We start from the raw sequence: 57,671 nt of genomic DNA, 5'->3' as shown, positions 1-57,671 counted from the left end.
TTCAGACCATTCAACAGGTGGTTAAAAAAGGCGTAGAAACGGGACAAAGAGTGTTCGTTTTTCCAGAACTGGCTTTGCCAGGTTTCAATCGGGAAGTCGTTAATATTTCGAGCAAAGAAAATCATGTGATTTGGACTCAAACTCTCTCTGAACTGGCGAGTAGCCATCAAGTCTATGTGTTTGCGGGTTTGCCAAGAGTCGACTCTTCATCGGTTTACAACAGTTTTTATTGTTTCAAACCAGACGGTGAAATCGCTTGCTTGTGGGATAAAATTGGGCTGACGGAGAGTGAACAGTGCTTTTTCCAACATGGGGATAGCCGCCCTGCTATTGAGATTGAAGGCATGACATTATCGGTTGTATTGTGCAGAGAAATACTGGATGTTCGTGAAGTCACGGATTCGCTCTCAGGAAAGGGTGTCGAATTGGTACTTTGGCCCAGTTACATCGGGTGGAATTTGGGTGAAACTGAACAACTCAGATCCGATGCCGCTTATTACCACGAAGCGAAAGAGTTAGCGAAAACGTTAGGTGCAGCGGTAGTGCAGTGCAATTGGGCAAATGGCACAAACGTACCGGAAGCAACGGGGCTGGGGGGAAGCATCGTCATTTCAAAAGAGGGCGATGAAATCTACCACGCTCCATATGATCAACCCGCGGTCTTTGAGGTAACGCTGTCAAAGACCGAGGAGTTGATGGCGAAGCCTTTCTCGTTTTAATCCGAGCTCGGGTCTTTTATTAGGTCGCTATTTAGTTTGCATGACTCGATTGAAGATGACGCGCTGCGCCTCTGCTTCTCCAACGTCCATTTGGTAAAAACTAATGTGGCTACCAGGGGCGCGCTGCGCGAGCTGACCAGCCCCTAATGCGCTTAAACACCCTATTTTTGGGTAGCCCCCGATAGTTTGCCTGTCTCTCATGAGCACGATGGGTTGCCCATCTTTTGGAATCTGTATTGCACCGTAGGCAATGCCTTCTGAAATAATGCCATCTCGATTGCAGCGAATAGCTTGACCAGACAGCCGGTAGCCCATTCGATCAATGTTGGATGAGACTTCATAAGCGCTGGAAAACAGAGTCATGATGTCGTTATTGGGAAAATCTCGGTATTGGTATCCGAGCATCACGCCCAATTCCAGTGGCGCTGTGTAGTCGGGTATCGCCCATTTTGGTGCTCGAGTTTTGATGTCGTCTTTACATGGGGTAAACCGGAGAACATCCCCTTGTTTTAACGCGCGTCCATTTTCAATACCACCGATTTTCTCTCGTGAGACTGTCGATGCGCTATCGAGTTGCAGGTCGACTGTAAAGCCACCCTTAATCGCTAAATAAGCGCGTAAGCCGTTTTTAGGAGAGTCAAAATTCAGGGTATCGCCTTTTCGAATTCGATACGTATTCCAAGGCTGAATTTTTTTATCGCCAATTCTGGCGTTTAAGTCTGCGCCTGTTATCGCAATACAAGTATCTGCGAGTGCCTTTAAAGTAAGCTTTCCAAACGTTATTTCAACCTGCGGCACATTTTGAGGGTTATCAAGTATTCGATTTGCCCAACAAAATGCATGTTCATCCATAGGGCCGCCCGTGGTAATGCCCATGTGTTGGTACCCGAAGCGACCGAGATCTTGAATCAATGCAAGCAGCCCCGGATTAATGACTTCAAAGCTCATCGAACTGCCCTCCTAAATCCAAAAATTCTTCGCGAGTTATGGGGCGAAATCGCACTTGATTACCAACAGCAACACGAGCCAGAGAGTCGCTTTCCCAATCAATCATCTTGAGCGGTGTTCTACCTACTATTTGCCAACCACCGGGTGTGGAGCTTGGGTAAATCGCGGTTTGGTTATCCGCCACGCCAACGCTACCCGTGGGGACTTTTAAGCGAGGTGTGGATTTGCGTGGCATGGTGATGCGTTCATCTGTTGTTCCCAAATAGGCAAAGCCGGGGCTAAATCCAATGGCGTAAACTTGATAGATCTTATCGCTATGGATTTGGATGACTTCACTTTTACTCAGCTTATGGTGATCGCAAATATCTTGTAAATCCAGAGCGACTTCATCGCCATAGTAAACGGGTAGGTCTACAACGTGTGAAGACTGAGTTTTTGTATGGGCAGAACTCGATCCACGAAGCGCACTCTTTAGATTGGCAATGATGTTGAATCGGTCGGTTTTATTGACGTCATAACACACCAAAATGGAGGTGTAAGACGGAATAATGTCGATCACAATGTCGCCAAGACTTTCGTGTATTCGGTTGATCGCCCAGCTTATTTGTTGTGCGATTTGTTCGTTAATTTGGTCGCCAAAATACACGATACAGGTCATTTCATTGACCGGCTCTATGCGCATCAGTTGGCTCTCCTCATTACTGCCGCTGCTTCACTCACACTGGCAGCGTGTTCACCGTCTCCGTGAATGCAGATGGTATCTACATCTATAGAGAGCTTTTTGCCGGTAATCGTCGTCACGCAGCCTTCTTCGATGATTTGGCAGATTTGATTTTTGATGCTGGTGAAATCGGTGTAAACCGAGCCCGCTTCATTGCGCGAAACGAGGTAGCCTTGATCGTCGTATGCCCGATCAGAAAATGCTTCAAACCACACCTCAATACCGTGTTCTTGAGCCATGGCTCGAATAATGTCGTTATTTGGGGTTGCCATCACTACTAGCGGGCAAAGGGGACGAACTTTACGAACCGTTTTCATGATAGTCGACAGAATGGTTTTGTCTTTCATCATCTGGTTGTACATTGCACCGTGAGGTTTGATGTAGCTGACTTCAGTGCCGTGTTTTTGGCAAATCGCATCTAGAGCGCCAATTTGGTAAATCAATATGGCTTCAAGCTCTTGCGGTGCAATATCCATGTTGCGACGCCCAAACCCAATCAGATCGGGGTAGCCAGGGTGCGCACCAATTTTTACGTTGTTCTCGACGGCCATGCGAACAGTTTTGTCCATGGTCAGTGGGTCTGAAGCGTGAAAACCACACGCAATGTTTGCCATGTCGATAAAAGGCATGACGTGAGAATCCTGTCCTTTGGCCCAACCGCCAAAGGACTCACCCATATCGCAATTCAGTTTCATGTTTTGTCTCTTAAACGATGTCTTTTAAAAACGCAGATTCGATTATCTTTGTGTCATGGTGGTGGGTAAGTAAGTCACGATTTCTGGGAATACGGTGATCATTACCAAACCAACTAAAATCAATAGGAAAAAGGGCAGCGCAGCGCGAGCCACATAGAGTATGTCTTTACCCGTGAGTGCCTGAATGACAAATAAGTTAAACCCAACTGGCGGGGTAATTTGTGACATTTCGACAACCAATACAATGAATATACCAAACCACAACAAGTCGATGCCAGCTTGTTGCACCATTGGCATGACAACTGCGACGGTTAACACAACAACAGAGATGCCATCCAAAAAACACCCTAGAATAACGAACAGCACAGTTAGGTAGATTAGTAATTCAAACGGAGACAGAGTAAACGTTGCTATCCATTCAGCCAGTGCGCGAGGAATACCCAAAAAGCCCATTGCCAGTGTCAGAAAGTGCGCGCCAACCAGAATCAGCCCGATCATACAGGAACTTTTTACCGCGCCGAGCAAGCTATCAAGAAAGTTGTTCAGCGACAACGAACCCGTCGTCCACGCCAGAATGAGTGCGCCAAAGACACCCAGCGCAGCCGCTTCGGTTGGTGTCGTTAGTCCACCGTATATTGAGCCGAGCACGAACAAGATAAGGCTCACGATAGGCAGGAGCTTTTTCAGCGCCGCCAATTTAACGGTGAAAGACACGCTCTCTTTACTGTGTGCAGGAAGCCCGTCTTTATTGAGTAGCGCCCATACTGCGGTGTAGCCCATAAACATCAACACCAGCATAAGTCCGGGTAGGGCTCCAGCGATGAAAAGCCGGCCAATGGACACTTCTGCTGCCACACCATAAACGATCAAAATGATAGAAGGTGGGATCAGTAAACCCAAAGTGCCAGAACCCGCAAGCGTGCCAATGGCCATTTTTTCGCTGTAACCTTGGGCTTTGAGTTCGGGCAGTGTCATACGCCCTATGGTCGCCGCCGTTGCGGCAGATGACCCCGATACCGCAGCGAAAATACCACAGCTCAGTACGTTAACGTGTAAGAGCTTACCCGGAAACCCACTTAACCACGGGGCAAGCCCTTTAAAGAGATCTTCAGACAGGCGAGTTCTAAACAGCAGCTCCCCCATCCAAATAAACATCGGCAAAGCCGTGAGTGACCAACTGGTGCTTCCACCCCAACTTGAGGTAGCGAACAACAAGCCGATTTGTTCATTTCCCGTCATGTACAAACCGAGAACACCAACGCCAATTAAGGCAAGCGACACCCATATCCCAGCTGCGAGCATTAGGATCATGGTGAGCGCTAAGATAATAGAAATAACAGAAATATCCATGAGTGCTTTTCCTTACTCCGTCTCGCCTTCGTGGGCTTTGTAAGTTGGCGCTTGCCCTTTCAATGTCAAAATGAGGTTATCGAGGACAGCCAAATTAAGACCAAACATGCCAAATGCAACAGGCACTTGCGGTATCCACAACGGAATCGGAATGTAGCCATGGGTGACTTCTTCAAAATCGTAGGATTCCCACACCATATGGGCGCAGTAAAAGCTCATAAAAGTCACCAGGAGAAAAGCAAAAATAAGGATGAACGTTTCTTGATAGTGTTGAACGCGTTCAGGTAAACGTTGAATCACCAACGTAACGCGAATGTGCCCACCTTCCCGAAATGCGTATGCAAGCCCAAAAAAAGTGGATGCCGCCAAAGCGTAGCCGGAAAAATCTTCGGCTGACGGCACAATAAACCCAAAAAATCGACCCACTACCTGAGCCAAAATGATCAGCATCATCAGAACGATGCACAACCCAGATGAGTAGCCAGACAGCATATAAAGAGTGTGTTTAAACGTATTCACTGAAAAACCCCACAGCAATACTTCGAAGTATTAGGTCTACAGACCCTAGTTCAAAGAAAGGCCCTGAAAACAGAGCCTTAAGGTAATGTATTATTGGTTATATCTGTCTAGCACCGTTTTTACTTCTGAAGGGGCTTCTTGTTCCCATTCTTTCGTCATGGTGACGCCAATCTCTTTCAGCTCAGACAGCAATTTCTCTGATGGTTGCGTTACTTTGATACCGTTGTCTGCAAGGATGGCAGTATCGCGAGCTTCACGCTCTACAACGAGATTCCACGCTGATGTTTCTGCTTTTTCAGCCGCCGTCAGAATGCTCTTCTGAGTGTCTTTATCTAGGCGTTTGAACGCACGCTTGTTTACAACAACGAAGTTTTTAGGAATCCATGCTTTTACTTCTGTAAAGTGGCTTAGGTAATCCCATGCTTGCCCATTTGCGCCTGTTGATGGAGAGGTGATCATTGCATCAATAATACCGGTGCTGAATGCTTGCGGAATGTCCGGCAACTGAACAGTGGTCGGGGTGGTATTCATTAAATCTGCAAGGCGCGATGTGGATGGGCTGTAGGCGCGCATCTTACTGCCTTGTAGATCGGCTAACGATTGAACGGGTTTCTTCGTGTAAAGGCTTTGTGCTGGCCACGGCACAGTGTACAGAAGCATCAACCCTTCTTTGCTGAGTTGCTTTTCAACTTCTGGTTTAGCGGCTAACCATAACTTCTTGGCTTGGTCGTAATTGGTCGCAAGGAAAGGAATGTTGTCGTGTTTAAAGATTGGGTGCGTGTTTCCCATGATTCCTATGAACACTTCCCCAAGCTGAACTTGACCAGTGCGCACTGCGCGTGGAATCTCAGGGTGTTTCATCAAAGATGCACCAGAATATACTGTGATATCGACGTCACCATCGGTATAGCTTTTGATGTCTTTCGCGAACTGATAAGCGATTTGAGTAGGTAAGTGACCATCCCCGTAAGGTGTTGGCATGTGCCACTTAGCGGCAATCGCATTGTGAGTGGCTAATCCACTGATAAGTAACGTGGCTGCGGTTTTTGCTATCCATTTCATGATGTTAATCTCCATTTATATCGCTTAATTAGTAGCTTAAGTAATAGCTGATCAGCTACAGCACTGCCAGTTCATCGTTTAGGCAATCTGTGATGAGCATTTTTCCGGGTACATGGGTAATCGCAATGGGGGGTTTTGCATTGGCGATCGCCACTTGCGGTGTTACGCCACAAGCCCAAAAAATAGGAAGTTCGTGTTGGTGTACGTCAACGGCATCACCAAAGTCAGGTTGTGATAGGTCATCGATCCCTATGAGGGCTGGGTCGCCAATGTGGACGGGGGCGCCGTGTGCTTTAGGCAAGCGGGAGGTGACTTGGATGGCGCGGATTGCATCTGATGCCACAAATGGGCGCATGGACACCACCATATTGCCGTGAAACCGACCACTTGGCGTGGTTTGAATATTGGTTTTGTACATAGAAACATTGGTTTGGGATTCGATGTTTCTCACGGTAAGCCCTGCGCGCTCAAGCGCATCTTCGAATGAAAATGAGCATCCGAGTACAAACGTGACAAAATCTGACTGCCAAAGGCTGTTAATGTCGGTAACGGTTTCTGCGTGTTCCCCGTGTCGAAATACCTTGAACTCTGGCACATCCGTTCTTATGTCGATGTCTTCACCAAGATCGGACAACAGAGGATGCCCGGGCTGAGAAACGGCAATTAACGGGCAAGCAGCAGGATTGTTTTGGCAAAATCGTAAAAAGTCGTTTGCCCACTCTTGCGGCAGTATCACGATATTGCCTTGAACCAGCCCAGAGGCGACACCACTGGTTGGCTGGTTGAATTTTCCAAGTCGGATTTTTTTTCTTACTTCAGACGCTTGAGCAAGTAACTGAGTCTTATAGGCTGAAGGCTTAGAGTGTGTATTTGGCATTTCGCAAAGCAGTCCATTGTTAAAGAAATGTAACGCAAGTGTTGCTTTGTAAGTGCATAAAGTCCAATTATGGTTTTTTACTTACTGGTATAAATTTTATTTATCACCCTGTTCAAATTTCTCTGCCACTCTCACCGCAATCTCTGCGGCAAGTTCAGCCGCACTGTTAAATGCAACCGAAGGATACGAAGCGGTAAAGGCTAAAGCAGAGGGTTCCCAGTGAGCATCCAATTTTTTGAGTATCCCGCGTTTAATATCGGACGAGACTGTCGCCAGTGGCAAAGTGGAAATACCAATTTGATCTTGAGTGAGCTTAAGGCAGGCAGACAGTGAACTGGATGAGAAAAAACGCGCGGGGAGCCCATCTATCTGCATGAACTTTTCACTGATCTCGGAAAAAGGTTGCGTGTTGCGAGCGTATGTAATGATCGGGTATTGAACCATTTCTTCCAGCGATAAAGTTTTATCTGGCAAAGGCAGGTCGATGCTCGCGACCCATACCAATGGAAATTGGCAAAGGTCGTGATTGGTAATCCCCGGCTCGGGAACCGGCCCCATTAAAAAAGCCAAATCCAGTGACCGATCAAGCAAGCTATTCTTCAAGTTTCCCGTGACATCAACCGTCATATCCACATCAAGGTTAGGTAGCTCATGATGAAGTACTTTGAGAAAATCGGTTAGCCAAGTATGCGCAATGGTTTCAGATACTCCCAAACGCAGTGTTCCAGAAAGTAACCGGCTGATGTCGGCACGTTTGTGCATTTGTTCCGCCATATACAGCATTTTTTCAGCATAAGGTAATAGGTCTTTACCTTGGGCTGTGAGAACAACGGGAGAAGCGTCTCTGTCGAACAGCTTTACGCCCAACTCTTCTTCCAATCCTGCAATTCGGGTCGAAATTGCTGGTTGGGTGGTGAACTGTTGCTCCGCTGCTTTACGAAAACTACCGAGAGTCGCCACCACCACAAATGTCTCAATGCGCTTGAAATTCATTACGCGTTCCTTGCCCGTTTGTTGCTGCCTTAATGCCCTTAAGATATATCCCTAGTGACCCAGAGATGCAAGGTTGGTGAGCGTTATTTGTAAGTGTCTATTTACAAAGCACTAACAATTCTCTACTTCAATAATTCTTCAGATTCGTAAAGTAGCTTTTGAACATTATCTCCAATAACCAATAACCAATAACCAATAACCAATAACCAATATCTATCGATAACCCGTTTTATCGGTCAGAACTATAAGGAACAACCATGACAACTGAAGCTGCGATGAAGCCTAATAAAGGCTCATCCCCCTTTGCGTATCTCATGAAGGGTGTATCAAAACTTTCTACTGTTGGGCGCGCGTTAATGCTCCCAATTTCTATTTTGCCAGCCGCAGGTTTATTACTTGCATTCGGTGACAAGCTTGGCATTCCACTCATGGTTGGCGCTGGGGATGTCATTTTCAGCAACTTGCCATTGTTGTTTGCCGTTGGAGCCGCGGTTGGGCTTTCAAAAGAGTCGGGTATTGCGGGTCTGGCGGCAGTTGTCGCGATGCTGGTGATGAACATGACTATTGGTGTGAGTGCGGGCGTGACACAAGAAATGGCACTCGAAGGCGGAGCTTACGCTCTGGTATTGGGCATCCCTAGCTTACAAATGGGGGTATTCGGCGGTTTAATAGCGGGTATTCTCGCCGCGTCCATGTATAACCGATTCCACGCAATTCAATTACCCGCATTTTTAGGCTTCTTTTCTGGTAAGCGATTTGTCCCTATTGTGACGGCTTTGGCAGCGTTTGTACTTGGGCTATTACTGCCTAACGTGTGGATGCATGTTCAAAGTGGGATTGATAGTTTGTCGGGTGTTGTTAACGGTGATAACCAAGCGCTTTCTACCTTCATTTTTGGATTCACAGAGCGTGCGCTGATCCCATTAGGCTTACACCACATTTGGTATCCGTCTTTCTGGTTTACGTTTGGTGAATTCACGACGGAAGCTGGGCAAATCGTCAATGGTGATCAGGCTATTTGGTTTAAAATGTTGGCGGATGGTGTGAAGGATTTTGATTCCGCCACGTATCAAGGTGCAGGCAAATTCATGCAGGGTGAATTCCCACTTATGCTTTTTGCATTACCCGCTGCCTGTTTAGCCATGTACCACGAAGCCAAAACCAGCCAGAGAAAATACGCTGCGGGTATTCTATTTTCGGCAGCCCTTACTTGTTTCCTAACCGGGATTACAGAGCCTGTTGAGTTTGCGTTTATCTTTATTTCGCCGTTGCTGTATTTGTTCAACGCACTTTGTACCGGCTTCGCGTACATGTTTATGTACTTGCTGGATGCTCACTTAGCCAAGTCTTTCTCGGCTGGATTTATTGATTACATTACACTTGGCATTATGCCTGCCATGAACGGGTTCGAGACGAACTATTTTGCGGCGGTGTTGGTTGGTGTGCCAATGGCCGCGCTTTATTACGTGGTTTTCCGATTCACTATTCGCAAATTCAATCTGCAAACTCCGGGCAGAAGCGAAGAGGCGAAAGAAGAATTAGATTTAACCGACGAACAGCTGACTAAGCTGACATTGGACTTCCTTGGTGGCAAAGAAAACCTGACGTCTGTAAGTGCGTGTATTACCCGTCTTCGTCTTGAAGTGGTGGATACCAAACTTGTAAACGCCAAAGGCTTGGAAGACATTGGTGCAATGGGTGTGATTAACGTTGGTTCCAATGGTGTACAAGTTATATTTGGGGCAAAAGCCCAGTTTATTGCTGAACGAATCAATCGAGTGAATTGAGCCAGTCACTCTCCCCCTCCCTCTAAATTGTTCGGTGCCCCGCTTGCCACGGGGCATTTTTTGTTTGAAAGCCTTTATTACTTAGAACCCCTTTATTCAAAAGCGCTTACCATAAAGCGCAAATCAAACAGACTCTTAAGGGTTGGTATCCATCTCTGCTGGAATGTAATGCTTGGCTTTTAACTCGCACATTTCCGGAAACACAGTGGCGATGGAAATGGACGACCAAGTGCCAGATACAATACCGATGAACATGGCGCTGGCAAACCCTTGAAGTGGGGAACCGCCCATCAGCCAAAGTGACCCCACCGTCACAAGCGTTGTGCCAGACGTTACCATAGTACGCGAGAAGGTGCTCGCGACGGCAGAGTTGATAACGTCGCTGGTGGACCAATTTGTTTTCACGAGTATTTGTTCGCGAATACGGTCGGCAATGATGATCGAATCGTTCAATGAATACCCCAAAATCGCTAAAATTGCTGCGAAAACCGTGAGGTTGAATTCTTGTTGTGTCAGGGCAAAGAAGCCTAAAACCACAATCACATCGTGAAACAGAGCTAAGAGCGCCCCGCTGGCTAAACGCCATTCAAATCGAAAACACAGATACGCCATAATGCACAGCATGCTGATGAAAATCGCCATGCCACCTTGATCGAACAATTCATCTCCGACCTGCGCACCTATCATGCTACTGCTGATGATCTCGGCGTGGTTGTCGAGTTGAGCGAGCGACTGATTCACTTGCTCAATAGACGCTTGGCTCTCTGCCGAGTAGCGCAACGTCCATCGACCTTCTTCTCCACTTTTGACCATCGAGAGCGTGTCGCCCACCACAGGGCTAAGTGCGTTGTTTAAGTCTTGTTGGCTAAGGGTAGGGGATACTCTAAATTCACTCACCATACCGCCAGTAAAATCCAAACCTAAGTTCAAACCGCGAGCGGCAATGATCCCCACCGATAGAATGACCAATACCAATGAAAATAGCCCCGTCCAGCGACGAATGTTAGTCATGTTTTTATTCAGATTCATGATGCGCTCCTAAACTCTGACGTTTCGGCGGGCATCTTGCCCCCAAATCATATTGATGATGGATCGAGACAAAAAGATGCCGGTAAACATACTGGTTAGAATGCCTAAACCAAGTGTTAACGCGAAACCTTGAACCGGACCATTACCTATTGAGTACAAAACGACTGCTGTGATTAACGTGGTAATGTTGGCATCCATTATCGTGCTAACGGCACTGTTGAACCCAAGGTGGATAGATTGAGCAAAGCTTCTTCCTTCACTGAGTTTGTCTTTGATGCGTTCGAAGATTAGTACGTTTGTATCTACTGCCATACCGACCGTTAACACTAGCCCAGCAATGCCCGGTAAGGTTAAAACAGCACCCGGAATCAGAGCAATCAGACCAAGCAAACACACCATATTGCAGAGCAGCGCAACGTTGGCTACCCAGCCTAGCCGCCGGTACCAGAACGCCATGAATGCCAAGGTTAAACTCATACCCAGTGCAAGAGCGGAAAACCCGTTCTCAATATTTTCAGCACCCAATGTTGCGCCAATGGATTGCTCTTCCACAATTGTGACAGGTGCGGTTAAAGACCCTGCCCTCAAAAGCAAGGCTAATTCCTGTGCCTCTTGCGTGGTGCCAGCACCGGTTATTTGAAAACGCGTGCCAAGCTGGCTCTGAATCGTCGCGATGCTGATGACGGTATCTTTCTTGGTTAAATTGCCTTGTTTGTCGGTGATGTATTCGCTAAACAGCGTAGCCATCGGTTTACCCACGTGAGTGGCAGAAAAATCGCTGATTTGGCTCCCGCCAGCAAGATCGAGCGAAATGTTCACTACTGAGCGGCCCATTTCATCGAGTCCTGCGCGTGCATCCGTGATGTGTTCCCCTTGTACAACTGGCTTCGCGACCAGCCTTACGTTGTTCCCATTTTCTTCCTTAGCGTTAATGATTCTTCCAACGGACGTTTCGGACTGCACTTCGTGGAATGCCAAACTCGCCGTTGCGCCAATTACGCTTTTGGCTTGGGAAGGATCTTGAATTCCAGGCAGTTCAATTCGAATATAATTGTCCCCTTGGCGTTGAACCGACGCTTCCGTTATACCCAATTCTTCGATACGTGAACGTAGAATCGTCAAGTTCTGTTTTAGGGTTATCTCTTTGAAATCGAGCCATTCTTTTTTCGGAAGAGATAAGGTGACACTGTTTAAGTTATGGTTTTGCTGCCACTGAGGGAACGCATCGCGAAGCTGCTCACTTAGCTGGGTTGTCGCGTTATCGTTACGAGTTTTGAATGTGACGCCTTTTTCACTCGACGCGTGAACTTGAATACCTCGAATGTGCAGCTTTCTTGCCGTGGTTTTTATTTCATCGACCAGCGCTTGCTGCTTTTCAGCTAGGGCAGTATCAACATCGACTTTAAGCAAGAATTGAACACCACCTCGCAGATCTAATCCAAGGTCGACGGGCGCAAATCCAAGTTCAGAAAGCCAAGCAGGTGCAACCGACTGGTACGCCAATGTGAGTTGAGATTCCTTACCAAGTAAGGGCTTTAATAGATTTTTTGCTTGGGTTTGGTCATGTTCGTTTTCAAATAAAATGGTTAACTGAGTGTCACGTTGAGTGACTTCTCTTACATCAATATTGTGCTGCTTAAGCTGCCGAGCAACTGTATCAAGAGACAGCTCGTTATGGGTTTGCTCAATCAATAGAGCAGGCTTGTCGCCGTACCATGATGGGAGTGCGCTTAACGCAAGTAAGACAATGGCAGTGAAAAGCACCACGTATTTCCAGACGGAATAGTGGTTTAAACGCTCTGGCGCTTTTGCGCGAGTACGTGAAGATGACATAGCGATTCCTCAATAACCTGAATTCAGGTTCATGAATGCTGAGCGTAAAGATCGATCAGCAACGCCAATAGATTTAAAAATCTATGGTTGGCGCAAAACTAAAATAGCGGTGTGCGACGCAGATACGTCGAGATTTTGTATGAAAAATATTGAGGTTAGCTGTCGCGGCTTAAGCGGACATACAGTAGGTTAGAATCTTTCCAGCCTGATATTCTGTGCGGGTTCGTGCCTGATGCTTTTTCCGACCAGAGCACAGAAGGAATAAGGGGAGAGAAATACAGATAACTGGGTGGTAGATCTTCACCACCGAGTTGCACCAGAAGTTCGTAATCTGGGGTTGGGAATACTCTTTCCTGATTCCACGAAACAAATCGAGACGATGTTAAAAGTCCATCGGGAATATGCTGAGTATGGGAATCAGCTGTGCCTTTTTCCAACTCGATTTGTAAGTTGGCTTCGGTTTGAAAATCAGTAGAAAGGTGAGATGGAGTTTCAACAGAGGATTGCACCGCGAATTCAGCGTTTTGCGATAGCCAGCCACCGTTCTCCGTTTGAGCAAACACGGTATGGCTGAAAGTAACCAGCAGAGAAAACAGCAAGATTGCCCAAGTTCTCATTGATGATTATCACTCTATTGATTCAATCCGCCGATAGTATGCCTGTTTAGCGAATGTCACAACTAAAAAGATCTAAATTGAACATTCAATCAGATTCGACAAGTGAGAATACGGTCGCGCGGCAATGTTTGACGATTCAGTTTAGCGATTCGCGGTAGCAGCCAGTGTGATACCTGCCCCTATGAATGTGGTACCAAAAATTCTAGAAAGTTTTTGTGCTGGCAGTGTTTTGGTCGAACGGCGAATCAATTTGGTACCCCAATAGCCATATACCGTTAAGCACACTATGGAACAGCCAATCAGCGTGCCAACCAATAATGAAAACTGAGCGATAAGAGGTTCGCTAGGAACGATAAACTGTGGGAACAATGCAGTCGTGAACACGATGGCTTTAGGGTTAGTGAGCGCCACCATTATGCCTTGAAAATACAAATTGGTTTTGCGAATGCGAGAAGGGGTATCAGACAACTCAAACTCGAACTGGATACCTTTGTTCCACATTTTCCAACCCATATAGATAAGGTATAACGCGCCAATAAATTTAATGGTAAGGAAGGCTGTGGTCGAGCTAAGAACTAATGCACTTAATCCAAGCACGGAGCAAAGCGACATGATGAACAAACCAGTAACGTTTCCTGCCAGTGCAAGTAAGGCGTGCTTAAACCCTTTGCCGAGTGAATGCGTCATGATGAGTAAAATCGCAGGGCCAGGTGTTACTGCGGCGAGAAAGGCAATCGATAAAAATGCGAGCCATTTTTCTATTGGCATAATGCCCATAAATAGAAAATCCATTTTCTTTCTCCCTGATCATCCTATGCGCTTACTTAATGGTTGATACTACCTCAATTCAGTTTAAATATGTTACCAGTTATTAAGCCGATGCCTAATAGGCAACTGTTTAATTCGAAACGGTAAAAGAAAAGAAGCTGTAGCGGATCGCCATTATCGGAACCGCAATTTGATTTGTAATTGTGTTTTTTATCAACCTAATACACAGTGGCATCTCATCAGAAGAAGGATACAGAAATGACCGCAGCCAGCTTTTTACGATTACTATGCCTTGCCGCAGTTTGGGGGGCGTCTTTTCTTTTCATGAGAATTGCCGCAAATAGCTTTGGCCCCGCTTATTTAATCGAATTTAGAGTGCTGTTTGCCGCGATGAGCTTGCTGCTAGCGTCTGTCTTTCTTAAACGTCGGTTGATACTATTTCAATACCCTAAGCACTTTCTGATCATTGCGTCTTTTAATACGGCTATGCCGTTTATGCTTTTCGCCTACGCAGCCCAAACATTGAATGCATCTACCTTGTCTATTTTAAATTCTACAGCGGTTATTTGGGGCGCGGTGATTGCGTATTTTTGGCACAAAACGCCTTTGTCACTCAAGGGGGGGCTTGGCTTAGTGTTAGGCGTGTTGGGCGTTGCCGTCTTGGTAGGTTGGGATGCCGTCAATATTGGCAAGGAAGCGACGTTGCCGATTATTGCCGGAGTAATGGCTGCATCTTGTTATGGGGTAGCGACTAACTACGCCAAGAATGCGCCTAAGATTTCATCGTTCGATAATGCGCACGGAAGCATGTGGGGTGCCGTGATATTGGTGCTGCCTTTATTACCTTGGCTGCCAATGCCTGAGACACCTACGGTATTTGAATGGTCGTCGGTCGCGGTATTGGGGGTGTTGTGTACTGGGTTGGCGTATCTTCTGTACTTTCGTTTGGTGACGGATATAGGGCCCGCTTCTACACTTTCTGTGACTTTTTTGATTCCGTTTTTCGGTATCTTATGGGGATATTTGGTGCTGGGTGAGCCAATCGGTTTTAATACAGTGATTGGCACCATACTGGTGGTCAGCGGCACGATGTTGGTAACAGGCTTCTCACCGAAAAGCCTGTTACGTCGTCAAAGAGGTTAGATAACTCTAAAGAGGTTTAATAGACCTAAAGAGGTTTAGTAGATCTAAAGCTCACTGATGTTGACCACTCTGTCTGCACTTTTGATGGTTTCAGGGCGGTGGGCGATCATCACACGAGTAAACGGCAGCCCTTTGATGTGCTCATTGATTCGACCTTCGTTTTCAACATCCAAATGGCTGGTGGCTTCATCTAAAAACAAAATCGACGGGCGATGGTAAAGCGCCCTAGCCAGTAATAGCCGCTGAGTTTGACCTCCAGAAAAATTGGATCCCATGTCCGACACTAAACTTTGATAGTTCATTGGCAGTTTGATGATGTCTTCATGGATGCCAGCCATATGAGCGCATTGCATCATCATTTGGTGATTGGGCTCCGGTGAAAAGAAGGTAATATTTTCTTCTACCGATCCTGTAAGCAATGTGTCGTCTTGCATCACCGAGGCAATTCTGTCTCGGTAGCTAGAAAGCCCTAAATCTCGGATATCTTCCCCATCGACCAATATTTTCCCTGATGTGGGCTGAAGCAATCCAAGCATTAACTTCATTAATGTTGATTTACCGCACCCTGAAGGCCCCACCAAAGCGATGGATTCACCGGCAGGTATTTTAAGATTCAGATTTTGGAAAATATAGTCGTCATTTTCAGAATACTTGAACGACAGATCGACCAGTTCAACATTGCCACGCATTTGAGTTAAATTACGTCCTTTCTCGCGGTGAGGCTCTTGTTCATGCAGAGCAATATCGGCAATTCGGTCGAGGTGCAGGCGAAGCATTTTAAATTGAATGACTTGTTCTATCAGCATCGACATGCGGGAGGTTAATTGCTCTTTGTACGCCAAGAACGCAAACACCATACCTATGGTCATGTCGCCACTCATTACCGCCATCGCTGCAAGGAAAATGATGAAGATATTTTCTAAGCCAAACAGCAATTGATTTACTGATTCAAAGCCAATACTCAGCTTGCCCAGCTTGATGTCTGCATTGATGACAGAGCTATAGCGATTCTGCCAAGTACTTTGGCGCATGGATTCGGCATTGAAAAGACGGATGGTTTGAATGCCACGCGCCGTTTCCAAAAATTGGCTTTGCTCTTTGGCTTTCGCTTCAATGGACGTTTCCGTCGCTTGTTGCAGTTTACTGTAAAGTGCGAGGCGAACCGTGAGGTAGGCAAGAACCACACACAAGACAACAGCGGTCAGAAATGGGCTATAGGCGAGCATGACCGCCAGAATAGCGATAGACATGATGCCATCAACAATGGTTTCGACTAAGCCAGTTGTCATCCTCTCACGCACTTGATTGAGGGAACCAAAGCGAGAAACCAAGTCGCCAATGTGGCGAGTTTCAAAATAGCTCATGGGTAAACGCAGTAAATGGCGAAGTAAGTTCGCACCCATTTGTAAGTTTAACTGGCTGGATAATCGAAGGATCAACCAACTTCGAATTGCTTTGGTGATGATGTTAAACAGCAAGAGTAAGCTAAATCCCGCCGCCAGTACGATCAGCAGTGTTTCGTCGAAACTGACCAGCACTTCGTCCACAACCAGCTGAATGTAATAAGGACTAAGTAGCATTAAAAATTGGAGAAGAATCGACAAAAATACCAGCGTGGATAACGCTTTTCCAAGCCCTGAAACCCTTGTCCATAATTGGCTGATGCCCATTTTTTGGCGTGCGTCTTTCTTCTCAAACTCTTTTGTTGGGATCAGCTCAATGGCGATACCCGTGTAATGTTCGCTGAATTCAGTTAGAGATAAAACACGTGTACCCGACGCTGGATCATTAATGGTGACGGTGTTCTTTTTAACGCCCGTGACCACTACGAAGTGGTTGAGATCCCAATGCACAACGCACGGTAAAGTCAGCTTTCCGACGTGCTCCAGTGGGCATTTTAGTGCTCTGGCGGCTAACTGCATTTTGTCGGCAGTTTGAATCAGCTGTTGGACGTTGATCCCTTTCATTCCGGGCGAATAAAATCGGCGCGCGGCAGGCATATCAAGTTTATACCCATAATAGGAAGAGACCATCGCTAGGCAAGCTAAGCCACATTCCGCGGCTTCAGTTTGCGAAATCATGGCGACTTTTCGGTTGCCGGAATACTCCAGTAGCTCAGTAATATGAGGCTCTTTCTCGGCGTGATCCATATTAAATCTTTCCTAATAATCCGTAGACAGGTTCAAGTATCCAACCCATGATGCTGCGGCTTTCCAATAAAATATCCGCTTCCAAAAGCATCCCGTTTTTGAGGGGAATGGATGTACCTTCAAAATCGACGTGCTCTTTTTCAAGTGTGACTCGAATCCGATAAACAGGCTCGCTGATGGGTAAAGGGGTTTCCCCGCTTTGCAAGAGTACTGTGTCTATATGTGAAACCTTGCCACCAAGGTAGCCAAATCGTTGATAGGGGAAGGCGTCTAACCGCAGTTTGACCGTGTCGCCTTTCTTGACGAATCCAGCCGACCGCGTGGGAAGAAAAAGCTCCGCGACTAATTTCGCGTTTTCAGGAATAAGGCTAAGCATTAATTGGTTGTCGTGGACGGTTTCACCCGTTACTACGTTTATGCCTGTTGCTTTGCCTTGTTCATTGGCCGCCAATACGTGAATGGCGTTACCTTGTGCTTGGCTAAGTTGTTGCCGAATCGAGGATTTTTGTTGCTCTAAATCCAATACGTTCAGTTCGTGCTGTTTGGGCAGAATCGCCAAGTCTGACTGCAAGGTATTTCGAGTCTTTCGCAAATCCAGTTCATTGGCGATCGCTCGCTCTTGCTGGGCTTTGATCTCTATCAGCGCTTCTTTTTGTGATTGAAGATCCAGAGCAGAAAGGTGCCCTTCTCGGAACAGTTTTTGGTGCTGCTTTTCACGCTCAGTTTGAAGTTGGTATTTCTCTCGTATGAGTGCTTTTTGGGTTTCAATGGCGGCAAGTTGGCGGTCTATGTCCGTAACAAGCACTTTCTGCTTATTGATTTGTTGAGCATGAAGGTTGTTTTGATACTGGATTTCTTGATTGATGTACTGATATTGCTTTTCAAATTCTTGAACAACGGTTTGGTTAAGGTCGAGCCCGTTGGCCAGTTTGTTTTTAGAGCTAATGGTGATCAGAGGTTCGCCTTTCTCAACTTGCTGACCCTCTTGGATATGAACCGTTTCGACGATGCCTTCGCGTTGCGAAAAGGATTTGATAATGCCTTTATCTGGCAAGATATAGCCTTGAACCGTCTCTTTTCGACTGTATTCGGCATAATTCAGATATAAGCCCAGCAAGGTGACGGAAACGAAAAGAATGCTCACAATGAGATAAATAGACAATGGCTGCGCGAGCAATACATCGCCGTGGAGTCGTTGTTTTTGGGCGTCAATGACAGATTGACGATACAGCTGGCTCAAAAAATCTCTCCGGTATTAGGGTCTGTTGACCTTTCGTGGTTAAATTTTGTTCGAGTTCTATGCCTTTTAATCGCGGCGCAAGGTGTGTAGCCCATTCTTTAAGAACAAAAGTATTTCTAAGCAAATACCTTGCAACAAAGAGTAAAAGACATGGGAACGGGGACGCCTAGTCAAACCCTTTGGGCAGCATTTGTGGCTTATTTCTACTGCGTTATCGCTCATTGATGTAGAGCGACTACACCGAATGAGCGTTGCCTTGTATAAATCACCCACAAATTGCTGCAAAATCATCTCGAAAGGTCAACAGACCCTAAGAATGCCCGAGCACGGTGATGTTCGGGCAGAATAAGGCAAAATTATGGTTATCGGCCACCGGATACCAAGTTTTGAGCAATGGCTTCACAAATGCCTAGCTTTTGGTATATGTCCATCCAGTAGAATTCACCGCATGGATTGATTTCTAGGAATTTGTATTGGCCATCTGGCGTTAAAATAAGATCTGCCGCGCCATAGTTTAGCTTGAGCTCTGTCGCGAGACGGATCAGCTTATCGGCTTCTTCTTGCGGCAACTCAAATGGCTGCCATTTATCGAGTGTGTAGACACCGCGCTTACGCCAATCGGTTTCCATCCCCTTCATAATATCTGGGTCAATGGATGCGCAGTAAACCTGATTGCCAACAACGGTCGCACGCAACTCAACATCTTTAATGACATGTTCTTGGAACACCATTGGGCACAGGTTTAACTCTTCCAGTTTTTCTAAGTGTTCTTCTTCTACCTTGTTGGTAAAAACCACTTGCTCAACATCATCATTCCAAACCGAAAAGGCGGTTTGCATCTTCGTGATAATTTTACCGTTGTTATCAGCGAAGAAATCACGCACTGCTTCTGGCGAGTTACTGGTGAGTGTATTGGGTAGGTTTAACCCCACTTTTCTTGCCAGCATCAATTGATATTCTTTATTGGATGCGTGGCGTATATCCCAGTAATCGTCAAGTTTGTAGCACTCTAGACTATCGAGGTAACCCAAAATGGTTCGCTTGCTTTCTTCGGCAGAAGGTTGCTTGAGCTGTATGTCCATGTCGGCAGGTAAACCTTTTGCTGGATAGAATCGGCGATACCAAACGGCCAATATCTCGTCACCTTTGACGACATCGCCATTTTCCGTAATGAGCGTACTCTCATTGCCTTTATTATTCTGATGGGTGGCAATTTGCACCTTAGTTGGAAAGAGATCCGTGTTAAAACGCACTGGTACTACACCAGCTTGTTTCAGCAATTCAGAAACGGTATCAATACTTTGATTGTCTTTTGAATGCGTAATGATGAGAACTTTGTTTTTAGTCATACTTGTACCAGCTGTTCCTTGCTATTGACTGTATTTAATAAGTGTTTGGGCGATCTGTTTAGAAATAGGCAGGTCTAATTCTGCCTCTAACATTCCCCATTCACCCGCAGGGTTCACTTCTAAGAACTGATATTTGCGAGTCGTATCTAATATGATGTCAATAGCGCCAAATTTTAGATTCATAGAGTCCATGAAAACGCGCAACTTTTGTACGAGAGATTCAGGGATATCAGTGTGTTGCCAATTGGATTGCGTTGGCGTCGCTTTTCGCCAGTCGAGCAGTTCTTTTTCATCATTACTGCTCAAATTCACTTTAGCTGGGAAGCAATGTCCATCGACATAGGCTATGCGTAACTCCGCTTGTTTTTTCACTTGTTGCTGAAAAATCATGGGAGAAAAGCGCAGCGAGTCGAGATCCGCTAAGTGAGCTTCGGTTACTTTCGATGTGTATACAAACGCAGGGGGTTTACCCATGGAAACGGTTAGTGGCGTGTGCATTTTTGCGACAATGTCGCCATTGCACTGTTTATAGAATGCTTTTACTTGGTCTGGAATATTGGTAAATAGCGTTGCAGGAACGTCGAGTCCCGCTTTTTTTGCCATTCTAAGCTGTAGCCATTTATTTTCTCCAGCCAGTTGTGTGTTTGGGTGGTCAAGCCAGAAAACATCTTCGAAACTGTAAAGTAAAGACTGCTTAATGCACTCAGACTCACGAGTTGCTTGGGCTAATACATCTCCTTCTAGCGCGGAAGATAAATCGCTGACTCTGTTTTTTCTATGCCATATCGCGCCAATATTTGACTCGTTGATAGACCAGCCTTCCGTTGAAATCAGTGTATCAACGTGTGCCTTTTCCAAATGCTGCTCTTCTGAACTCGGAGAGTCAAAAGGGAGGGTTTGTAAGCTCCCACCGATTTGAATATTCAAGGGGAATTGATCGCTGTTTAAACGAACAGCCTCTACACCCGCTGTCATTAGGTGTTCTGTCACCCAATCTACGGGAAAGGTGTCCTCAGAATGAGTGATGCATAGGATACTTTTGTTTGTTTTCTGCATAATCGTTCTTTCAATATCACCCCCAAATTTTTGGGGGTGAGAGCTTAGAGGTCATGTCTAGGAACTGGATAGATGTTCTATCGAGTATTACCTAAACCCGATTTGGTATTTACCAAGTCGGAAATACAATCGCTGTACCTTCGTCATCATCAGATGGCGCTTTACGAGTTGCGATTTCAAATCCTTCATCGTCATCTGAAGGGGCTTTACGAGTTGCAATTGCAAAACCTTCGTCATCATCAGATGGTGCTTTTCTTGTTGAAATACCACCAAAGTTAACAATACCACCAGAAATTTGGTTTGCTTCTTCTTCAGTTAGTGTGTCTGCTTCGATAAAATTATTAAAAAATGGAGTGTTCTTACTCATTTGTATGTTCCTTTTAATTTAATTTAGTGCCGTTAATTGGCGTTTTTATGTGAACACTATTACGTCGACGAATTAGCAGTATCTGCTGTTCACCTTTTAAAACATACATAAAAGCGATTACTTATAAAATAATAATATTTTTATTAGTTAAATAGTTTCTCAATAATGAGACTAAAATTAACTAGGATTAAAATTATATTTCACCCCTGAATTTTGACCGTGATTAAACTTATTTTATTTCGTGTAATAACTGATTTAATTTGAATTAAGATCTATTTTTAATCCGTATGATTATTATTTATACACTGTTTTATTGTAAATTACCGTTTGCTAAAATATTCACCTTACATAACGCAAGGTGAATATTGATTATAAAAATAGCCTAATTTAACGGTCGAGTTTGATTTCGACACCTTCATCATCATCAGAAGGGTATTTCATCGTCACATCAATTGGTCGAATACCGATATCAATTGGCTGCCCTTCATCGTTATCAGAAGGGTGCTTCATTGAAATATTGATACCTGCAAAACCACCCGAGCACTGAGTTGTTTCAGTGTCGTTTAATTCTTCAATTTGTGACTCGATAAAATGGTTAAAGAAAGGAGTGTTCTTACTCATATTCTCTTCCTTTAGCTTATTAGAACGATGGGAAATCGTTGCCTTCATCGCTGTCTGATGGGTGTTTCATTGTTACTAGGTCGCCTGGCTTAAGAACGAACTCTAGACCTTCATCATCATCAGATGGTGCTTTCATTGTTACGACTTCAAAATCGCCAATGAAACCACCTGCACATTGCTTAGTTTCTTGAGCGCTTAGCTCTTCGATTTGAGATTCAATAAAGTTGCTGAAAAAAGGTGTGTTCTTATTCACTTTTCAATCCTTGTTAAAGTTTGTTTACAATTTAAGTTTTTAATTATCAATGAGATAATCGTTGATATAAGTATCAAGGTGAGTTTTTTAAAACAAACATTTAACAAGGGTTGATGAGGAATATCAGTGAGAATACGAGTCATTTCACGAACAACACTGATAAATCAAAGAATAAGCTTGGGTTCAAGATCTAAGACCGCTGGTTCGATTTGTGAACCTGAAGTGAGGGAGGATTGACCGTTTTAAAGAAAATAAATAATAAAATGCATAGAGTGCATAAAAATTCACGTGAAAAATAGGGCGTATCATTGTGTGAATTTAAAATATGCAACTGGTTTTTTATTTGTGGAGGTAGCAGTTAAGTGCGGTATAGAGTCAGCCAAGAGTGGCTGACTCTATATTCTTTAGAAATCGTAACGTAAACCCATTTGAAGTTCGTTATCTGCATCTTTTATCTGGTTGATACGATAACCGGCATAAGTCCTCAGGTGTTCGTTAAAGGTATAAACCGCTTCCAGAGCAAACTCATCCACAGTGTCGGTTTTTGAGGAGTCATTTTTCTGGGCATTGTACGCGCCTACAAAGGCAACTTTCTCGAGTTCGTATGTAGCCATCAGTTCATAACCAATAATGTCATTAAGTTGGCTGCCAACAACACTTTTACCCATGGTGTAAAGCCCCGCAAAACTAAGATTATCGAACTGAACTTCACCAACAAAGTTGAATTGATTTTCGGTTTCATCGCCTTGCTTTTGGTTTACATAACCGGCACCGATTCTAAATCGTTCCAAACTGTAAATCCCAGAGATACCATAACTGTTTGTGTTGTCGTTATTATCTTTATCCGCGAATATGTAGTCACCAGATACAGTAAGCTGATCGAACGTGGTTTTGTAGACTAGCGCATTTTCTCTCTTGTCTTTATTACCATCCACAATGTCGGCTGCTTTTGCGCCAAATGTGGCTAAGGTATCGGTGAAGTTGCTTAACATGACTTGAGATGAATCTTGTTTTCCGTAAGACACAGAACCAAACTCGCCTTTAACACCAGCAAAGTAGTAGCGATTTGTTAAGTCTTCTTCACCAGAGAGTTCGGCTTCGTATTTTCCAAAACCTGAAAATTGGTCGGTAACAGTTGATTCACCGGATAAAGATATCCGCGCGCGGCTGATGTCTTTAAACGCGCCTTTATTACCCGTTTTATTGGCGTCTGAAATATTGAAACGTCCTTCAGCGCGTCCTCCTAAATCTAGTACCGTTCCGTCTTTTTCATAAATCGTGGCCGCGGAAGCAGAAGATAGAGTCGTAGCCGAAAGAATTGCTGTTGTTAGAATCGCTTTGTTCATGTTCTGGTCCTTCTAATCTCTTTTATAAGAGGTAATGAGTTAGCTCACTTTCCCTTGTGAACAGTCAAAGGAAGTTTCCAATAAGTTGCCACCGTTCGTGCAGGATTCGCACTGCGCCAACATGGCGTGGGTGCATCTGGATTATTTTGAAGGGTCTCTACATATTGATTGCGTGAATAAAGAATGAAAGTGCAATGAGGTTTTTGTAGATAGTGTGATATTTGATGGTTAAAATCAGAAAATGCTAATGTACGTGGTAAAAAATACATCCGTATACCATATGAATTGGGGTGAAATGTGAAGTTAACGTCAGAGGTGATGTTGGAAATGTATGTTTTTACAATTAATATTGTCTCAAAAGTGCGAATTACGTTTGTTAGGTCGCATATAAACTGGATTTGAGGCAAAACGGTTTGCTTCGCGACTCCACACTGCTTATGTTAATAAGCGAGAGTTCTAGGGTGAACTCATCAGAGCAGTAGCTCTTTCAAAGTGTGGTAGTCCAAGCTATAGGGTAGTCGCTAAATGGGCATAGATGTAAAACAATCTGCTATTGAAATGCGTTTTCAGAACGGAAAAAGTTCTGCGACCCCGCTACCGCAAGACTTTGTTGAACCAGACACACCTCGTTTTCAATTTAAGAACGAAATCATTGTTAGTGAAAGCAAGAAGTTACTGGCCAGTGAGTTGCTTCTTTCTCAGGAAGATGCGGCTATCCACACCACCTTCATGAAAGGTGAACTAGGCAAACGTCTTGCTAAAGATATTCTTGAGCAACAGCTTCATTTCCTGATTTCTGTTAATCCTGCTTCCTTTCCGTTCGAGTGTTTGTTCCTGAATGTGGAAAGGCATGCCCTAAGTAATAGAAAAACCATTAACCTTCTTATCGCCGTTCACTCTCATCTAAAGTGCTATGGAAAAGCGTTAGTTGTTGAAACAACTGAGCGTCAATATTCGATAGAAGGAAAAGACTACCTCAAAGGTGTCGCCAAACTGAAAGACGTCGGGGTGAAAATCGCCTTGGATGACTATCAAGTTGGAGAAGATTTTAGAGATGACGAATTGAGTGCGGGTCTTTATGACTATGTGAAAGTCGACAATCCATTTTTTGATCTCAAATCGGGCATGGACCATTCTTGCAAAAAACTAGACATCATCCTTCAGCAAAAATCCTCTAGTGATGCGAAATGGATTGTGGAAAGAGTAGAAGATCAGAACTCACTCAATCATCTTCTACCTTTTGCTTTTTGGGGTTATCAAGGCTACCTATTTAATCCGATACAGGCACACTATCCTGAGTATTCTCTGTTCTAGTTTCCTGTTTGTTAACGCGTCTTTTGGTTCGCCATAAATTCAGGAAGTTCGGAAGAAGCGAAGCCAGTATCATCCCGAGCATTAAGCCTATTTGTGTATGGCTATAGGTTTCATTCATCAATAAAACACCACCAGTAATGCCGGCAATAGGGTTGGCGATACCACTGAATGTGAACTCAACAATGGTCATTTTTCGGATTAACCACACATACATTCCGTAAGCGACAGCCGTATTCAGAATAATTATCCAAGCGATTCCAAACCAATTGGTTGCGCTAATGTCTTGATTGGTAAACGCTTCAAAAGCAGAAGGTTCAAACAGCCACTGAGCACCTGCGACAACCCCGAGTGCTGCACCACCTATAATAAGCTGCCAACTTAACACTCCCCACCAGTGCATATCTTTTGATAGTTTTTGAGTCAGTGTACTGCCAATAATAATGCACCAAATCGCACAAAACATAGCAATCAAACCGGTTGTACCAAGTTCGATCTGGTTTGGATCGAAAAGAAACCACGCGAAACCCACCAAAGTAAAACCAGAAACGATTTGAATGCCCGAAGGCTTATTCTTAAACCACAACCATTGGAAAATCATGGCGAAAATGGGGACAGAAACCATTCCTACGCCAGATATCGCAGCAGGCAGCGTGGCAGCCATAAGAAAGATCATGGCGAAAAATGCGCTTATGTTCACTAAGGAAAGAATGACTAAAGGTTGCCACTGATTTCTTGTAGGCATGATAGGACGAAGTGCCAATAAAAGAAGACCAGCGGGGAGAGCACGAATAAAGCCCAGTAGTAATGGTGGCCATTCAGACAGAGTAAACTGCGTTACAGCATATGTGGTTCCCCAAAAAAAAGCAGGGATCATGGCGAGAAATATATTCATGCTAACTATGTCTATGTGAAGATAATGTGGGCAATGTACTCCAATTATAACTCAGTGTAAAGTATCTTTACATGAAGATAACTTTTTTAAGTGAGCTTTAGATCACTTGGATATACGAATAAAAAGAGAAAACTGCTCGGGTGGTTAGATATTGGTTAGAAAGAGTGGGCTGCGAATCAAGGCTACCCACTTTTCTGTAAAGAGCTGAAATTATACAGAGCCGAGTTTATACAGAACTGAATTTATGTAGAGCTGAAGTTATATAGAAATAACCACTAAAGAAGTAAATTCAGGCTTCTCAGTCCTAGTTCAATTCTTTTTGGACGGCTTTTTTGAGTTCACCGTAAGGTAGGAACCCTGGGATAATCTCATCGTTAATGATAAGTGCAGGGGTGCCACGTAAACCCAGCTGACCAAATGCTTGCATATTTCGAGATACGATGGATTCTTCTCGCTCACCCGTTTCTAAGTACTTTTCAGTACCCGTTTCTTTAGCAATACGGTTGAGTGATTCTGCATCGTGACGTGTCGGATGCGCGACTAAAAGCCTGTGAACCTCTGCAAACTTCTCGGGTTCCTTCTCCCAAACTTTTAACGCATAAAATGCAGAGTTTGTGTTGGTGCCACTGGCAATCTGCTGCTGTAAAGGTACATAGATGTTAACAACTTTTACGTTGTCCATCTCTGTGAGCAACTTAGCCAAGCCAATTTCCAAGCGCTTACAATATGGGCAGTTGTAATCGGTAAAGTTAATGATGGTCAGAGCGGGGTTTTCTGCACCAGATTTGCTGTGTTCTGGTGCCTGTGTCAACCAACTTCTTTGTTCTTTTAGGGCGACTTCGACTTGCTTTAACTGGGTAACATAGGCTTCTAAGCTTTTGCTTAAATCACCAATGATTTGAGGGTGCCCTTTCAATATGGTGTTAATTTGTGCCAATTGAGTTATTTGCTCTGGGGTTAATGAAACCGCCGCTTTGCCTTCTTCTGCATAGCTTGGCATCACCAAGCCAAACGCTAGCCCCAATCCACCAAGCCATTTTGTAACGTATGTCATTTTCTGGATCCTTATGCCAGCAGTAAACGTAGCCATAACCCCCAAGGAGTAGAAAACCCTGTGGTCATAGACTGAATCTCACCATCTTTGACGATGGCGATTGTAGGAGTGACTTGGGCTCGCCAGTACTGATTAATACTGCCCTCCAAATCATTAATTACTGTGAATCTGTAGTCGTTGTTCTTCATGTATTCGAGCAAGCGATCATCTTCGCCAGATGCCAAAGCAATAGAAACCACTTCGTAGTGATTGGACAAAATATCAATGCTCGGTGTGGTTAGGCTGCATACACCACACCAAGTAGCCCAGAAGTAGACTAAGACAGGCTTATCGCGGCTTAACTCAGCCACATTGACGAATGCGCCATCAATGGCTTTTCCTTGAGTCATCGGCATGTCGTGGAAATCAACATGCTTGGTTCGCCACCAATCGAGTAGCCCAGTAATCAGAATAATAAGCAAGAGATAGCCCGTGAGGTTTCTTACTATTTTGAACATCAGTTTATTTTCCTCTTGCAAGATCGAGAGATTGTGAAATGGAATCTTGAGTCAGCAGCACCGGAAGGGCATTCCCCAGAGGTGCGTTGGGTCCGTATACCACATTAAGTGGTACGCCATATCGGCCGTGACTCATCAAAAATTCAGTAATAGCATTGCTTGGTGTTGTCCAATCCCCTCGCATTAAAACGACGTCAGACGCTTGCATCAGCTCATACGCTGGGGGTTGCAGTATTGTTCCAATCTTGTTTGCTTTGCAGGTAATACACCAATCTGCGGTGACATCTACAAATACAAGCTTACCTTCCGCCACGTGCTGCGCGATGGCTTGCGTGTCTAATTCTTGCCACTGAAAATCATCGATAACCGGGGTCGCCCAATGAGATGACAGTGACCCCGCTATCGCCAAGCCCAACCCGAAAACCAGTAATGCGGAGCTACCATAAATGGTGACGCTTCTAGCACCATATTTTGAAACCAATACGAGCAGCAAAAACACAAATGTAACGGCACTGACCATTATGGTTACAAATTGACCTAGGTGGGTAGAAAGCAACGAAATTAGCCAAAAGGATGTTAACGCCATCATTAGAGCAAAAAGGATCTTCAACCGACCCATCCAAGCGCCAGGTTTAGGCAGTAAACCAATGGTTTTTGGGAATAAAGCGAACATAAACCAAGGAAAGGCTAAGCCAATACCTAAAAATGTAAATATGAGCAGAATGTCAAAAATATGGCTTCCTAACGCGAAAGCGACGGCGGTACCGAGAAACGGAGCACTACAAGGTGTGGCAAGCAACGTAGCGAAAGCACCTTGGAAAAATGGCTTCGATAGCCCTTTCCCTCTGTCACTTGCCAAAGTATTTGACCATAGGCTAGGGAGCTTGAACTCAAAAATGCCGAATAAATTCAAGCTAAAACCTAAGGTGACAACAACTAGAAAGACCAAAAACCAAGGCTGCTGGAATTGGATTCCCCAGCCAATAGTATTGCCTGTCCATTTAAGGGCGATAAGAGCAACCGCCAGTACCCAAAAAGAAGAAATGATGCCAGCGGCTGAGGCGAGAAAGTGCGCTCTGTGCATTGCTGGTTTGTCGCCAGAAAGCAACACGCTGTTGACCTTGATTCCAAGGACGGGGAGCACGCACGGCATAACATTTAAAATAAGCCCCCCTAGGAAAGCGAACCACAACATCAGTGCAGTGTTAGGATTCTCCGCCTTAACATGTCCGATTGAATATGGTGCGGTTAATTCTTGGAGAAGTAAGTCGTCTTTAACCGTAATGCGCAAGTCTTGATTGTCTAACTCCGGTTTCCCAAGCGTGTTCGAGACAGGAAAAATGGCGGTTAACTGGTTGTCGCGAATTGAAATAGTGGGCGCTTGAAAATGGTTATCTCCTGATTTCAATGTCTCTATAAATAGATTTGGATTATTCCAGCCTGTTTCGTTTTCCAAAGTCACACTGAGTAGCCGATTCCCTTCATCCCAAATGATTCGCGACACCTTAGCACTGCCATAAGTGAGCGGAATTAAAGACATGGCTTGATTGTGAAGCATCATGCTATCGCTGTTTGGCTGCAGTAACTCAGGTTTAAAAGACAACTGGATAGGGTAGTCGGTAAGAACGCAGATGTTGGTGCAACTGGGTAAAGTAAGTGTAGCGTTGATGTCTGTGGCAGTTTTGGGGTCACTTAAAACGATATCTAAAGGAAATGCTACGTAATTTTGATAGCCCAAAACAGTTAAACCAAACTGCTGGTAGTAACCTGGGATTGGCCAATGCCATTGAATGTTTTCAATATTGGAGGCTGTCGAATAATCGAGTGAGGGAGAAACGCCACCTTCGCCAGGAGTACGCCAGTAAGTTTTCCAACCATCATCCAACCTTACTTCCAGTAGTGCATGAACTGTCTTTGCGTTTACGTCTTGCGTACCAGTTAGTGATAATTTTACCGATACGGGTGGGTGCCTGTCATTTTGAAGCCAAGCTGTCGTATGAGCCGCGCTATAAGAAGAGAGCGACACGTTACAAATAATGAAAGCAAAAACGTAATGGAGTACAGATAGTATTTTCAAAGCATGCCTTTTGGGGCTCATATTAGATGAGAATCTATAAGTCATTGAGATTCTATACCCAGTTAAAATATAAACAGGTTTCACCCGTTTACCCAATGCGAGATAACTATAATGTCGATTCGAAACCTACAGCAGCAATTCTATTGTCGACTTTTTGTGGCGATAAAACACAGTTAGCTAAGTCGGCTATTCAGAGATAAGACCAGCTTGTTGTCGAAAATATTCCCAAAAATAAGAAAAAAATTTGAGTAAACAGTTAGTTCGGTAGATTGAGAATTGAGATCCTGCAACAATATTTTTATGAATCATGTGTGAATCTTGTCATTTTTGCTTACACATATCACAATCAAGGCGATTTTTTCCTGCTAACGGAAGAAAATCATATACACCAGCGAGAAACTCGCGTAACTTGGTATTTGGCCTGTATACAGACCTATTTATTTGTTGTTCCTGACTCAAGAAGTCTTCTTAAACCTACTGTCTGACAGTCTGTTGTTGAAGTGTTTTCTTTTCGATGTTTAGACCTCTTATAAGTAACTCTATCTGGCTGACTAACAATTATGGCGCGAAGGTCGCGCTGTGAGATACAAAGATACAATTTAGGAAATACCCATGTCTAAGACAACTGGCACAGTTAAGTGGTTTAACGAAGAAAAAGGTTTTGGTTTTATTACTCAAGAAGACGGTGGTGCAGACGTATTTGTTCACTTCCGTGCTATCACTGGTGACGGATTCAAAACACTTGCTGAAGGCCAAAAAGTATCGTTTGAAGTTGAGCAAGGCCAAAAAGGTCCTCAAGCTGCAAACGTTGAAAAAATCTAATTGAGTTTAGATTGATAGAATGCATCGCCCCGCTCTCTCACCCGAGGTAGCGGGGCGAATTCGTTTTATCGCTAGTAATAATTCATAGAATTGTTCGTAATACAGGCTTAGGGTCTAGCTAGAACCTGAGCTTTTTTTGCTTTCTTAAATCAGTTGAGATTGGTTGAAAAAACGCAGTTGATAACTGAACGATAAAAACGAGCACAACGCTATTTTTTAATGTTATTTTTTGCCATCAGCGTGTATGTGTACACGTTCTAAAAATACTAAGCTTTCAGAGCAAGCTTCGAGCCATCAAACTTCAAATAGCTGAGCAAAAGCTGCACACTCTTCTTACCTTTGTCATCAAACATCATTCCGTAGCGCGCGTAATGATGAGACTTCTGCATGTTACAAATTTTGCCAGTGAGCTGAGGAAGATCTACTTTCCCACGCGTTCGTTCCACTATGCTGATTTGTATCGGTTCTTCTATCTGGAATGTACGTATCAAAGGGCTTGTGATGATACGGCATCCTCCTTTAGAGATATCCCTTACTTCACATTCCAAGCGCTGACCGTTATAAAAAACAACGGCGGCAAGCGATACGTCGTATCTGGGTTCTTTACGAAGTTGAAGTACTTTCATATTGGCCGGAATGGACAACATGATCATGCGAACGGGTTCGTTAACCATGTGCATGATTTGGCATCGGAAAGAAATAAGTGCGCCTTCACCACGTGGTGAAATAGCGCGAACATTTACCCAGAAACCTTCCTGAAAAAAGTATTCGTAATCTTCGTCCGAGATATCAGGCGCGCCCAGCAATATATAATCTGTTCCAATGGTTCCTATGAAAGGTGTAATGCCTTTATAGTTGATACCTACGGGAGTAGAGATGTTAATGGTCACATCACTGCTGTGTTCGATCATTGCTAAAGCATCTGAGCTTTTAAGCGTTGTTTCAGCACCTTTGAAATTTTCCGAATTGGTATTAACTTGTAGGTTTGCTGCCGCCGAGTTTTCCGCCATGGTAGTCCTTTTGACCTTCATTTGCCTCGTACTAAGTCATTGTAAGGCGATGATATATATACGCACGACAGTCATTTAGTTTTTATGTGCTTTGATGCATTTGAAGTCGTGATTGTTGCTCTGACATTATAAATTAACTTTTATAAATCGATTGTAATCGACGTTTCTGAATGTGAGCTGTGCGAATAAATATTCGCGTGATTGGACCATGCATTGATGTATGGCTCAATAAATTGTATTAAACAAATCATAGAATATGACTCTAGTTTAGTAACGACTTTCTCAATTGGCGAATTAAGCGTATTTAAGAGACAATATTAAGAACATTACATGCATTGAGTGAACTTAATGTTGGGAATCAGAAAATGAGTAAAGGGCATTTGGCACACAAACCCTCAAAAAAGCAGCTTATTCAGAAACTTTGGGGTGATTTCGGACGACTTGAACGCTGGTTTTTGAGCCCAAATGGCAATGCTGATGAGGTTGAGCAGAGTGAAACCGCTAAAAGTGTTATTGCTAAATGGATAGAGTTGCCTGAAACGCTCGCACATCCAAAAGGCTGGAATACCGAACGATCTACCGATAGAAAGCTAAAATCTTATCTTGTAGAAGCCAATTGGTATTTGAAGTTCTCCACTCAAAAAGATCCAAGATGCCTCATGCCTATTGGGCTGGAAGTCAATCCCACTCCCACACAATACGTGATTGTTATGTCCGACTTGCGTGATTACGGTCTAACCGAGGTTGTCAAGCAGTCAGATGTTAGGCACTGGAAGCTTTGCCTCAAGTGGCTAGCGAATTTTCATGCGAAGCATTTGAGTATAAGTCACCTTAATTTTGGTCCAGACGAAGCCTTATGGACGCAAGGGACCTACTGGCACTTGGACACCCGCCCTGATGAATTTCAAGCAATGGTGACAAATGAATTTAAAACACACGCGAAAGCATTAAACTCAGCATTGAAATCGGCACCTTTCCCGACATTGGTTCATGGTGATGCCAAGCTAGCGAACTTCTGTTTTTCAGCCAATATGGATTCCGTTGGTGCCGTGGATTTTCAATATGTAGGGGAAGGGTGTGCAATGAAAGATGTCATGCTTTTCATTAGTAGTTGTGTGCCTATTGAAGAAGCCCAAAATGTTGAAAAGCTGTTGTTAGATTACTACTTTTCCCAATTCGAAGAAGCCATGTCGTTTTATCGTCCAGAACAAAATGCAAAGTTGATCATTGAAAGCTGGAAACCCTTTTATTATGTGGCTTGGGCAGATTTTCTAAGGTTTCTCTATGGTTGGAGTCCAGAACACTGGAAAATCAATGAATATTCACTTTCATGTGCTACAAAAGGGCTTGAATACATCGTGAAGTAACGAATATTAAGGAATACCTTATTTCTAATCGATCCCTCTGTTTTTGTTGTTAATGATAATTATTATTGTTTGAGATGTTGTAAACGTTACAGAAATTTTGTAGTTTTTCTCAACAAATTTGAAATAGGTAAGTTTTTGGGATGCGCATCGTAGTTAGCTGATGTAAAGTAGCACGCTGTTTTAGCTCAGTTGAACACTAAGTAGCCCATAGCTCTTACCTCTCGGACTGATAGTTAACACCTATTGTTAATTTACCTGAGACATTGATAGTGTCTGTTGACTCTAGTTATGTCTCAATGAAAACCCCTCTTTAAGGAAAGATGATGGTAATACCTGAAAACAGCTGCATCGTTATCTTCGGTGCCTCTGGCGATTTGACTTACCGCAAGCTGATCCCTGCGCTATACCATTTATACGCGAGCAAACAGCTTCCAGAATCCTTTGCGATTTTAGGCGTCAGCCGCACTGAATACAGTGATGAATCTTATCGCGACAAGTTGAAACGCTCTCTTCAGGAAATGGAAAAAACGGAACCTGAAACGTTAGATGCGTTTATTAACTACCTACATTACCAAGCGATAAACACTTCCGACACCGACGATTACGCCAAACTGGTTACCCGCTTAGATGAACTCTCTGAAAGCTATCAGTTTGAACAAAGCAACACACTCTTCTATTTAGCAACGCCACCAAGCCTTTACAGCGTGATTCCAGCCAGCCTAGCGGCACATGGCTTGAACGATGAAAGCGAAGGCTGGAAACGTCTGATCATCGAAAAGCCATTTGGTTATGATTTAGATTCTGCGCAGAAGCTAGATAAAGAAATTCATGAGCATTTTCAGGAACATCAGATTTACCGTATCGACCATTACTTAGGTAAAGAAACGGTACAAAACTTGTTAGTGTTCCGCTTTTCTAACGCCATGTTCGAGCCATTGTGGAACCGTAACTTTATTGATTACGTCGAAATCACAGGTGCTGAATTCTTAGGTGTGGAAGAACGTGGTGGCTACTACGACGGATCCGGTGCTGTACGTGACATGTTCCAAAACCACTTGCTACAAGTATTAGCAATGGTTGGTATGGAGCCCCCTGCTCAAATCAATGCAGACTCAATGCGTGATGAAGTAGTGAAAGTTCTTCAGTGCTTGAAGCCGTTAGAAGAAAATGACCTTCGCAACAATCTGGTATTGGGTCAGTACACGGGTTCTGATGTGCGTGGTGAATTCCTTCCTGGGTATCGTGACGAGACAGGTGTTGCAGAAGATTCACGTACTGAAACATACGTAGGGTTGAAAGCATACATCAACAACTGGCGTTGGAATGGTGTGCCGTTTTACGTTCGTACTGGTAAGCGCTTACCAACACGTGTAACCGAAGTGGTCATTCACTTCAAACGTACACCGCACCCAGTATTTGGTTTGGATGCCCCAGAAAACAAGCTGATCATTCGTATTCAGCCTGATGAAGGTATTCAAATGAGCTTCGGCCTAAAAGAGCCGGGCGCTGGCTTCCATGCTAAAGAAGTGAAAATGAACTTCCATTACGCTTCTCTTGAAGAAACTCAGATGCTAACTGCGTATGAACGTTTACTTCTGGACTCGCTAAATGGCGACGCGACGCTATTTGCTCGTAGTGATGCAGTAGAAGCATGTTGGAAGTACGTGCAGCCGATTCTGGACTTCAAGCAAGATCCTCAATCACTGTTTGGCTACGCCTGTGGAACATGGGGACCAATGGAGTCTGACAAGCTGCTTCAGCGTGACGGACGCGCATGGCGTTTCCCTTGTAAGAACCTTACTGACACGGATTACTGCGAACTATGATCAATCATAAGATCTTCCAAACTGCGGATCAGGTAGTAGAAAGCCTAGCGAACGACCTGAAAACGTTCAGCGAGCAAGGCAAGCCTGTCCACATTTCTTTGTCTGGTGGTAGCACCCCAAAAATGTTGTTCAAGCTTCTGGCTACAGAGGCTTACGCAACCGCTATTCAATGGAAAAACCTGCATTTTTGGTGGGGCGATGAGCGTTGTGTTGCTCCTGAAGATGCAGAAAGCAATTACGGTGAAGCGAACACACTACTGTTTAGCCAAATTGAAATTCCAGCAGAAAACATCCACCGTATCCGCGGTGAAAACGAACCAAAAGCAGAAGCTGAGCGCTTTGCCAATGAAATGGCTGAAGTGATCCCAACTGAAAACGGCACGCCAGTTTTTGATTGGATCCTGCTTGGTGTGGGCGCTGATGGCCATACGGCCTCGTTGTTCCCAGAGCAAACAAATTACAATGATGAGAACCTATCTGTTTTGGCTTCTCATCCAGAATCCGGTCAAATCCGCGTGTCGAAAACAGCCAAAGTGCTGGAAGCGGCAAAACGCATCAGCTACCTAGTATTGGGTGCTGGCAAGATCGAGATTGTAAACGAAATTCACACTACTCCTGCGGAAGCGTTGCCTTATCCGGCAGCGAAAATCCAGTCCAAAACGGGCGAAACGGAGTGGTACTTAGATTCAGACGCAGCAAGTAAAATTGCCTGATCGATTAATGGAGATGAATAATGAAAGGTGATATCGGTGTTATTGGCCTAGCAGTAATGGGCCAGAACCTTATCCTAAACATGAACGACCACGGTTTTAAAGTGGTTGCTCACAACCGTACTGCTGCGAAGGTAGACGAGTTCCTAGAAGGTCCAGCGAAAGGCACAAACATTGTTGGTGCATACTCTCTAGAAGAGCTAGTAGAAAAGCTAGAAGCACCTCGTAAAGTGATGCTAATGGTTCGTGCTGGTGACGTTGTAGACACGTTCATCGACAACCTAATCCCACTTCTAGACGAAGGCGACATCATTATCGATGGTGGTAACACTAACTACCCAGATACAAACCGTCGTGTAGCGCATTGTCGTGAGAAAGGCATCCACTTCATCGGTACTGGTGTATCTGGTGGTGAAGAAGGTGCACGCTTTGGTCCTTCAATCATGCCAGGCGGTGCGCCTGAAGCTTGGGAAGCGGTTAAGCCAATCTTCCAAGGTATCTCTGCAAAAACTGACGCTGGTGAGCCTTGCTGTGACTGGGTTGGTAACGATGGTGCGGGTCACTTCGTTAAGATGGTACACAACGGCATCGAATACGGTGACATGCAGCTTATCACTGAAGCATACCAGTTCATGAAAGACGGTCTTGGTCTTTCAGCTGACGAAATGCAAGCCGTATTTGCTGATTGGAACAAGACTGAGCTAGACAGCTACCTAGTTGAAATCACAGCTGACATCCTTGGCTACAAAGATGAAGACGGTGAAGCTCTTGTTGAGAAAATCCTAGACACAGCTGGTCAGAAAGGTACTGGTAAGTGGACGGGCATCAACGCACTAGACCTAGGTATTCCTCTAACGCTAATCTCTGAGTCTGTATTCTCTCGTTGCCTGTCTGCACTGAAAGACCAACGTGTTGAAGCTGAAAAACTGTTCGGTAAGACTATCGCTCCAGTTGAAGGCGACAAGAAGGAGTGGGTTGACGCACTTCGTCAGGCTCTACTGGCTTCAAAGATCATCTCTTACGCTCAAGGTTTCATGCTAATGCGTGAAGCGTCGAACGAAAACGGTTGGGACCTAAACTACGGTAACGTAGCGCTTATGTGGCGTGGTGGTTGTATCATCCGCTCTGCATTCCTAGGCAACATCCGTGATGCGTACGAAGCAAACCCAGACATCGCGTTCCTAGGTTCTGATGAGTACTTCAAAAACATCCTACAAAACAGCCTAGCAGCATGGCGTAAAGTAGCAGCGAAATCTCTAGAGTCTGGTATCCCAATGCCATGTACGATTTCTGCGCTATCTTTCCTAGACGGTTACACAACTTCACGTCTACCAGCTAACCTACTTCAAGCTCAGCGTGACTACTTCGGTGCTCACACTTACGAGCGCATCGACCGTGAGCGTGGTGAATTTTTCCACACGAACTGGACTGGTACAGGCGGCGACACTGCTTCTACAACTTACGACGTATAATTACCTCGTAATCCAAATTCAAAGGGTGCCCAAATGGGCACCCTTTTTTGTCACTCAGAGAAATTGGAGTACAGTATCGTTACCATCTAATATAAAAACGAGCAATTTTGTTCAATCTCAGCGCTCATTGATGCCCTATTCTTAACTCATTCAGGACGAACCGGAAATTGACCATGCAAGACAAAAATCAATTTCACTACCAAGGAAATCAGAGCATTGATGGGTTATTGCTACTCACAGCAAACATGAGTGATTTTACCTACGACAAACATGCTCACGAAGAATACTCGTTTGGTGTGACCTTAAAAGGGCGACAAGACTTTTTCTGCCGAACTCAATTCCACCAAAGCCCTGCGGGTGGAGTGATTGTATTCAACCCAGAAGACGTACACGATGGGCGATCTGGCGGCTCGGACGATCTCGAATACATCATGTTGTATGTTCACCCGAACCAATTGGAACCCTATTTCCGAACCGTTGGGTTGAGTCAACCTTCAAATGTGAGAGTCGAAAAAACGCTCATGGACGACGGTGTATTTCGCCAGCAAGTGATCACAATGTCACAATGGATTCATTCAGAATCCGTATCCAAAGTCGAATATGATGCCGGTCTATTGGAAATGGCACATTCCATTGCTCGCTTGAGTGGCAATTCTCCAATACTGACTAGTGATGGCAACCGGAAAGAGTCGCTCGTAAAGCGTGCAAAAGACTTCATACATGAACATGCTGCGTTAGACATTTCTGTTGATGACATCAGCGTTGCTGCCAGCATGTCTAAATATCATTTGATAAGAGCATTTAAAGCACAATACGGCATCACGCCACATCAATATGTTTTAAGTTGCCGCGTGAATCTCGCTCGAAAATCGCTGGAATTGGGGAAAACCGCAACTGACATTGCACAAATAGCCGGATTTTCCGACAGCAGCCATTTCAATCGGCGCTTCAAACGTGTCTATGGGATGACCCCTGCACAGTATCAAAAGCAGCGCCTCTCCTAATTAAACACTTTCGCTTTTAATCAATAAAAGCATTCAAGAGTATAAATCAATGCTAGAAATCTTCGCCTACGCCATAGGAGTTATGTACACGCCTGGACCTGTTAACTTACTGGGTTTAAACGGTGGTCTGCAAAGCAATACGAAGCGGTACCTTGGTTTTTTTGCCGGAGTCGGAACGGCTATGTTTATCTTATTTGTATCAATCAGCTGGGCAGGAAAAACGCTCATTCCTACTCAATGGTTGCCCTACGTTGCCTTGATAGGGTGTAGCTATATTTTATACATTGCGTGGAAGCTGCACACCAGCGATGTCAGCTCACTCAATGTCGGCGATAAACCCCTGAAGATACTGAGTTTTAAGGATGGGGTACTCATTCAACTGCTCAACCCTAAAGCGCCAGCAGTCGTCTTGCCTGTTGCGGCGGTGCAATTTCCGGCGAGTGGTATTGTAGGCATGGAAGCGGTACTTTGGTCAGGGATTCTCGCTGTTTTAGCATTCGGAGCCCCAACATCTTATTCCATACTCGGAGAAGTATTAGGTCACAAGCTCAAGAACCCTAAAGTTTTTTCAGCGTTCAACCGAATCTTGGCGTGGTTGCTTGTTGCCGTGGCGTTCAGTTTAGGATTTGAAACTATCTATATACCCAAGTAACCTCAAGATGCTAGGTTCAGCGAGAGTTAACTGGCTTTCAGGCAAGGCATCGATTGGTAGATCTAGTGGTTCTAAATCAAGAATCGATAACGCAGTATGAAAGCCAGTTAAACTCGCCCTTGGGAGCCCATATTCTGCCCCACTTCATCGTCTAAGAACTTGGAAAGGACTCGTCATTCCGCTGCGTTCCTGATTTTGAAGTAGAAAGGCTTGAATTGAAACAGAATATGAGGCTCTGAATCCTGCACCTTGAGGTTACTTGGGTATATCCCCCATTTTTGGATCTACTTCCTGAAGCTCTTCTCGAACGCGATTTCTGACAAAGGATTACATAAATTTGATTGAATATTGAGCATGAAGTCATTAATATCTGCGGCTTGATTACGCTAGGTGAATAATTTCGAGCGTAATGATTCATGCAGTTTGAGGTTCAAGATGTTCAATAAGTACTATGTATTCGTTCCAAGTGAATTGGAAAATGAAAGCAAAAACAATAATAACGCGTCATGCGAAAAAGAAGCTCAACGTCAGGCATTAGTGAAGCAAGCTCAAGAAGAAGCGATCTAACCCTATACGGTTTTAGACTCGCTAATCCATTGCGACACATTTATTTAAAAAGCCTCGAAGACCATATCGATCTTCGAGGCTTTTTATTTATTACAAATGCTACTTTAACTTTGAATAATAAATATTTTTCTCATATATAATTCTTTAACATTATTATTTTGTGATTCCTAATAGGTTTGAATTTTGATTTATCTGTTAGCGTTGACTTGAGCATATACTTCTTTACTTCACGTTACATGCTTTAAATGAACCTAAAAAGGTAAGTTATGAAGAATAGTCGATTATTTCTTTTGTTGTTTAGTTCTTTAACGTCATTAAATTCAGAAGCGGCTGGATTCTCAAAGTCATGGTTTCAGCCAACTCTAAAGGTAAATAATGATCCTGTTTGTCAAACGATGGTTCCAAAATCAAAAGAATTATGGGATGGAGATATAGATCGAAATTTCCCATCTTCTTTAGAACGCAATGCAGGTAAAGAAATTAAAATAAACGGAAATACTATCTATTTAACTTATTTTAGGCATGCAGGCTGTGGAGGTGCTTGTGAAAGATATCAATATCTAGCATCAGTTCAGCCATTTCCTAACCGGAGAGACGACTGGGATTTTTATAATGAATTATCAGAAAGATCACCTCCAATAGGAGAAGGGTACATTTTATCTTCAGATGATGGGAAGTATTACCTTTATGTCTCTGGGAAGGAAGAAGATCAACTTCATCAGTTACTCAGTGATGCTTCTTGGAAGCATCTTTGCACTGTAAATAAAATGCCAACGACTGGACAAATCAAATTAATAAAAAGCGATTACTATGAAATGCAAGATACTCTTGTAAGTTTGAGAGGGTATGTAAGAGGCCTGAGACGACAGTCTGGATCGGCTAGTTTCTGTGGTTCAATGGCAACTCATGGACGTTGGTCTATCAAGATAAGCGATGAGTTTAAAAGATTACTTCATGCACCAAAGCAAACACCGGAAAAAGTAAACTATAATAATTACGATGATTCTACATATGAAATAGATTTTCGAAACTTGGAACTTTGGTCGCTACAAGGCTTAAGCGAATATGAAGCTTTTAATTCCTATGTTAAAAAAATTAATTCTGCAACAGCTGAATTGACTCAATTCTACCAAGACCATTTTCATTGGGGGGCAGTTGAAGCGGAAAAAATAGCAAATTATGCCTTAAAAAGTGCCATTAGTTCTGGAATAAGATTTTATATGTATAAACCCTTTGAAACTGAAGACGAAATCCAGTTAAGAAGGGCAATTTTGCAAAAGCTACCTATTGATCAAATAATGAAAATAGATGTATCTCATATGGAAAAAAGCTCTCAAAAAATTGGATGGTACAATACGAATGAAAGCATATTAAATGCTTCCGTCAAATATCCAAGAGCGATTGCATATCTTTTAGAAAAAGGGTTTGACCCTAATAATAAAAATATCTTCAACAAGACTCCGCTAATGTATGCGGCTCAGTATGATAGTTATGAATCAACTAAGCTACTTATTGAAGCGGGAGCTCAAGTGAACACTGGCACAATTATTCCTGATGATAGGTGCCAATATACCCTCCGAACATCGAATATGTCACCTCTACATTACGCAGTCAGATATGCCAGCAAGGATTTAATACAGCTACTTCTCGATAATGGCGCATCGAAAAATTTTGGTGTTAGGAATGAGCGTAACCATCCGGCGACTATTGAATATCCGATAGACTGGTTGACAAAATATGTAAATGATAATTTGACTGATGACGATCGGAAAGAGTTAACTGAAATCTTAAAATTGTCGTCGTACTGATTTCAAGCTATTGATTAAAAAGCCTCGAAGACCACATTGGTCTTCGAGGCTTTATTGTGTGTCCACGATGCGTTTTGATGACTTAGATTAGCGAACGGGGATCTTTCCTTTTACACTGAAATCAAAGCACTTTTGATGATCTCTGCATTACGTAATACAGTATAACTGTGTTCGGCTAAACCCAATTTGAGAGTATTTGATGGATCCATTAACACAGGGCTTACTAGGCGCTTCCTTGCCTCAATCGGTGAGCAAAAAACAAAATGTTGTTGTCGCTGGGGTTTTAGGGCTGCTTGCAGGAATGGCTCCCGATTTGGATGTGCTCATTCGTTCATCGACCGACCCACTGTTGTATTTGGAATTCCATCGGCAGTTCACTCATTCCCTTCTGTTTATCCCAATTGGAAGCTTAATCTGTGCCTTGATTTTGCATCCGCTAATAGCAAAAAGACGCGGGCTTTCATTTAAACAAAGTTGGCTTTTTTGTGCTTTGGGTTATGGCACTCATGCGCTGCTGGATTCCTGTACCAGTTATGGTACTCAGCTGTTTTGGCCGCTCAGCAATGCACGTTTTGCGTGGAATACGGTATCCATTATTGATCCTGCCTTCACTCTTCCAATATTGGTGTTACTTGTATTTGCCGTGCTGAAACGAAACCCAATGTTCGCTCGTATCGCGTTTCTTTGGGCGTTTACCTATCTCACATTAGGAATGATTCAAAGAGACAGAGCTGAAGAAGCAGGGTGGCAATTGGCGAAAGAGAGGCAGCACTCGCCGATTAAGCTGGAAGCCAAACCGAGCTTCGCGAATCTTTTACTTTGGAAAGTGGTCTATGAGACCGAGGACCATTTCTACGTGGATGCTGTAAGGGTGGGTACATCGGTGAAAACCTATCCTGGCGAATTCACTAAAAAGTTAAATGTCAGCCGAGATTTTCCTTGGCTCGCCCCCGATTCGCAGCAAGCCAAAGACATCGAACGTTTTCGCTGGTTTTCCAATGGGTATATCGCTCAAGACCCTACCGATGAGCTGCGCATTATTGATGTACGTTATTCCGTGGTACCAAACCAACTGAACGCTCTTTGGAGTATCAAACTATCACCAAACGCGCCCGTGGAGGCTCACGTAGAGTACTCCACGCACCGAGACAACACACCAGCTTCAAGAGACAAGTATTTTAATATGCTTTTTGATTATTGATTGGGTCTTGAGAAAGCATCACTAGATTCAACTAGGTTGGGGCGGTATTTATCTACTTAACAGCGAGAGCTTTGATAAGGAAAACCCCTGTTCTGAACTAGCCAGAGCAGGGGCGAATGAGAGAGTGTTAAAAATCAGGTCTTAGTTTGCTGGTTCCCAGTTACCCCACTTATCTTTTTGATATGACGCTTTCGGGTTCTCACCGCCTTGAGTCCAGTATCGCGCTCTCCATTTTTCATTTTCGAACGTTACGATATCGCCAGTTTGGTAAATTTTTGTCGTGTCCCATAAGTCAGCAGGCGGTTCTGTTGGTTTTGTTGGTGGCTCAGTTGGCTTTGTAGGCGGTTCAATCGGACCGATAGAACCATCTTTAACGCCAGTTAATATCTTACAGTCTTCATCAGACAGTTTGTTGCCGTTTACATCAATAAGCCCACACGTATTCACTACGTTAGTCATGTCCAATTTAGTTTGAGTAACTTTGTAGCCTAAGCCTTCACGTGCCGCATTGATGTGGTAACCAGGATCGTGATCGACCATCCAGTTAAAGATACCACCCAGATTACGTTTTTTCGCGTATGCAGCTTTCGCGTAAACAGTTCGAGGCGTATCGATACTGACGTACTGTTTTGTGCTCTTGTTGAACAGGAAGTCTGCATTTGCGTCTATGTCGGTATAAATCTCATAGCCTTGCATGCCAGCGGCACCCGTGTTCTTAAAGCTCACAAGTTTATTCGCGTAATCAAAAAGCTCTGAAGAGCCAGTATCATAAGATTTGTTTGTTGAATTACCCGGTGTAAACGAGCCAACCAGAGGAGAAACGCTTTGAAGGTTCACCTGACCTGCGTTACGGCTGTAGTTTGCGTAACCAATCTGAATCGCTGTTGATGGAATGCCAAGCACGTCAATCATATAGTCGATTGATTTTTCAGCGGAGTGGAAAGTTTCGTCAGTTTTTAACAACTCGCCCGACAAGTTTGTGTGATGTGCAAGCTTATCCTGCCATTCACCCATGAAGTCGTATGTCATTAAGTGGACGTAATCCAAACCGTTGTCTATCAAAGCTTTGATGTTTGATGCGTCCAGTTTTGTCGCAGGAGCGCCCGCAGCGATAGCAATTTTCTTGTTTTGCATGCCAGCAGCATCTAGAGCAGTACGAAGCTCTTTGATAAGAAGTGCGTAGTTTTTACCATCGTCTGGTGACCATGAGTTTTCGCTCGCACCCGCACCACCTGGGTATTCCCAGTCAATATCGAGCTGATCAAACATAGGGTACAAGGTGAACCACTTAACAGCACTGTCGATAAACACTTTGCGAGATTCAAACGTACTTGCCATACGAGAGAATGGTTCAGACAGAGACCAGCCACCCACGCTGAAAGCAAGCTCTAAGCCCGGGTCGCGCTTCTTCATCTCACGTAAAACTGCAACTAGACCGCCCGCGTATTTCTGACCGGACTCAAAGGTAGCAGGACCGTTGAGATCGTTGTGCCAATTACCGCTACCAGCACCAAGATCTTTCTGAAGATCTGCGTATAGGTCGGTAAAGACAATTGTGAAGTCTGGGTATCCACCATCGGCACAGATTTTCTTCGCGGATTTAACCGCAGAAGTAATCGTTGGGTCCCCTATTTCTGTCCCACAAAGCGCCATGAAAGAATAAACTAACTTGTCGTATTTTCCGTCAATGTCATTGATATTAAAACTACGCTCATACCCTCCCCAGTTAGAAACATATCCCGCAACTGGTAGTAGTGATGCATTGTCTTCGTAAGTATTAAATACTTGTTCTGCTTGAGTCCATTTTGGAGCACTGTGTGCCGTGGCACTGCACGCCGCTAATATAGCTAAACTAACTATTTTCATAGATGGTTTCATTTAATCTACCTTCAATAATATTCAAGTTATTAATGTTTTTGTTTTACCAACATTATGTTTGTTGTTGCTGATAATTACGTTATGTTTTTTACAAAACACGGTCTATATGCAAAGATACGCATAAATATTTTTTGAAGAATATTATTTGTAATGTATGAGAAATTAAATTATTTAAAATCAATGGTTTATTTTTTAATGTCAATTTATTGTTATTATAGTGTTCCATTATTAATGTTTATTTTGTGATTTTTATTCGAGTTATTTTTTGTTGAAAAAATACTATCTCAATAAAGAGACTGATTTATTTTTGAAGTACTTAAAAGAATAAAAATTCAACGAGAATGAAGGTTTTTAATGAAGATATCGATATTTTTGATAGCAAATTATCGATTTTCATCAATTTGTTGAATATTTATTTAAGGAAAAGATACCCTTTAGGTTAAATATTATTCCGTGTTCAGTACTGTTATTATTTGGAGTGTAATACTGTATTTTCTTGCATCCGAGAATATTATTTTTGATCGTGATTCAGAATATTAGAGAGCGCTATAAATAAGCATTTCATGTCGATATGAGATGCCAAACTGTTAAAGCCATTATTCTCTCAAATAGAATGCTATATTGCGGGGGCGCGGTACACGTTGTCGAGGTAGGGTAGCAGTTGAAAGCAGTTGAAAGCAGTTGGTGGCTGAGTATTTGAAATGCGAGATACAGTATTGCGATAGGCTGTTCTCGTGGATTCGGCAGTGTAGCTTTGAGGAGCATCGCTAGAATGTTAGAAAATCCTCCTCTTCTAACGTCTATTAGCGGCTTATATCTTCACCATTTTCATGAATTTTTCTGATTAACTTGGCAGGTGTTCCACCATACAGTGAATCTGGCGGTACATCGATATTCACGACTGAATTGGCTGCGATTACAGATCGCGCACCTATTGTCACACCTTGGTTGATCACAACATTACCACCAATCCACACGTCGTCCTCAATGTTTATAGGAGCACAGGAGGTTTCCCAGTTACGACGCGCAAGGTAATTCAGGTCATGGCTAGCACAGTAAAGCTGCGTATGCGGACCAATCAATACATTATTACCAATCGTAATTTTAGCCCCGTCCAGCATAGTCACATTCATATTAATGAAGGTCTTTTCGCCAATCGAGATTGTTTTACCGAATTCACAATAGAAAGGAGAGCGGATTAAACTCGAATCTGGGATACCGCCTATTAGTTGTTGAAACAACTCACTGCGCTGAACGCCATCCGTATTCTGGTTAATGGCTTGCACCAAGTCAGACGCATTCTGGCGGATACGTTCGATACTGTCTGAGCCACCGTCAAAGTCTTTGCCTGCGAGCATCTTTTCAAATTCAGTCATCTTGCTCTCTACTTGTTACCTATCGGTTTACAAGGTAATAGTGTATCACTGGCAGTGCTATCTATTCATCAGGTTGTTTGAGGCAGTTAACTTCGCGCAGTTCCTCGGCAAGAGGCAACTTTAACGCGTCTGAATTCCATTTGTAAACTATCCACATATTTCTATATATTCGACCGCTAGTTTATTCAATTATTACGACAAGTATTTTTAACATTTTAATATCAAAATATATCGATGTGTTATTTTTTAATTTAAGTTTTATTAAGGATTATTTAGTTTCAATTTATTATCACTAAATATTGAGTGAGATACCTTATAAAAATACTTTGTTTTATGAGTGTGAGCACATAATGAATAACGACTGAGATATAGAATAAAAAAGCCATGTAAGATTGTGGTTCGTGTTTTAAATAATAAAAATTAATTATAACAGTATGTTAAGTGGTGTTGGTGTGCTGCTTGATATTACTTTTCCTATCTGAGGCTTGCCCTCTAGCTATAAGCAATGAGCGGGTAGTATTACGCTGGAATTGAAAGATTTTTATTTGACTTTATGGACAATTAAATATGAAGACAAGATTTTACGAAATAGATTTACTCAGGTTTTTGTCAGCCATTTTTGTTGTGATTTTTCACTATACCTATTCTGCACATATGGCGGATCATGCCCCTGTTATTGATCTAGAAAATACTCGTATTTGGAGCCGATACGCCTATATGGGCATCAATTTCTTTTTTGTGATTAGTGGCTTTGTCATTTTTATGAGCGTAGAAGGGGGCAGCGCTCGCAAGTTTGTTGCATCCCGTTTTTCTCGTCTGTTTCCTGCCTACTGGGTCGCATTGGCTCTGACCAGTATTGTTACCATCTATTTTGGCGCTCCCAAATTCACGGTCGACGGTGCACAGTTCCTAGCGAACTTAACCATGGTGAATCACTGGTTCGGGCATATGCCTGTCGACGGGGCATATTGGACTCTGTTTCTTGAAGTGAAATTTTACTTACTCGTCTTTGGTATGCTGCTTTTTAGAATGATGAAGTATTTCCTGCATGTGATTGCCTTAGTACTCATTGTATCAACCGCCACACTATTCCACCCTTGGGCTAAAGAAATGAACATGTGGGTGTCTATTTTTCCTCACTGGAGCGGGTATTTTGCCGCTGGAGGCGTGTTCTACTTTATTCGTCGTGATGGTATTCGCCGTGATGGCGCGTCTGCCTTTAAAATGCTTCTGCTGGCACTGTCGTTCGTTTATATGGTTAAGCAATCGACATTGTTTGGTGAGTTAATGTCTGGCTGGTTCTCTATCACATTCAACACCACGGTCATTGCTATTCTCAACATCGCCTTCTTTTTGTTGTTCTGTGTGACCGCCTTCTGTAAAGAAAACATACTTAGACAAAAGTGGCTGTACTACCTAGGCGTGCTGACTTACCCGATTTACCTAGTACACCAAAACATCGGCTACATCATCTTCAATCACTTTGGTGATTCGGTTGATCCTGTTGTATTAGTCACATTAACCATCGCTCTCATGCTGGTGGTCGCCTATGTAATCCATACACAAGTAGAACGCAGAATGGCTCCGGTATTTAAAACGGCAATGCTGAGGCTTCTGCGTATAACGGATGAAGGGAAAAATCGGGAAGCGGTGGAGACAGTGTAGTAAGGAGAGCTGATCTGGTTTTTTGATGGTAAGAGGGCGTTTGATAGTAAGCCACTAGTTAGTGGCTTACTATTTGCGATGTCTAAATAGGGCAATCAGAGGCTGCCTTCTGTTTTGGTGTTGAGGGAGGATTAGGGGGCAGGGTTCTGGAGCATGTGGTTTAGATTCTGTAACTTGTTTTTGCCCCTTTACTAGTTAGAGTAAGTGCTCATACTTGTAAAGTTTATGGATGCTTACCCTAACAGAAGTTATCCGAACTATGCACAACATCTAGACATTATATTTAATTGCTCAGCTTGACGGGCTACCGGTACACGTAACCATTATGTGGTGGTCCGTTATAACTGACCACCACAATTTATCGATGATATTCAGTGCTAACCTATTTTTCATCAAGATCAATATTATCGGGTAGCTTGAAATTTCGCATATGATACATCATGTTTGCGTTAAGGCGAGCTTGTTCATTAACACTTAGAAAATCAATCCGTCCATTCGGGAGCTTTCTTACTTTGAGTATTCCTTCCATAGATATACCAGCATTCACATGAAACTTGCCTTGTTTAATAATATTATGCAGATAGTGAAATCGTAGTTCGAATTCCGACCTAGTATCTGGTGTATCATATGCTTCAAAATTCATGAATCCTCCAATATTATCCGAAAGAAATTAGCCCAACAGGTTCTAGATCCAACTCAAATACCCAAATCAAACTTAATCCATGTGGTAGTCTGAGAGCGTTAGAATCAATCGATAAGAAGCACCCCTCATTGGTCGGAGCTCCTTCATATGTTTCTTTGAGTCGCCCTGACTTCCACCAACCTCGCTTCAAATTGGAATTGCTTGCCCCAGTTATCCTCATGAAGTGCGTAGTAGGTATTGCCGGTGTAAAACTACCAAAATACGCAGGTAAAGCTTCAACATTGGCACAAGTGTCAAACAAGCTAGTATTATCTAGTGAAGGTTTATCTGTTGATAAGAATCGCCCAGAAGGCAAAGGAAGATTTTCTTGACTGTCAGTAAGGTACGCAGTCAGTCTAACTAATCTCAGTTGGTCTTTGAGCCAAACTCTTTCACAGTAGTCTAAATAAATACTATCCCCATGTGCCGGTATTGGTTCTTTAGAGCGTATCCAATTTATAGCTTGGGATTCAAAATTTATGATTCTCAAGTTATCCAAACGAGTTGGATTATACTTTCTGAAAATGGCTTCGATATGTTTGTACTCAGGTTCCTTTGCAACATTATGCAAAGCTACATGAAACGCGTAGCGAACTTTATCGGACCAGCGGTTAGGGCGTTCTGCATTTCCATAATACCCTTCAGCCAACAACTGTTCTAATTCTAAGCTAGCTTCTATCGATAGTGGAGAGCATATTTCTTGCAGTATTGATTCTGCTTGAGCCAGTACAGAAGAACTCACCACGCCTAGCTTCATTAATTTGGGCCAGTTGGATCGAATACATTCCGCCCATGTAGGTAACTCAACATCATCAGATGTGCTTTTATTAGTTGCACCATTGAAGCGAGCCGCCAATGTATCCAAAGCCTCGTCAGCAGACTTTGATCCTTGCACTTCAGCTCGTCTAGTAATGCGCACTAAAACTGAATATCTACCGACGTGTTTGCAGTTTTGTTGTATCGAATTAAAGTCAAGCTCTTGAGCTAGAGCTTCCCAGGCTTGTTGTGATGTAGATGTTTGCTCAAGAGCACCACAAATTAAGTCGGGATGAGAGCCACTGTTCATGGAAAAAGCTTTAGCTCCAAATAATTGGACGAAATCTGGGTAGCTCTTTGATAACCAAATCAGCATCTCTGATGCTTTTTCGCGCCTAAGCCATGTAGGGTGATCGATAACATGAAGAATTAGTTTGGCTAAGCAATCAGATAAACTATCGTCATTCTCTAGAAACGTATATCTATCAGCCTCTTCTAGGCTTCCAACCATTAAGCTAGTATGTTCATTTGTTAGTTTTAGAACCTGGGCTTGTTCGTCATAAGGGCAATGACTCGCTAACCATGTAATTAAACTTTCTGCTATTCGCCAGCTCTCAGCATAACGCTTATCCACAATTAAAGGCGAAAGTAGGTTAACTAAATCAGAAACAGAACTATCAGTTTGCAGAAGTAGTGATTTTCCTTGTTCAACAACCGATGTAGTTCCATTCCATAATGACCACCCACCACTCTGCATAGCACTCATTGCTGAGATAACTTCGTTTTTTGCTTCTGAATTATTCCTACGGCGTAGGTGTCTAGACGCATTAGATAAGGCTACGTTAGCCTCTTCAATAGAGTTAGAGCTGCCAAAAGTCCCTGGAAAGTGAATTGTATCGGAATCTTTTGTTTCTGCTTCTCTATTATCAGATTTTGAGCCTTCTCTTGATGGAATTTTAGTCAAGTCTGGGTCTGGCTGGGCGATGCTCTCCGGAAATCTTGCTGCGAAAATTCTTTTGACATGCTCATTTAGATTGGAGGCTAGCGATGAAATGAACTCTAAACGGTCATTTAAACTATCAAATTCAGACTCGCAAATAATCTCCACCCTATCAAGAGCTAGGTCTAGAAAAGCATTGTCATTTGCTAACTTGTTGATTAAAAGGCTATAGGCATGCGCAAACTTGTCTCTATGGCGTGAATCGCCAAATTGGAAGCACTCCAACAGAACCCAACATAGCTGCCAATCTGCCCTAGGAATCAGAGGGGTAATGAGAGATAAAATTGAGTCTTGTTCATCCAGAGCAGCTCCAGGAAAACGAGTGCCTTTTAGCGTTGAAACTCTGTCTATATCTCCACGAGTAACTTCTTGATACATTTGTTCAAGTGTTCCGTAGGTTTGGCGAATAAAGTAATTTACAGCGCTTTGAACGGAGCCTCTTTGACACAAAGCTCCAATGAAGTCTCGTTTAGCGTATCTAACAAAGCGCTGGAAAGTCATCTCACCATCCGCGGCATCTAGTAGTCCTGCTATTTGACATATGACTTCTGGTTCAGCGATGTATTCTTGATCAACAGATTCTAGTGCAGTAATACTTAAACCTAGCTGATCTTCCTTGTACCAACTAGGTCCCATGGAGAATGATAAGACAAGTTGATAAGTTTTTTTCGCTTGGTCCGAAGCATCTAACCTTGTATAAAGTGGAATTATACTTAACAGCTCCGGAATGAGCTCATATCTGTTCTCTAGGTTAGATGTTACGTATTCTTTCCAACGAACCAGCAATAGAAATGCTTGATCCTCTACTTCTACGTCTAATGGCTTACTAACAACAGTTGTTAGTACTTGGTTTAGAATACTTCTAAAGCCTTCTGAGTAGATACCACATTGGCAGTCAAATTGCTCCTCGATAAAATTGAGTAAGTCACAAATTCCACTGGGATATATATCAGTAATTAACTCTGTAATTGATTGATATATATTAGGAAGAATGCCCTCTGGCAAGCCATAGGCGTCTTCCCATTGAACACGCTGCGCGAGACTGAACCTTAAGTGGTTTAAAATATCTTGATTTAGAGTTTTCCAGACAACTTCTAACCCTATTGTGTCCTCATTTTCTTTGAACCGCCTTGCGGTACCATCACACCAAGCAATGGCACTACATATTGAACTAAGTCCATTTAACCATGAACTTGAAGATAGGGGGATTAACTTGGGGCAGGTGAATTCAGGCTCAATAAACGCTTTATGCTTCCATACTGCCATACCATTTTCTAATTCAGAATAATCAATAGTAACATTGTCATCAGCAATAAATGATATAGGTAAAGGTACGTCATCCGCAGGCTCTCCTAGCGCCAAAACAATGCTTTTCGGCGCACCCAAGGATAGATAGCAATCAATGATACTTGGATGTACTTTATTCTGCTCATTCCAAGCATCTGAAACTAAAGTTTCTACATCAGAAAAAACTTGGTCAAGCAACTCCTGGTCATAATTTACTTCGTATCTTTCGCATAGACCCTTATATAACGGAACTGCAAATACGATTGGTTCTGCTATCTCGCTTAACGGTCCGGAGTAATACTTTCGCAATTGAGAAATGGACATATAACCGCTAGTAAAACACATCGATGCAGCTTGCGTGTAAGTTAGCATTTCATTTAGAACAAGGTTGCGTGCATCCTTATCTCTTAAAGTTTCGTCTATAGCTTTCATCCAATAATACTGGAAATTAGAAAGTAATAACCGCGAGCTATCATCCCCTGCACGAATTTTTAGAAGGAACTGCTGTATTTGAAGGTCATAGATATTTAGGAACTCTTTATAAGAAAGTCTATTTTCGTTAGATAATTGTTCAAGAGCTTCTGTTAAGTACTTCTCTACGATGCCTAACAACTCTAAAGCTGTCTCATGGCTGTTTGAATCTACAAGCTTCAATGCAACGACAAGCGCCTCTTCTAACGGTATAATTAACTGTCCATACCGACTTACATGCTGCAAAGCTTCTTGTTCTTTCCCAATACAGATTAAAGCACTTGCCATTAAATCAGCAGATTGAGCAAACAATGTGTTATACCGGAACTGAATTCTTTGGCAAAGCAAAAGGATACGAACCGTTTCAACCAGGCTACCAAGCTCTGTTGCCGCTTTCAAAACACCTTTAAGATCTTCTAGGAGAGTATCAGGCTCGATGCCTTGATACACACAATCGTCAATCCATTTTTGAGTACATAGAGCAACCACTTGTGCTTTGTCAGTACCTTCAGCTTTAAGACCATGGTAGATCAAATTGAGTAAGCAGTATTTTTTTTGTATTTGCTTCTCACAGTGTTCAGCTAACCGTAACTGGACATCCTGTTCTCGTAATGCTGTCTTCTCAAGAAGAAAATCAGAAAAAGAAGAGTGATATATCGTCGTTTCAGTTGGGCTTAATAACAAGTGTTGTATTCTTCCAAGAGTGCCTAAAAGTATGGCTTGTTCATTTGAGTTCAAAATCTCTGTAAAGTGACTGATAGAAATCCCCCAACGCAAACGAACCGCTATTGCTAGCAAGTTTACGGCGTCGTTATCCTCTTTCAGTTTTAGCCACAACAAGTCGTAATACTTTCGAATGCTGCCGTCTATTAATGGCAAACTTTTTAGTTCGTCATTACTTGTACCTGAATTCACGAGATCAATTAAGTAACGAAGATATAGTGGATGCCCTTGCACTCGTTCGCAAATCAGACTTACAGTTTTTGAGTTAGCATGCTCTGCAGTAAGAGCACCATAACAAAAATTTTGAACTGCACTATCACTGAGAGAAGGCATAGAAATGCATGATTCGCGATTTAGCCTATTACCTAATCGAGTCGCAAACTGTTCATAGTTTGGTGCAGAAAGAACAATTACCACTCCTGATGGCAGTGTCATAGGTAATAGACCAATGAACTTAGTCAAGGTATCAGCATCTTGTCGTTCAACTTCATCCAGTCCATCAATAAATAGTATCCCGTTTTTCCCATTAGAAGAGTATGTTTCACTTAACTGTAACAATAGCTGCTCTGTTTTATTTATGAGCTCTGGGTAATCGAGCGTTTCTATGCGTCCAGGAGTGCCTGTAATGAACATCGAAACTTGCATGTTAAGCCAGTTGAAGAACTCTTGAGGTTGAGCTAATTGAGTTGCATTTTTGGTGCTTGCTCTTGGAGTAAAGCTGTATGTCCCGAAGTGTTCTAAAGAAGGGGTTTCTGGTGAATAAGCCTCACAAAATGTTGATTTACCAATACCATGAGCCCCGTTAATGAAAATATAGCTACCGGTTTGTGCAGAGATAAAATCATCGAACTGTTCAGTGAATGCCTCCCTAGAGGCTAAGCTTTGGCTGATTGAAGGTTTGTTATTCGTTTCAATAGCAATGTCAAAACTGTTCAAAAAGTCACGTAGCCTAGATATAGATATAACACCGATGGTTTTTTCTACGGAAACTCGAATAACACCAACGCAAACATCATTGCAAACTAGTGCCGCTCCGGAAAAGCCTTGATAGTCGCTTAAAGATATCGGTTCATCTATGCTTATTTCTATATCTGAGCCTAACTTAAGGCTTTCGAAAGTTTGAACAATCGCTCCTTCTAACCGATGTCCCATAGTTAGCTTGCTAGCAGGCCATCCATAGGAATAGAAGCGGTTTCCACCTAAAGGTAATAAGTCACTAAGCTTGATTGGAGAGATGTCACACACAGCTTCTAACTCTACTAAAGCGATGTCTAACTTTGCGTCATGTCCAAGAACACGAGCTTTCAGTACTGAAGGGGGGGAACTAAAATTAAAAGTGACACTTACTTCTGAATCACTTTCAATTGCTTCGGCTACGCAATGGTAGGCAGTTAATACGATTTTCGATGTAATTAGTGAGCCTGTACCTGATTCTTCACCACATTCAATCTTACAAGTTGCCACTTTCATTTCAGTATCTAACATGATTATTCCTTGGTGATTTCTATCCAGTTAGTAGCTTCTTCTTCAACAATGAAAGTAGCGCCTGTAGTTGTTTGGAAATTTTTAATCTCTCTCGATTCTGGAGTCGAGTAGTTAAAATAGAGAGTCCTCGTAAAACTCGCATCTCTATCGACTATTGCTCGAAGAAGCTCAATATCAGGGTGATTATGTTTGCTTCCATTCGAGGAAATGAAATACATTGGAGCATCTATAGTGCAAAGTAGTTCTGGGCTAGTATTATAGTTGCTTCCATGGTGAGATATTTTAATTGCATCAAACATCATGGACTCACCTTGTGACTTCATTTTAAGAAGTTCTTTCAAAACCTCCTCAGCCCACGCGTCCGCAAGCATTAATACTCGAAGACCATCGAGTTCGATAACAGTAGCAATAGAGCTTCCGTTAGTCGGTGAGTTGTCTGGTTTGTATACGTCTTCAAGATTTTTCCTACGTCCTGCAGATATGAGTTTATTGCCTCTAGCTTGCCCTTCACTGCTGTGCTCAAAATTAAGCTCGAAAGCATCGTCAATAACAAGGTCCGAACCTATAGAACCAACGAAGCCATAGCGTCTTAAATCCCGCTTCCATGACTTAACTAGACCATCTAATCGTTCTTTTGATGGTGTTAGCACCTTTACAAAACCATCCTGAAATCGCTTGTGTTGCACATTATTAATACAAACGCTTTCGCTTCCATCGCCGTCATTCCAAACATACCCTCCAGCATGAATCAAAGATGCTAATGTTGAGCCTTGACGTGCGCTGATTTCGTCGTAAGTTGAGGTTGCATTAAGCTCTTTGGGGTGACCTCGTCTATTAATTGCATTTATGACCTCAGAATCTTGAGGTGATAATTCAGTTTCATTCAATGAAGTCAGACTTCGTAGGCTGTTGTGCCAGATACCTTCAACAGAAACAATATTGTTTGTTTCTGAATGGCTGTTTAATAGAAGAAAGCGAATGATGCCTCCAATATGATCTGCATCAATGTGGGTAACGATAGCTAAATTTAAACATGCACCGCTACTTGCGATTTCTTCTAGGTCTTGTCGTATGTATGAGTTGAAAGTTCTGGCATATCCAGCATCTATAAGGATGTTCGTCTTGTCTGAACTTATTAGAAAAGCATCCCCGTTCTCTGCGGGGTACATCTTGATTCTCATGGAACATCCTTCTTATCACAACTGCATATAGAGAACTAACAAATAGCTAAGCAAATAGTTTTATATTTTCTATTTTACTTAACTTAAAGGTTTTCTTCTAACTATTTGTTAGGGCGATAAAAAAGCTTTTTAGCTGAGTGAAGTTGGCTGCTCGATTAGAGGTTTGCAATACCTGAAGTAATCCATGGATTGCTACTTAGCAAAATCACTGGCACGTTTCTGTCCAAAAACACTCTAGAAAACCTCATACAACTTCCCGCCATTCAAAAAATCCCAACCCTCCTACTCTTAAAGTAAAACCACCCACTAATCACGACAAACCAAAATGCGAAGTAGTAGCAGAATGAGGAGAGGGACGCTAAGAAATCGAGGTGTTGTTCAATCTCTTGCTGCGTGTAGCTTTGAGAGACAAGTTTGTAATAGTAAGCGTAAAGAATGCCTATCGACCCGTATCCTAGGTTGAACATCAATCCCTTAAAGCTCAAAACGGTGGCTCGGTTGTGCGATTCGGTCTTTTTATTGAGGTGGTAGCTAATGAAAATGTTCATCGTCATATTGATGAAAATCAGCACCAGAACGGGTATCACTCCGTATATCGACCACCCGAGGCTGATCAAATAATAAGTTATGGCAGTGACGATCCCCATCACCAATAGAAAGGTTCTCGGCGCTATGTTTTCTGCTAAACGTCGGCTTTGTCCTGCCAGCAGAATTTGCAGCAAACTTATCCCTGCACCGATAAATCCGAAATAGATAATCGGGATATCGATGGCGCGATAATATTGGCTGTTCATGGTTAAAAACATGCGTGAGATATGCTCGAACAAGCTGTAATACAGCAATATAAACAGCACGTAGGGGGTGGCAATAACCCACTTGCCGGTATCGATTGTTAGTTTAAGGCTGGCGACTGTCGTTGCCCATTTACCGCTATGGGATGGTAATGCGTTGTTGTCTTCTTCCATGTTTATCGCGGCATAAATGGCGATGATCGCAACAAATAAAGTGGCAAATACGGGAATACGCATGATGTCTTGGGTATTCTCTGGCGCGACGAATCCAAGAAACTGGTAAACAGTCGCCATAAAATTCACATCGTACATGGCGGCACCCAGTAAGGTGACAAAAATACCCACACCAGATGAGATACGAAGCTGGATTTGTAATACCTGCGGCCAAACTTCTTCTTTGCCTTGCGCTTTTAAGGTGTCGTAAGCCAGAGCTTCATCCGCACCACTCGCCAAAGACATGGCTAAACCACTCAATACTCGGTTGATCATAAACACAACAAAGACCAACGTGGGGTTGCCCGTGGGCACAAGGGCGATCATGGCAATTTCAACGAACATCACCACAGAAGACAAGACGACGAGTTTTTTGCGCCCTAAGGTATCGGCAAACGCACCCGATGGGACCTCAGAAATAACAATGGTCGCTGCCCAAATCACGTTCAGTATTGCGAATTGAGAGAGTGTTAAGCCGTAATCTAAATAGAGTAGGGTGAATACTGGGTAGTAAAAGCGTGCAAAGTAGCTGATTCGAAACACTAAGAAGTAGCGTACGTTACGGATATCTAAGATTTCTTTGAGTGTCATGAGGTTTTCTGCACGTTGAGCAACATTACATTAGGTATACACCCAAGTAAGCTCTAGATGCTAGGGGCTGTTGAACTTTTGAGGTGATTTTTGCAGCAATTTGTGGGTTATTTATACAAGGCAGAGCTTATTCGGTGTAGTCGCTCTACATCAATAGGCGATAACGCAGTAGAAATAGGCCACAAATGCTGCCCGAAGGGTTCGCTTCTATGCACTTTACTCTTTGTTGCAAGGTATTTGCTTAGAATGACTAGGCTACACACCTTGCGCCGCGATTAAAATGCATAGAAGTCGAACAAAATTTAACCGCGAAAGATCAACAGCCCCTAGGTTACACTATTGAAATGATGGGGTTGTTGCAAAAATCTATCCATTTCTTATTCAACACATCTGTTTCACCATGAGTTAAGACAGCGTGTTCGTGGTGTTATTTCTTGTGATTTCAAAGAAAAAAGCCTCATAAGAGGCTTTTGATTGGGCGCTAACCCAAGACAGGGAATAAAAAGATCCCTTGCAAGAGAATTGGATAGAGGGAGAGAACTCATGCAAGGGAGGGGAAACTTATAACTTATCAGCGCTTACGGTTTTGATTTCAGGCCAGTTTCCGTTCGCGGTTTTAACAAACCCGGTCACATCTTCTAACCAGCGTTGCTGTACTGATTTATCTAGGTTTAGGTAAAGCTTGCCTTCATCTACTTTCCACGCGAGTGGGTCTGTATCAAACTTCTTACCCATGGCTACACCAAATGCACAGTAACCACCGTATTGTGGTGCGTATGCCGCTGGATCTGCACGGAACGTATCGCGGTTTTCAGCTGAAGCGAAATGGTAAATAGCATTTTTGTAAGTCGCTGAAAATTCAGGATTACCGACAGTCGGCTCACTGGCCGTAAAGTACGCTACTGGGTCGTAACCCTTAATTGCTAGGTCGTTAGCATCAGCGCTTACGTCGATATCGGCAGCCATCACAGAGAAAGGAAGCATTGCAATACCGCCTAAACTAATAAGACGCTTAAGAGATTTATTTGAAACAGACATAGGAAAACTCCTCTTTATTATCTTCTTAATGTCAGGTTTCCGTAATTTCTGCGGCTTGCCCTGACCGTGTGTGAAGTAATTTAAGGCAGATGTCCGGTCTATTTGGGTACAGAAATGCGTAAAAGTGTGCCAATAGTCCGAGGTTTTCATGGATGCTTTATCTAAACTGATACAACAACTCTCAATGCGGTCTGAAGTTTTCTACACGGGGCAGCTCTGCGGTACCTCGTCATTTGGGGATGATGAAAAGAATCAAGGGCACCTTCACATTGTGCGTGAGGGCAAGTTGATACTGCGAGATCACAAAGGGAAGGAAGTGAAGGTCGATGAGCCTTCTATTGTGTATTTCCCCCAAACAGTACCTCATGTTATTGAAGGGCTATCGGATGGGGCTCAGTTGGTGTGTTCTACAATTGAATACAGTGAAGGGAAGTGGGAACTGCTTTTTTCCGCACTTCCAGACAAAATTGTGATTCCGTTCAGAACATTGCCTGCGTTGTCACCGATAATGGAAGGATTGTTTCTGGAAGCTGAAAGCGCAGAGCTAGGGCAGCAGGTGATTCTCGACAAGTTGAGTGATGTCATGATGATCATGCTTTTTCGCCACATAGTAGATAGCAATTTAGTAAAACAAGGTGTGTTGGCTGGGCTGTCGCACCCTAGACTGTCGGAAGTATTGAATATGATTCACCAACTTCCCTATAAAGCTTTCACCATGGAAGACATGGCAGAGAAAGGGGCGATGTCGAGAACGGTATTCATCGATACCTTTAAAAAAGTGGTAGGAATGACCCCCGGCAATTACGTTGCACATTGGC

General features: G+C 43.2%; 48 protein-coding genes (2 of these 48 running past the window's edge). 16 read left to right on the top strand and 32 right to left on the bottom strand.

Annotated features, from left to right (window positions below):
- On the top strand, nt 1-719 hold the 3' portion of the coding sequence (locus tag CW749_RS09210; RefSeq protein WP_180958366.1) for a carbon-nitrogen hydrolase family protein. Its footprint begins 52 nt before the window's first position; 719 of the gene's 771 nt are visible here — the last part of the coding sequence; the start codon falls outside the window, past its left edge; it ends in the stop codon at nt 717-719.
- A gap of 27 nt (nt 720-746) precedes the next feature.
- Here the strand turns inward: CW749_RS09210 and CW749_RS09205 are convergent, their stop codons facing one another.
- From CW749_RS09205 to CW749_RS09170, 8 genes are all read right to left on the bottom strand, one after another.
- Nucleotides 747-1,667, bottom strand: a complete 921-nt coding sequence (locus CW749_RS09205; RefSeq protein ID WP_101111730.1) for a biotin-dependent carboxyltransferase family protein — start codon at nt 1,665-1,667, stop codon at nt 747-749.
- The gene (gene pxpB / locus CW749_RS09200) at nt 1,657-2,349 is read right to left on the bottom strand and encodes a 5-oxoprolinase subunit PxpB (RefSeq protein WP_180958365.1); all 693 of its coding nucleotides are present in this window, start codon (nt 2,347-2,349) and stop codon (nt 1,657-1,659) included. Before pxpB ends, CW749_RS09205 begins: the two co-directional genes overlap by 11 nt.
- Nucleotides 2,349-3,083, bottom strand: a complete 735-nt coding sequence (locus CW749_RS09195; RefSeq protein WP_101111728.1) for a 5-oxoprolinase subunit PxpA — start codon at nt 3,081-3,083, stop codon at nt 2,349-2,351. Before CW749_RS09195 ends, pxpB begins: the two co-directional genes overlap by 1 nt.
- Before the next feature lie 42 nt (nt 3,084-3,125).
- The gene (locus CW749_RS09190; RefSeq protein WP_101111727.1) at nt 3,126-4,433 is read right to left on the bottom strand and encodes a TRAP transporter large permease subunit; all 1,308 of its coding nucleotides are present in this window, start codon (nt 4,431-4,433) and stop codon (nt 3,126-3,128) included.
- Nucleotides 4,434-4,445: 12 nt separating this feature from the next.
- Nucleotides 4,446-4,925, bottom strand: coding sequence for a TRAP transporter small permease (locus CW749_RS09185; RefSeq protein ID WP_101111726.1), 480 nt, complete (start codon nt 4,923-4,925; stop codon nt 4,446-4,448).
- A gap of 117 nt (nt 4,926-5,042) precedes the next feature.
- A complete protein-coding gene (locus CW749_RS09180; protein WP_101111725.1) occupies nt 5,043-6,014 on the bottom strand; it encodes a TRAP transporter substrate-binding protein in 972 nt (323 codons plus the stop codon).
- A gap of 55 nt (nt 6,015-6,069) precedes the next feature.
- On the bottom strand, nt 6,070-6,891 hold the full coding sequence (locus CW749_RS09175) for a putative hydro-lyase (protein WP_101111724.1): 822 nt from the start codon (nt 6,889-6,891) through the stop codon (nt 6,070-6,072).
- Nucleotides 6,892-6,987: 96 nt separating this feature from the next.
- Nucleotides 6,988-7,884 (bottom strand): LysR family transcriptional regulator, encoded by an 897-nt coding sequence (locus tag CW749_RS09170; protein ID WP_101111723.1) that lies wholly within the window; start codon nt 7,882-7,884, stop codon nt 6,988-6,990.
- 275 nt (nt 7,885-8,159) lie between these two features.
- On the opposite strand from CW749_RS09170, the gene CW749_RS09165 reads away from it, so the two are divergent.
- Complete coding sequence (locus CW749_RS09165) at nt 8,160-9,671, top strand: PTS transporter subunit EIIC (RefSeq protein ID WP_180958377.1); 1,512 nt, start codon at nt 8,160-8,162, stop codon at nt 9,669-9,671.
- Nucleotides 9,672-9,806: 135 nt separating this feature from the next.
- Here CW749_RS09165 and secF read toward each other — a convergent pair whose 3' ends face one another.
- From secF to CW749_RS09145, 4 genes are all read right to left on the bottom strand, one after another.
- Nucleotides 9,807-10,700 carry a protein translocase subunit SecF gene (gene secF, locus CW749_RS09160; protein ID WP_101111722.1) on the bottom strand — a complete coding sequence of 298 codons (894 nt, stop codon included), beginning with the start codon at nt 10,698-10,700 and terminating at the stop codon, nt 9,807-9,809.
- Nucleotides 10,701-10,709: 9 nt separating this feature from the next.
- On the bottom strand, nt 10,710-12,533 hold the full coding sequence (secD, locus tag CW749_RS09155) for a protein translocase subunit SecD (RefSeq protein ID WP_101111721.1): 1,824 nt from the start codon (nt 12,531-12,533) through the stop codon (nt 10,710-10,712).
- Between the two features lie 155 nt (nt 12,534-12,688).
- Nucleotides 12,689-13,150, bottom strand: coding sequence for a hypothetical protein (locus CW749_RS09150; RefSeq protein ID WP_101111720.1), 462 nt, complete (start codon nt 13,148-13,150; stop codon nt 12,689-12,691).
- A 141-nt stretch (nt 13,151-13,291) separates the two neighbouring features.
- Nucleotides 13,292-13,942 (bottom strand): LysE family translocator, encoded by a 651-nt coding sequence (locus CW749_RS09145; RefSeq protein WP_237322384.1) that lies wholly within the window; start codon nt 13,940-13,942, stop codon nt 13,292-13,294.
- A 234-nt stretch (nt 13,943-14,176) separates the two neighbouring features.
- On the opposite strand from CW749_RS09145, the gene CW749_RS09140 reads away from it, so the two are divergent.
- Nucleotides 14,177-15,061 (top strand): DMT family transporter, encoded by an 885-nt coding sequence (locus tag CW749_RS09140; protein WP_101111719.1) that lies wholly within the window; start codon nt 14,177-14,179, stop codon nt 15,059-15,061.
- Between the two features lie 44 nt (nt 15,062-15,105).
- On the opposite strand, the gene CW749_RS09135 is transcribed toward CW749_RS09140, so the two are convergent.
- The 8 genes from CW749_RS09135 to CW749_RS09100 form a co-directional block, all read right to left on the bottom strand.
- The gene (locus CW749_RS09135; protein ID WP_101111718.1) at nt 15,106-17,211 is read right to left on the bottom strand and encodes a peptidase domain-containing ABC transporter; all 2,106 of its coding nucleotides are present in this window, start codon (nt 17,209-17,211) and stop codon (nt 15,106-15,108) included.
- Nucleotide 17,212: 1 nt separating this feature from the next.
- Nucleotides 17,213-18,451: an HlyD family efflux transporter periplasmic adaptor subunit gene (locus CW749_RS09130; RefSeq protein ID WP_101111717.1), complete on the bottom strand. Its 1,239-nt coding sequence runs from the start codon at nt 18,449-18,451 to the stop codon at nt 17,213-17,215.
- Between the two features lie 362 nt (nt 18,452-18,813).
- A complete protein-coding gene (locus CW749_RS09125; protein WP_101111716.1) occupies nt 18,814-19,800 on the bottom strand; it encodes an MvdC/MvdD family ATP grasp protein in 987 nt (328 codons plus the stop codon).
- A gap of 21 nt (nt 19,801-19,821) precedes the next feature.
- Entirely contained in the window at nt 19,822-20,856 is a 1,035-nt protein-coding gene (locus CW749_RS09120; protein WP_101111715.1) for an MvdC/MvdD family ATP grasp protein, read from the bottom strand.
- 109 nt (nt 20,857-20,965) lie between these two features.
- Nucleotides 20,966-21,223 (bottom strand): microviridin/marinostatin family tricyclic proteinase inhibitor, encoded by a 258-nt coding sequence (locus tag CW749_RS09115; protein WP_101111714.1) that lies wholly within the window; start codon nt 21,221-21,223, stop codon nt 20,966-20,968.
- 387 nt (nt 21,224-21,610) lie between these two features.
- Nucleotides 21,611-21,892, bottom strand: coding sequence for a microviridin/marinostatin family tricyclic proteinase inhibitor (locus tag CW749_RS09110; protein ID WP_101111713.1), 282 nt, complete (start codon nt 21,890-21,892; stop codon nt 21,611-21,613).
- Nucleotides 21,864-22,097, bottom strand: coding sequence for a microviridin/marinostatin family tricyclic proteinase inhibitor (locus CW749_RS09105; RefSeq protein WP_101111712.1), 234 nt, complete (start codon nt 22,095-22,097; stop codon nt 21,864-21,866). The genes CW749_RS09110 and CW749_RS09105 overlap by 29 nt, the downstream gene beginning before the upstream one ends.
- A 404-nt stretch (nt 22,098-22,501) precedes the next feature.
- The gene (locus tag CW749_RS09100; protein WP_101111711.1) at nt 22,502-23,443 is read right to left on the bottom strand and encodes a porin; all 942 of its coding nucleotides are present in this window, start codon (nt 23,441-23,443) and stop codon (nt 22,502-22,504) included.
- A gap of 525 nt (nt 23,444-23,968) precedes the next feature.
- Between CW749_RS09100 and CW749_RS09095 the strand changes: the two genes are divergently transcribed.
- Nucleotides 23,969-24,757 (top strand): EAL domain-containing protein, encoded by a 789-nt coding sequence (locus CW749_RS09095; RefSeq protein ID WP_101111710.1) that lies wholly within the window; start codon nt 23,969-23,971, stop codon nt 24,755-24,757.
- Here the strand turns inward: CW749_RS09095 and CW749_RS09090 are convergent.
- The 4 genes from CW749_RS09090 to CW749_RS09075 form a co-directional block, all read right to left on the bottom strand.
- On the bottom strand, nt 24,714-25,649 hold the full coding sequence (locus CW749_RS09090) for a DMT family transporter (RefSeq protein WP_101111709.1): 936 nt from the start codon (nt 25,647-25,649) through the stop codon (nt 24,714-24,716). The genes CW749_RS09095 and CW749_RS09090 overlap by 44 nt on opposite strands.
- A gap of 304 nt (nt 25,650-25,953) precedes the next feature.
- Nucleotides 25,954-26,703: a DsbA family protein gene (locus CW749_RS09085; RefSeq protein ID WP_101111708.1), complete on the bottom strand. Its 750-nt coding sequence runs from the start codon at nt 26,701-26,703 to the stop codon at nt 25,954-25,956.
- 11 nt (nt 26,704-26,714) lie between these two features.
- On the bottom strand, nt 26,715-27,200 hold the full coding sequence (locus CW749_RS09080; RefSeq protein ID WP_101111707.1) for a protein disulfide oxidoreductase: 486 nt from the start codon (nt 27,198-27,200) through the stop codon (nt 26,715-26,717).
- A 4-nt stretch (nt 27,201-27,204) separates the two neighbouring features.
- Nucleotides 27,205-29,277, bottom strand: coding sequence for a protein-disulfide reductase DsbD domain-containing protein (locus CW749_RS09075; RefSeq protein WP_180958363.1), 2,073 nt, complete (start codon nt 29,275-29,277; stop codon nt 27,205-27,207).
- A 612-nt stretch (nt 29,278-29,889) separates the two neighbouring features.
- On the opposite strand from CW749_RS09075, the gene CW749_RS09070 reads away from it, so the two are divergent.
- Nucleotides 29,890-30,099, top strand: a complete 210-nt coding sequence (locus CW749_RS09070) for a cold-shock protein (RefSeq protein WP_004402847.1) — start codon at nt 29,890-29,892, stop codon at nt 30,097-30,099.
- Nucleotides 30,100-30,365: 266 nt separating this feature from the next.
- On the opposite strand, the gene CW749_RS09065 is transcribed toward CW749_RS09070, so the two are convergent.
- Nucleotides 30,366-31,010 (bottom strand): flagellar brake protein, encoded by a 645-nt coding sequence (locus CW749_RS09065; RefSeq protein WP_237322411.1) that lies wholly within the window; start codon nt 31,008-31,010, stop codon nt 30,366-30,368.
- Between the two features lie 464 nt (nt 31,011-31,474).
- Between CW749_RS09065 and CW749_RS09060 the strand changes: the two genes are divergently transcribed.
- The 9 genes from CW749_RS09060 to CW749_RS09025 all read left to right on the top strand — a co-directional run bounded on the left by CW749_RS09060 (nt 31,475) and on the right by CW749_RS09025 (nt 41,716).
- Nucleotides 31,475-32,476: a phosphotransferase gene (locus tag CW749_RS09060; protein WP_101111704.1), complete on the top strand. Its 1,002-nt coding sequence runs from the start codon at nt 31,475-31,477 to the stop codon at nt 32,474-32,476.
- A 323-nt stretch (nt 32,477-32,799) separates the two neighbouring features.
- Nucleotides 32,800-34,302 (top strand): glucose-6-phosphate dehydrogenase, encoded by a 1,503-nt coding sequence (gene zwf / locus CW749_RS09055; RefSeq protein ID WP_180958376.1) that lies wholly within the window; start codon nt 32,800-32,802, stop codon nt 34,300-34,302.
- A complete protein-coding gene (gene pgl / locus CW749_RS09050) occupies nt 34,299-35,015 on the top strand; it encodes a 6-phosphogluconolactonase (RefSeq protein ID WP_101111702.1) in 717 nt (238 codons plus the stop codon). The genes zwf and pgl overlap by 4 nt, the downstream gene beginning before the upstream one ends.
- A gap of 20 nt (nt 35,016-35,035) precedes the next feature.
- Entirely contained in the window at nt 35,036-36,484 is a 1,449-nt protein-coding gene (gnd, locus tag CW749_RS09045) for a decarboxylating NADP(+)-dependent phosphogluconate dehydrogenase (RefSeq protein ID WP_101111701.1), read from the top strand.
- A gap of 173 nt (nt 36,485-36,657) precedes the next feature.
- Complete coding sequence (locus CW749_RS09040) at nt 36,658-37,488, top strand: AraC family transcriptional regulator (protein ID WP_101111700.1); 831 nt, start codon at nt 36,658-36,660, stop codon at nt 37,486-37,488.
- A gap of 49 nt (nt 37,489-37,537) precedes the next feature.
- A complete protein-coding gene (locus tag CW749_RS09035) occupies nt 37,538-38,140 on the top strand; it encodes a LysE family transporter (protein WP_101111699.1) in 603 nt (200 codons plus the stop codon).
- 435 nt (nt 38,141-38,575) lie between these two features.
- Nucleotides 38,576-38,707, top strand: coding sequence for a hypothetical protein (locus tag CW749_RS28530; RefSeq protein ID WP_263422461.1), 132 nt, complete (start codon nt 38,576-38,578; stop codon nt 38,705-38,707).
- 266 nt (nt 38,708-38,973) lie between these two features.
- Nucleotides 38,974-40,515, top strand: coding sequence for an ankyrin repeat domain-containing protein (locus tag CW749_RS09030; RefSeq protein ID WP_101111698.1), 1,542 nt, complete (start codon nt 38,974-38,976; stop codon nt 40,513-40,515).
- A gap of 199 nt (nt 40,516-40,714) precedes the next feature.
- Nucleotides 40,715-41,716: a metal-dependent hydrolase gene (locus CW749_RS09025; RefSeq protein ID WP_101111697.1), complete on the top strand. Its 1,002-nt coding sequence runs from the start codon at nt 40,715-40,717 to the stop codon at nt 41,714-41,716.
- Nucleotides 41,717-41,857: 141 nt separating this feature from the next.
- Here CW749_RS09025 and CW749_RS09020 read toward each other — a convergent pair whose 3' ends face one another.
- On the bottom strand, nt 41,858-43,582 hold the full coding sequence (locus CW749_RS09020) for a glycosyl hydrolase family 18 protein (RefSeq protein ID WP_180958362.1): 1,725 nt from the start codon (nt 43,580-43,582) through the stop codon (nt 41,858-41,860).
- A gap of 815 nt (nt 43,583-44,397) precedes the next feature.
- Nucleotides 44,398-44,970, bottom strand: a complete 573-nt coding sequence (locus tag CW749_RS09015) for a sugar O-acetyltransferase (RefSeq protein ID WP_101111695.1) — start codon at nt 44,968-44,970, stop codon at nt 44,398-44,400.
- Between the two features lie 567 nt (nt 44,971-45,537).
- On the opposite strand from CW749_RS09015, the gene CW749_RS09010 reads away from it, so the two are divergent.
- A complete protein-coding gene (locus tag CW749_RS09010; RefSeq protein WP_101111694.1) occupies nt 45,538-46,635 on the top strand; it encodes an acyltransferase in 1,098 nt (365 codons plus the stop codon).
- A gap of 382 nt (nt 46,636-47,017) precedes the next feature.
- Here the strand turns inward: CW749_RS09010 and avs1c are convergent, their stop codons facing one another.
- The 5 genes from avs1c to CW749_RS08985 form a co-directional block, all read right to left on the bottom strand.
- On the bottom strand, nt 47,018-47,278 hold the full coding sequence (gene avs1c / locus CW749_RS09005) for an AVAST type 1 anti-phage system protein Avs1c (RefSeq protein ID WP_101111693.1): 261 nt from the start codon (nt 47,276-47,278) through the stop codon (nt 47,018-47,020).
- Between the two features lie 13 nt (nt 47,279-47,291).
- Nucleotides 47,292-53,039 (bottom strand): AVAST type 1 anti-phage system protease Avs1b, encoded by a 5,748-nt coding sequence (gene avs1b, locus CW749_RS09000; protein ID WP_101111692.1) that lies wholly within the window; start codon nt 53,037-53,039, stop codon nt 47,292-47,294.
- A 2-nt stretch (nt 53,040-53,041) separates the two neighbouring features.
- Nucleotides 53,042-54,220: an AVAST type 1 anti-phage system MBL fold metallo-hydrolase Avs1a gene (gene avs1a, locus CW749_RS08995; protein WP_101111691.1), complete on the bottom strand. Its 1,179-nt coding sequence runs from the start codon at nt 54,218-54,220 to the stop codon at nt 53,042-53,044.
- 263 nt (nt 54,221-54,483) lie between these two features.
- Nucleotides 54,484-55,815, bottom strand: coding sequence for an MFS transporter (locus CW749_RS08990; protein WP_101111690.1), 1,332 nt, complete (start codon nt 55,813-55,815; stop codon nt 54,484-54,486).
- 561 nt (nt 55,816-56,376) lie between these two features.
- Nucleotides 56,377-56,799: a YHS domain-containing (seleno)protein gene (locus tag CW749_RS08985; protein WP_237322409.1), complete on the bottom strand. Its 423-nt coding sequence runs from the start codon at nt 56,797-56,799 to the stop codon at nt 56,377-56,379.
- A gap of 202 nt (nt 56,800-57,001) precedes the next feature.
- Between CW749_RS08985 and CW749_RS08980 the strand changes: the two genes are divergently transcribed.
- A protein-coding gene (locus CW749_RS08980; RefSeq protein WP_101111688.1) for an AraC family transcriptional regulator crosses the window boundary here: on the top strand, nt 57,002-57,671 show its 5' portion. Its footprint extends 173 nt past the window's final position; only the first 670 of its 843 coding nucleotides appear in the window; the start codon lies at nt 57,002-57,004; its stop codon lies beyond the right edge, outside the window.

The organism is Vibrio sp. vnigr-6D03 (genome assembly GCF_002835515.1).
GTDB classification, from domain to species: Bacteria; Pseudomonadota; Gammaproteobacteria; order Enterobacterales; family Vibrionaceae; genus Vibrio; species Vibrio penaeicida.
This window is presented reverse-complemented; position numbering and strand designations above follow the sequence as displayed.

Coding starts and splice junctions, on each gene's coding strand:
- CW749_RS09205 (WP_101111730.1), bottom strand. CDS start 1,667: ATGAGCTTTGAAGTCATTAATCCGGGGCTGCTTGCATTGATTCAAGAT.
- pxpB (WP_180958365.1), bottom strand. CDS start 2,349: ATGCGCATAGAGCCGGTCAATGAAATGACCTGTATCGTGTATTTTGGC.
- CW749_RS09195 (WP_101111728.1), bottom strand. CDS start 3,083: ATGAAACTGAATTGCGATATGGGTGAGTCCTTTGGCGGTTGGGCCAAA.
- CW749_RS09190 (WP_101111727.1), bottom strand. CDS start 4,433: ATGGATATTTCTGTTATTTCTATTATCTTAGCGCTCACCATGATCCTA.
- CW749_RS09185 (WP_101111726.1), bottom strand. CDS start 4,925: ATGCTGTCTGGCTACTCATCTGGGTTGTGCATCGTTCTGATGATGCTG.
- CW749_RS09180 (WP_101111725.1), bottom strand. CDS start 6,014: ATGAAATGGATAGCAAAAACCGCAGCCACGTTACTTATCAGTGGATTA.
- CW749_RS09175 (WP_101111724.1), bottom strand. CDS start 6,891: ATGCCAAATACACACTCTAAGCCTTCAGCCTATAAGACTCAGTTACTT.
- CW749_RS09170 (WP_101111723.1), bottom strand. CDS start 7,884: ATGAATTTCAAGCGCATTGAGACATTTGTGGTGGTGGCGACTCTCGGT.
- CW749_RS09165 (WP_180958377.1), top strand. CDS start 8,160: ATGAAGCCTAATAAAGGCTCATCCCCCTTTGCGTATCTCATGAAGGGT.
- secF (WP_101111722.1), bottom strand. CDS start 10,700: ATGAATCTGAATAAAAACATGACTAACATTCGTCGCTGGACGGGGCTA.
- secD (WP_101111721.1), bottom strand. CDS start 12,533: ATGTCATCTTCACGTACTCGCGCAAAAGCGCCAGAGCGTTTAAACCAC.
- CW749_RS09150 (WP_101111720.1), bottom strand. CDS start 13,150: ATGAGAACTTGGGCAATCTTGCTGTTTTCTCTGCTGGTTACTTTCAGC.
- CW749_RS09145 (WP_237322384.1), bottom strand. CDS start 13,942: ATGGATTTTCTATTTATGGGCATTATGCCAATAGAAAAATGGCTCGCA.
- CW749_RS09140 (WP_101111719.1), top strand. CDS start 14,177: ATGACCGCAGCCAGCTTTTTACGATTACTATGCCTTGCCGCAGTTTGG.
- CW749_RS09135 (WP_101111718.1), bottom strand. CDS start 17,211: ATGGATCACGCCGAGAAAGAGCCTCATATTACTGAGCTACTGGAGTAT.
- CW749_RS09125 (WP_101111716.1), bottom strand. CDS start 19,800: ATGACTAAAAACAAAGTTCTCATCATTACGCATTCAAAAGACAATCAA.
- CW749_RS09120 (WP_101111715.1), bottom strand. CDS start 20,856: ATGCAGAAAACAAACAAAAGTATCCTATGCATCACTCATTCTGAGGAC.
- CW749_RS09115 (WP_101111714.1), bottom strand. CDS start 21,223: ATGAGTAAGAACACTCCATTTTTTAATAATTTTATCGAAGCAGACACA.
- CW749_RS09110 (WP_101111713.1), bottom strand. CDS start 21,892: ATGAAGGCAACGATTTCCCATCGTTCTAATAAGCTAAAGGAAGAGAAT.
- CW749_RS09100 (WP_101111711.1), bottom strand. CDS start 23,443: ATGAACAAAGCGATTCTAACAACAGCAATTCTTTCGGCTACGACTCTA.
- CW749_RS09095 (WP_101111710.1), top strand. CDS start 23,969: ATGGGCATAGATGTAAAACAATCTGCTATTGAAATGCGTTTTCAGAAC.
- CW749_RS09090 (WP_101111709.1), bottom strand. CDS start 25,649: ATGAATATATTTCTCGCCATGATCCCTGCTTTTTTTTGGGGAACCACA.
- CW749_RS09085 (WP_101111708.1), bottom strand. CDS start 26,703: ATGACATACGTTACAAAATGGCTTGGTGGATTGGGGCTAGCGTTTGGC.
- CW749_RS09080 (WP_101111707.1), bottom strand. CDS start 27,200: ATGTTCAAAATAGTAAGAAACCTCACGGGCTATCTCTTGCTTATTATT.
- CW749_RS09070 (WP_004402847.1), top strand. CDS start 29,890: ATGTCTAAGACAACTGGCACAGTTAAGTGGTTTAACGAAGAAAAAGGT.
- CW749_RS09065 (WP_237322411.1), bottom strand. CDS start 31,010: ATGATCGAACACAGCAGTGATGTGACCATTAACATCTCTACTCCCGTA.
- CW749_RS09060 (WP_101111704.1), top strand. CDS start 31,475: ATGAGTAAAGGGCATTTGGCACACAAACCCTCAAAAAAGCAGCTTATT.
- zwf (WP_180958376.1), top strand. CDS start 32,800: ATGGTAATACCTGAAAACAGCTGCATCGTTATCTTCGGTGCCTCTGGC.
- pgl (WP_101111702.1), top strand. CDS start 34,299: ATGATCAATCATAAGATCTTCCAAACTGCGGATCAGGTAGTAGAAAGC.
- gnd (WP_101111701.1), top strand. CDS start 35,036: ATGAAAGGTGATATCGGTGTTATTGGCCTAGCAGTAATGGGCCAGAAC.
- CW749_RS09040 (WP_101111700.1), top strand. CDS start 36,658: ATGCAAGACAAAAATCAATTTCACTACCAAGGAAATCAGAGCATTGAT.
- CW749_RS09035 (WP_101111699.1), top strand. CDS start 37,538: ATGCTAGAAATCTTCGCCTACGCCATAGGAGTTATGTACACGCCTGGA.
- CW749_RS28530 (WP_263422461.1), top strand. CDS start 38,576: ATGTTCAATAAGTACTATGTATTCGTTCCAAGTGAATTGGAAAATGAA.
- CW749_RS09030 (WP_101111698.1), top strand. CDS start 38,974: ATGAAGAATAGTCGATTATTTCTTTTGTTGTTTAGTTCTTTAACGTCA.
- CW749_RS09025 (WP_101111697.1), top strand. CDS start 40,715: ATGGATCCATTAACACAGGGCTTACTAGGCGCTTCCTTGCCTCAATCG.
- CW749_RS09020 (WP_180958362.1), bottom strand. CDS start 43,582: ATGAAAATAGTTAGTTTAGCTATATTAGCGGCGTGCAGTGCCACGGCA.
- CW749_RS09015 (WP_101111695.1), bottom strand. CDS start 44,970: ATGACTGAATTTGAAAAGATGCTCGCAGGCAAAGACTTTGACGGTGGC.
- CW749_RS09010 (WP_101111694.1), top strand. CDS start 45,538: ATGAAGACAAGATTTTACGAAATAGATTTACTCAGGTTTTTGTCAGCC.
- avs1c (WP_101111693.1), bottom strand. CDS start 47,278: ATGAATTTTGAAGCATATGATACACCAGATACTAGGTCGGAATTCGAA.
- avs1b (WP_101111692.1), bottom strand. CDS start 53,039: ATGTTAGATACTGAAATGAAAGTGGCAACTTGTAAGATTGAATGTGGT.
- avs1a (WP_101111691.1), bottom strand. CDS start 54,220: ATGAGAATCAAGATGTACCCCGCAGAGAACGGGGATGCTTTTCTAATA.
- CW749_RS08990 (WP_101111690.1), bottom strand. CDS start 55,815: ATGACACTCAAAGAAATCTTAGATATCCGTAACGTACGCTACTTCTTA.
- CW749_RS08985 (WP_237322409.1), bottom strand. CDS start 56,799: ATGCTTCCTTTCTCTGTGATGGCTGCCGATATCGACGTAAGCGCTGAT.